Here is a 41,696-nt window from a genome sequence, read left to right on the forward strand (position 1 = left end):
AAAAATCAGCCAATGCTTGTTCTGCATCTTGCTGGCAGGCAAAGACTTTTTTACATAGCTTTTGGAACTGCTTGAGCTCTTGGGTACCTGTTTTAAGCAGGTTTTTGATCACGGTCTTTTGTTCCCGATGCGTTGCCTGCTCACTACGCACCATCAACCAACGTTGGGGAACGCCGGCATAGTCAGCCTCGAGCCTGTAGCCATAATAGCCCTCTCCCAGCGCTTCCAGCTGGTCTGTTTTGAGGGACGAGACGGCGTGCTTGGAGTCTTTTAATGTCATCGGTACACGGGTAACAAACAATTGATCTTGCTGATGTAGCGCTAAGATAGACTCCGCGGTATACAAGGCGGCATCGCCGATAAAGTAACGGCTTTGTTGTGCCGACTTTAAAGACTGTACGTGGTGGCGAATGACGTCAGAAAAGGCTCTCTGATCATTGGTATTTCCGCTCATCGCCTGCATATAAACGGGAATTCCCGCTACGTTCTCGCAAATGAGCTCCAACACCACTTGATTCAGCTCGGGCCTATGATCGCGGCTGTAGCCTTTAACGAGCTGAATGCCTGCCGAATCTTCATCCTGAGCATAAGCACCATCCACATGAAAACTGGTGATATCAAGGTGAACGGTGCTGCTATTTAAGCCTAATTGAGTGACGACTTGCTCCGCCATAGCTTGGTAGAGCAAGGAAACATCGGCATCAAACAGCGCATCGAGACACCGACCTAACGCATCATCATTAAGGTGCTCGGGCAAGACTCCGGGACGCAGTAGGCGTTCGGTCGGCTTATCGGCGAAAAACTGTGGCACCATATGTAAGGTTCGGCTATGAAACCCTAAGCCATTGATAATCATAGCAACAAGGGCTTCGCCATGGGTGACATGATGCTCCGCCTGCTTCGGCAGGATAGCGTCAACCATCCGTGCCAGCCCGAGCTCACGGCACATTCCAGCCACTAGGCCTAGATGGTCGAGATTCTTGATGCGATAAGAAGGAGTTGTCATGATACTGCCGCCAAATAGAAGTAATAGATCAAACTGGCGGATCCGTGTCAAGAAAAATAAATCAGAAAACTAGGTGCGGAATGTCGGATTAATAAATATTTTTAAAAATTAGAACCTAATTATAAACGCCCCACCAGCACACTAATCCAAGTTGATTCTACGCTCTATTCGTTAGCTTAATCCGATATTTTTTTCACTTTCGAGGCTAGATATGTTTAATAAAAAAGGCTATTCACGAACTCAATCAGGAGCTGAAGAGGCAGCAAACACGCTTAGTCATGTAGCGGGCTTGGTAGCTGCCGTTGTAGGTACCCCATTTCTTATCGTTCAAGCTAGCCACACTGGTGGCGGCCTCTTCGTGGCTGGTGCGTGTGTTTTTGCTACTACGATTATATTTATGTACCTTACATCGAGCATTTATCATTTCCTACCTGTGGGCAAAGCAAAGCATGCCTTTCGAGTAATAGAGCACAGCGCCATTTTCTTACTGATTGCCGGGACTTACACGCCGATCCTGCTTGGTGTGCTCAATGGCCCTTGGGGATGGACCTTGCTGGCCGTGGTTTGGTCAATAGCTTTTGTAGGTGTTTTCCTCAAGCTTTTCGCACAACATCTGCCGATCTCTTTGTCTACCAGCTTATACCTCCTCATGGGCTGGATAATAGTCGTAGCGTTAAAACCTCTCATAGCAGCAATGCCGATTGATGGGATCTATTTGCTCGTGGCTGGTGGCGTCAGCTATAGCCTCGGTGTCATCTTTTTTGTACTTGATGATCGTCTACCCTTTGGCCACTTCATCTGGCATCTGTGGGTGCTGGCTGGTACGACTTTCCACTACTTTGCAATATATTGGTACGGCGCATAATAGGGCCAAATCCGCCCTTCCTCGGTAGTAATAAAACTATAGCCCTGTGGATGACTTGGGCTGGGTGATCGTGGTCGCTTTCAAGCCCCTGCTGGCCACCATGCCCATTGAAGGTATTTACTGGCTAGTGGCCGGCGGCTTAAGTTACACCTTCGGCGTAGTGTTCTTTGTATTAGACGACCGCCTGCCCTTCGGTCACTTTATCTGGCATTTGTGGGTGCTAGCGGGCACCACTTGCCATTACTTTACGGTGTATTTGTATGGGGCTTAAACTCGGCGCCAGCTTCATTGACTGGATTCTTGGTAGGCCTCTTATATGTATGTTGGCATAATTGATATTTTCCAGACTGGCCAACAGGTGGTGTAAGACTGGCTCTTGTGCTGGCGCCAGCATCAAGTTGAATATAGCCTCACTCCCCGTAAATAAGGAAAATGCTGATGTACGTATTAATGGATATCATGGTGTCACCCGGCGGCGTGGGCACTTCGGTTTCGCCTTACGTGGCCATGTGCCAGAAGATATTTGAAGAGGCCGGCCTTACCCATAGCATGCATGGCTACGGCACCAACGTGGAAGGTGAATGGGAAGAGGTGATGGCGGCGGTAAAGCGCTGCCACGAAGATCTGCATGCGGCCGGTGCGGTGCGCATTACCAGCCACATGAAGGTCGGCACCCGGGTTGACCGAGATCAGACCATGGCGGACAAGGTGAGTAGCGTGCAAGACAAGCTGGCGGCCCAATAAGGTTCCCAGCCTATTGAGAGCACGCAATAGATACTTATCGGTAAGCAATAAACGCCTGGGAGAACCGGATCCCCCAGGCGTTTGTTTAAATTTATTTACGTTTTATCTTACGCTTTTAAAATAGCTGCTTCGATGTCGTAGAAACATCTTTCGGTAAGGGTCGCTGCTATTTCTTTACCCGAAGGTAATAATGATATTTGACAACCAAAATGTACGATAAACACAACTTCCTATCGGACGGGGTGCTTTAACGAGTCCGGCCACGAGCTATTCGCAGCTGTCTCGCCCCGCCTTTATCTGGTGCTAGGCAGGATGGTTGAACTCGATTCGGCCGCCTTGCCCCGCAAACCCGTAATTATTAGTGTTTTATCCTGCTTGGTCTCGAGATTACCCGAGGCTACACTCACAGAAACAGTCGTTTATGCTACTCACTGTCACTAATCAAGACAGTTTACTTGTCAGCTCTGGCTGTTTAGACTTTCGCTCCCCTTCTCTGTTGGTATTTACATGTCCTTTACCGCGCTTTCGCTTCATCCAGATTTGCTCGCCGCCCTGCCCGCCCAATTTCAAGTACCTACCGCCGTGCAGCAGCAAGCGTTGCCTTCTATTATTGCCGGCCAAGACGTGTTGGCATTAGCGCCCACCGGCAGTGGCAAAACCTTAGCCTTTGGTTTGGGGCTATTGCAGCAACTTACCGCGGCGCTTAACGAGAGCACTGATCACACGAACGCCCTTACGGCGCCTTATAGCCGTGCGCACATGCGCGCCGTGGTGATTGTGCCCACTCGCGAGCTAGCCGCACAAATTAGTGAGGTGCTTGCGCCTTTAGCACACAGCGTGTCGCTGAGATTAACCACCTTGTGTGGCGGCGTAGATGTAGAGCAACAGGTGGCTGATTTTAATGAACAGCCCGCACAAATCGTAATTGCCACACCGGGCCGCTTATTAGACTTGCTGAAGCAAAAGTTGATTTCATTGAAGGCCGTACAGCACTTAGTGTTAGATGAAGCAGATCGTTTGCTAGAAATGGGCTTTTGGCCAGATATACAAAAGCTGATGGCCGCCATGCCCGCCCTGCAGCAACAGCTATTGTTTTCTGCCACCTTGCCTGTGGAGTTAGAAGCGCAGTTACAAGAGTTAGCACCCAATGCGCAGCGCTTTGCGGTGGGCAGCCAAAACAGCGTGGTCGAGGGGGTTGCGCAAACGTGTTATTTGGTCAATAAAGGCAGCAAAGCTCAGGCGTTGATTGCATTGCTGAAAGAGTCGTTAAGCGCTCAGCAGGTGTTGGTGTTTATTAATGCCCGTGACAATGCGGATGCGCTGAGCAAGCGTTTAAATAAAGCAGGCATTTTGGCGCTGGCCTTACACGGCGAAAAAGACCAAGTAGAACGCGAACAGGCATTGTTGGCCTTTAAGAATGGCGATATTAAGGTGTTAGTGGCCACCGACCTGTTAGCACGCGGCATTGATGTAACGGCACTACCGGTGGTGGTCAATTTGGATCTACCGCCCAGTGCGCCGGTTTATGTACACCGTGTGGGGCGCACTGCACGGGCAGGCTTAACGGGCATGGCAATTTCGTTAGTGTGTCATGGCGAAGCGCAGGCACTGGCCGCTATTCGTGAGCTCACCGGCGAAGCCTTGCCTTTGCAAACGTTGGCCGGCTTTACAGTCACGGATCAACCTGCCAGTGAAGCGCGCAGCAAACGCGCACCACGGGATAAAAAAGCCAACCGCCGCAACATGACTAAACGGACTAAATAAAGCTAGCAGCGATCAGCGGTATCAGCTAGTGATCAAACCTTTCTCAACAAAAAATGCCGGATTAGCTCCGGTATTTAAACCATCCAGTTACGCTGGCCTACCGATGCTCTTTATATAAAAAACAGCTAGCTTCTAGACGTCTTTGGCCGCTGTTTTAACGGACAATGTAGCGCGCCCCAAGGTTTGGCCTTATGGGATCAGGCTGCTAAAATAGCCGTCTATTTTGTTAGCCGAGCGTTTTATGGACACCACTGCCCTACCCGTTTTTTATACCGAGCTTGACGCTCGCTTTACTGAGCATCAAGCCGAAAATCCAAAAGAGCTGCGCCGTTTGTTTCATGGCCGTGGTCGCTGCTGGCCGGGGCTTGAGCAGTTAACGGCCGACTGGTTGGGTGATCAGGTATTGGTGTCTTTGTTTAAAGAGCCAGAGCCCGATTTTTTAGCCGAATTAACAACGGGGTTATTGGCGTTTAGTGAGCAAGACGCTTGGCAACAAAGTGGTGGCCAAGCAATATTAGTGCAGCATCGCAGCCGGCCAAAATCCCCCATCGAGGTGATATGGGGCGAGCTTAAGCCAGAGCCCGTGGTCTGCGAGCAAGGGTTACAGTATCAATTGGTGCTGGGCCGCAATCAGAATCACGGTTTATTTCTCGATATGCGCTTAGGCCGAGAGTGGGTGCGCCAGCACGCAGAGGGTAAGCGGGTACTAAATTTGTTTGCCTATACCTGTGGCTTTTCCGTCGCCGCCATTGCCGGTGGCGCCAAGCAGGTGGTAAACCTAGACATGGCTAAAGGCATGCTTAGCCGAGGCCGAGACAATCACCGCTTAAACCAGCATGATTTAAGTAAGGTCACCTTTCTTGGTCATGATGTATTTCGGTCGTGGGGCAGACTACGCCAGCTGGGGCCGTATGAAGTAATTATTATTGACCCACCCTCGTTTCAAAAAGGCAGCTTTGCGTTAACCCAAGATTATCACAAAATATTGCGCCGCCTGCCGGAGCTATTAGCGCCCGGCGGTCAGGTGCTGGCCTGCGTAAATGCGCCAGCGGTGGCGAGCCAGTTCTTAATAGACAGCATGGCCGAGCACGCGCCCAGCTTGCAGTTTGTAGAGCGGCTAGATAACCCCAGCGAGTTTGCAGACATAGAGCCCGAAGCAGGCCTTAAGGCGCTAGTGTTTGTGTGCCAAGAGCCACAACCATAAGAGGGCGCGGTAAGCGGTAAGCGGTAAGTCTAAAGATAATAAGCCACCCTGCTCTACAGGACCGCCAGCTAAAGCAGCGGTCTACAAAAGGCGGGGTGTCTTTAACGTAAGGCGTATAACGGTGTTTTGTATGCTAGCGCTGCTAGTCCCATCTCAGCGGGATTTAAAGCTATCCTGCTTCGCAGAATTACGCAGCTGAAGCAGCGGCTACAAAAGACGGACTTATCTTTAAAGTAAGGCGTATCACGTACAGCTATGTCTAGCCCTGTTTAAATCGTACCACCAGCTCGTGTAAGTCACCGGCAATGTTCTTTAGGTGCGAAAGTGAGGTAGAGGCCTTAGTGGCGCTGTCGGCACTGGAGTCCGCCAGTTCAGAAATGTTCACCACTTGGCGATTAATGTCCTCGGCTACATGCGCTTGCTGCTCTACTGCCGCCGCCATTTGCGTAGACATGTTAGCAATATTGCCCACCGCCTCAGAAATACCGTTCAGCATCACCCCACTTTCCACTACCCGCGCCACACCTTCTTCAGCATATACCGCCCCCTGATTAGCCACCGTAACGGCATTATTGGCGCGCGAGGTTAGCTCGTTCACAATACTGTAAATTTCTTGAGTGGACTCTTGAGTGCGCTTAGCCAAATTGCGCACTTCATCTGCCACCACGGCAAACCCACGACCCTGCTCACCGGCACGAGCCGCTTCAATGGCCGCATTAAGTGCGAGCAAGTTAGTTTGATCGGCAATTTGCTCAATCATTTGTGCCGCCTTGGCAATATTCTCGGTTTGTTCTGATACCGCCGACACCGATTGACTAATGTCGGTCACCGTATTGCGCAGTGTTTCAATGGACTGTTTCGTCACATCGGCAATCGCCGTACCTTGCGCGACTAAGCCGTTGGCAATATCAGCAGACGTCGCGGTGTCATTAACGTGTCGAGACACTTCGGCAATGGTAGTGGTCATCTCGTTCATGGCCGTAGCAACCTGCTGGGTTTCAGCCTGCTGGCATTCAATTTCTGCGCGGGAGCCCTGGGTTAAGGTAAAGCCGATATCAGTTTCGGTCGCCACATTTTTTGCCGCGTTTTCGATACGACTAATTACCGTTCCCAGATGAGCGACTTCACTCAGAATGGCGACTTTTAGCTTACCAATACCGCCTTTATCGTCGGTGTAACTTTGCACTGCTAATTCGTGAGAAAAGACATTTTTAAGCAGCCCATTCAATGAGGCAACGGAGGTCATTCTTACTTGATGTGCCCAAAAGGCATAAATAACCACGGCAGCCACCAACACGCCTTGAGCCACAGTGCTATATCCCGCCTGTAACAAGCCGCCCCAGCTGAGCAACGCCAGCAATAAAAACAGCTGATGAGGGACGATATTGAGACGTGGCTGCGTGTTTTTACCTTGTTGTATCTTGGCATAAAGGCGCTGGGTGCGAGCGATATCAGCCTTTTTGGGGCAAGATCGTACCGACTCATACCCAACAATTTCACCGTTAGCGGTCATGGGGGTGACATAGGCATCGACCCAATAAAAACCGCCATCTTTACAGCGGTTCTTAATCACGCCCATCCAGGGTTTACCCGCTTGAAGGTGTGACCACATAACCTTAAACGCCTCGGCAGGCATATCGGGGTGGCGTACTATATTGTGGGGCTGACCAAGTAACTCTTCGCGGGAAAAGCCGCTCATTTCTACAAAAGCATCATTACACTCGGTAATATTGCCACTTCTGTCGGTAACAGTAATTAGCTTTCCTTGGGTAACAAAAGCTTTTTCTCTGTTAGTAACAGGATGGTTCTTTCTCATAAGTCATGCCCTTAGTGGAACAGAGGCAAGCGCTTTAGTATAGAGTCTAAAATGGCTGATAACCGCTGTTCGGGTGGCACAAGCTAGATAAAGTCAATTAACCAACCGCTCTTGTCTAGCTTGCATATTATTTTGTCGCTATTTTCTTTATTATAACGGCAAGCATATTTAACATGCTCTGCTTTTTAGTTATATCGGCTAAATAGTTCCTTTATTTAGCGTTAACGTCAAAATTTGTACAATAAGTTAGCACTTTCACCCACCATTTAACTAAAAACCTCATGATGGAGCTGTATGAATATCACTATCTCGGTCAGTAATGCCTTGGCGCGCTGGCTATCATTATCTTTGCCGCGCATACCCAGTGCAGATGGTAAACGCATTGGCACCCAGCCGCTTAGCACCGGCTTTGACCGAGTTTCTTGGCAATGTCATTTATTAGAACATGGCAATGACCGCTTACAGCCCTATCACACCATTGTGGCCATGGAAGCCTATAGCCGCTATGTGATTTTTCTGCCCTTTATGGCACCACCCAGTCAAATTGAACTTGAGCAGGTGCTACTAGAGCGCTGGGGTAATGAAGCACTGCATTTAGCCGTAGACAGCGGGGCCATTACCGATGACGAACTACCACTGATGGTAGACGCCTTCACTCATCAGCATTGTCATACCCATTGGGTGAATAATTACGACGCCAGCATTAACGGTCATATTACCGATGCGCGAGCTTGGTTTATGCAAACGCTAGAGCAAGAAGGCCTTGCGTATTTAGAAGAAGAGCATTGCTATAGCTTGGCCATGCATATTAATCAGTTATACAAGAAGATCGGCACATCTAAAGCGCGCTTTCGACCTATGGTACGTTTATTAGACGACACCTTATTTCGCTTTGGTTCGGGCTTAGCCGCCACTGAATATCCCCAGACTAAGGTAGGCGACTTCCCCTGCCCTTATGCAGATATGCCCAGAGTCAATAACGTGGTGCAGTTGGCGGATTATCGGAGGTAAATACAGCTTTACGCCTTACGTTAAAGGCTACCTCGAAACCAATCGACCGTGTTGGTCTTTACCTACAGCGTAAGGCGTAGGCTTTTTTGTCTCTATTGGCCCATGTTCGCTCAGATAAGCTCACGGTTAATCGCGGAAATTTTTGATGACTCTGCGCAAGGATGCTCAAATAATCAGCATTCGAGGTGACTATTGCCCGTTAAAGCGGCTTTTTGACACATATTGGTCATCAAGCTGTCGACCCCAAGGCTGGCTGCAGTATACTGGCGGGAATTTACCAATGTTGATGAGTTTTTGAGTGCAGCCACTGAGTCCCGTCGAACTGAACCCTGTTTTTACTCTGCCCGATATTGCGACGCTTAACGAGGTACCACCCACCGCGTTTAGTACACTGCAAGCCCGTGCAGATTCCGCTTTTGCCACTTTGTCGGCATTAAACGCGGCGAATCCCATTTTATTACTAAATGGTTTTTGCGGCGTTGATTATGAAGAGCTGGTAGACAACCTGGTAAAAAAACACGCGAATCATGCCGACTTGTTTGACCTGTGTTATGCAGAAAATCTTAATCATCCGCAAAAGCCCATTTGGCTGAGGCTAAAAGCAGGCACCGGCCAAGTATTTTGTGAGCTGGTGGGCCAGTTGTTAGAATTATCGTCTCGCCATTTAGAAGCCGAGCACATTGTGCAGCGCATCTTAAAAAAGCAGGATAATGATAGCAAAATTGCCGACTACCTCTCCTTGCTATCTCAGCATGTTGCGGCAGGGCAAGGCTTTAGTCACCCGGTATTAATTAACTTGATGGTACATCGCCACGACACCACCATGCCGGTAGTGTATGCGCGCCAGTTCACCCCAGAGCAGCTATTTGGCGCCGTGCACTTTCAAACCGAGCAAGGGTCGGTATTTAGTCATCATCATCTGCTAGAGCCTGGATTGCTACATCAGGCTAATGGCGGCTATTTAATTGTGCCCATCGAAGAACTATTAGATCAGCCGCATCTTTGGTTTAGGCTTAAAAACGCCTTGGTCACCCGCCAAATTGAGTGGAGTCGCCCGGCTGACATGTCGGCGTTTTACTTTCAGCCTGAGCCGCCGCCGCTGGATATTCATTTGGTGTTGGTGGGAGATCGCATGGCGGTCGCTGAGCTGTATCTACTTGACCGCGAACTCGACACCTTAGCCTTTTTGCGCGCCGATATTGTTCCTGAATGGGATGTAAGCGCAGAATTGCCTCGTTACTTGGGCTTTTTGTCGTACTTACGGCAGAAAAACCGACTATTAGACATGGACATTAGTGCCATTGCCAGGCTGTGCCGTTATGCCTGTCGACTGACCGATCATCAACATAAGCTGTCTTTGGTTGAGGCCGAGTTAGTGGCCATGATGCAGTTAGCCGATGTAATTGCGCGGCGCGAACAATGCCCGCTAATTAGTGAGGTCCATGTCGCGCAAGCTCAGCAAGAGCAAGACTATCGCTTGAGCTTTTTAATTGAACAGTCAGATTTAGGCGTACGTGATGGCCAATATCTGCTGCAAACTCAAGGTAAAGAAGTTGGTCAAATTAACGGGCTGTCGGTATTGCAAATTACCGGTCATCCTTATGACTTTGGTGAGCCGGTACGCTTAACCGCCACCGTACATTTGGGTGATGGCGATGTGTCTGACATTGAGCGCAAAGCCGAGTTAGCCGGTCATATTCACGCCAAGGCGATGATGATTATTCAAGGCTACTTGGCCAATGTGTTTGGTGCTGAGCACCCTTCTCCATTATCAGCTACCTTAGTATTTGAACAGTCATACCATGAAATAGACGGCGACAGCGCCTCGCTCACCGGTTTATGCGCCCTGCTGTCGGCGCTGGCTAAAGAGCCGCTTTATCAACACTTTGCCGTAACTGGTGCAGTGGATCAGTTTGGTAACGTGCAGCCGGTGGGTGGCGTTAACGAGAAAATAGAAGGCTTTTACCGATTGTGTAAAATTCAGGGAATTACTGGCCAGCAAGGCATTATTTTGCCGGCCAGTAATCGACTGCAATTAAACCTCTCGGATGAAGTGGTCGCCGCCGTCGCGGCAGGAAGATTTCATATTCATCCCGTTACACATGTAACACAAGCCATAGAGCTGCTTACCGGCTGTGTGGCGGGTGATGTAGAGCAACCCGACACCTTGTTTGGCCGCATTAGAGATCGGCTTGATGACCTAAATGGTCATTCAATAGACACAGGTTTTTTACGGCGCTTGTTCCGACGCTAAAGTGATCGGACTTGTCTGGCGAACAACTGTTCGCTAAAGTGACGCCAATTTACACGCTAGGCTCAGGCCTGAACATAACGGAATAGTGAAAGTATGCCTTCACAAGATATCCCATCGCAGAAAGAATTGGGCAAACACGCCTTTACTAAAGAAGAGCTATTGGCTTGCAGCCAGGGTGAATTATTTGGCCCCGGTAACAGCCAGCTGCCTGCTCCTAACATGCTAATGATGGACCGCATCACCCACATTTGTGATGAAAGTGGCGAGCATGGCAAAGGCGAGATTATTGCCGAATTAGACATTAACCCAGACTTATGGTTTTTTGGTTGCCACTTTCCCGGTGACCCCGTCATGCCCGGTTGTTTAGGCTTAGATGCCATGTGGCAGCTAGTTGGCTTTTTCTTAGGTTGGAAAGGCGGACCAGGTAAAGGACGTGCTCTCGGTGTGGGTGAAGTGAAATTTACCGGCCAAATTCTGCCAACGGCTAAGAAAGTGACGTACAAGATTACGTTGAAGCGCGTTATTTGGCGTAAGCTGATCATGGGTATTGCCGATGGCACAGTAGAAGTAGATGGCCGCGTTATCTATGAAGCCAAAGATCTAAAAGTAGGTTTGTTTACTGATACCTCTAAGTTCTAACCTTTGGGTGAAGAGTGAAGAGTATTGGTAACAACTAAAAAGGCCCCGATTGCTCGGGGCCTTTTTTATTTGAATTTAGCGTATGAAGAGGCCTGAGCCTTTATCTTCCATGGCATCTCGCCATCCCCCTAACCAGTACCCTTTGGCATCAATGTCGGAATGGGGGCAATGTTCTCTAGATCGTCCACTGACGCCTGCTTGGTAACCGCGAGTACGCGCTCTTTCCAAACGGTCACGTTTTTGTCTCTTCATAGGTATAACCCTCATGTTTTAAACAAAGTGTGTAAACAAAAAGTATACAAAAGTGCTCAACAAAAAGTGCATGCGATGGTCTTACAAACTAGCTCATTCGCTAACCACCGCCCCTTATGGATAGTGCAATTAACAGTGAACATCAAGGCTAAACTTTAACCAAATACGCAAAGTTGCCGTTAATCCCTGATGATACAGCCCTTTTTTATTTATCAAATACGACGAAAATTGACGGAAGTAAGCCGTACGCTTTACGTCATACGCGATAAGTCAATGCCAAGCAGCGGTGCTTGTCGGCAAACACTCATTCTCATATCACACCAAGCACTAACACCTACTTTTGCCATGGAAGAACTCGGAACGCACAGAAAATAGTGATTAGATCTGAAAAGGAGTAGCTACTAAAAAAGATAAAAACAAGCAGCCAAAAAAACACCCCCGTGCTGAGCTTGGGGGTGTTTGGATTTTAGCTTTAGCTTACGGCTGATAGCTTACAGCGGTGTTCTAGCTTTGTGCTTCTAGCTCTTCCCAACGGGCAAACGCGGTTTCAAACTCGGCTTCCACGTCGGCTAGCTGCTGCAAGGTCGCTTGCGTCTTATCTTCGCTTTTGCTGAAGAATTCTGGCGCATTCACCGTTTTTTGCAACGACTCAATTTTTTGCTCTAGCTGCTCAAGCTTGGCGGGTAAACCGTTCAGCTCTTGCTGCACTTTGTAAGGTAATTTCTTGGTGCTTTTAGCCGCAGGGCTGCTAGCTTCAACCTTAGCGGTTGGCTGCTTGTCTGCGCCTTTAGCTTTGTTGCCAAGATCTGCTTTTTGAGCAGGCGCGCGATACGACAACTGATGCTGCATATCTTGATAACCACCTACAAACTCGCTGACCTTACCCTCGCCTTCAAATAACCAGCAATGGGTGGCGGTGTTATCAATAAAGTCACGGTCGTGACTTACCAACAACAAGGTGCCTTTGTAATCGGCCAGCAGTTCTTCCAGCAGCTCTAGGGTTTCTACATCCAAGTCGTTGGTTGGCTCATCGAGCACCAACAGGTTGCTGGACTTTAAAAACAGGCGCGCTAACAATAGGCGGTTTTTCTCGCCGCCCGACAACGCTTTTACCGGCGTACGAGCGCGCTTAGGTTCAAACAAAAAGTCTTGCAAATAACCCAGCACATGACGGCTGCGGCCATTCACTTCCACTTCTTGTTTACCTTCGGCCAAGTTGTCCATCACGGTGCGCTCAGGATCTAACTGCTCACGGTACTGGTCAAAATATGCCACTTCTAACTTGGTGCCGCATTTCAGCGTACCGGAGTCGGCTTCCAGTTTACCCAGCAATAGCTTAATGAGCGTACTCTTACCGCAACCGTTCGGACCCACCAGCGCAATTTTGTCACCACGCTGAATTAAGGTCGAGAAGTTGGTTAACAACTGATTGTTTTCGTAAGAGAAATTCAAGTTTTCAGCTTCAAACACAATCTTGCCAGAACGGCGTACGTCGTCCAGCGTCACATTAACCTTGCCGATACTTTCACGACGATCACCGCGCTCAACGCGTAATTCTTTAAGAGCACGCACTCGGCCTTCGTTACGCGTACGACGCGCCTTCACACCTTGGCGGATCCAGGCTTCTTCTTGAGCTAATCGCTTATCAAACAAGGCATTTTGCTCGCTTTCTACGCGCAGCGCTTCTTCTTTGTTTACCAAGTAATCGTCGTAGTTACCCGGCCAGCTAGATAGCTTGCCACGGTCGAGATCGACGATGCGGGTAGACATCTTACGAATAAAGGCACGGTCGTGACTGACGAAGACGATAGCGCCTTTAAAATCTAACAAAAAGTTTTCTAACCACGCAATGGCGTCAATGTCTAAGTGGTTGGTCGGCTCATCCAATAATAAGATTTCTGGGTCATTAGTGAGTGCGCGCGCTAAGGCTACTTTACGCAACCAACCACCAGACAAATCGTTTAAGCGGGTGTCGCCATCCAACTCTAACAAGGTCAAACTTTGATTAATGCGGGTTTCAAACTGCCAGCCGTCGGCCACTTCTACTTGTTCTTGCAGGCGCATCAACTCGTTCATTACTTTTTCTGAACAGTCGTGAGCCACCAGTTCTAACTGGTGATGGTACTTGGCAAGCAAGGCACCCGTTTCAGCTAAACCACCGGCCACATAGTCAAATACGGTTTGATCGTCGTCAACTTGAGGGGGATCTTGCTCCAATCGGGCAATATTAATGCCCTGTTGCAACTGACGGCGGCCGTCGTCTAACTGTAATTCGTTGGCAATCACCTTCATTAAGGTCGACTTGCCGGCACCATTACGGCCCACAATACAGACCCGCTCTCCGGCCTGAATATTAAATTCGATGCCATCTAATAACGGGGCATCACCAAACGCCAACTGGGCGTTTTGCAGGGTCAATAAACTCATTAAGTCACTCTACTAAATTCAAGAATGTCGGCAGCCGTAAACGGCCAATCCAGCTCACCGCCGTCGTTGCGGCGCAGCACCGGGATGCGTACCGCATAAGCGGCCAGCCACCGTTCGTCGTCAATAATATCTTTCAGCTGGGTGTGACTACTTAAACCGGTTTGTTCCAATAACTCCCATGCCTGTTCGCACAGGTGGCAACCATCGGTAGAAAACAGCGTTAGGCTCATGCTCAGCTCCAGCGAATTTCCCAGCAATTGTGAATATGCGGGTTACGCGCAAAGTCTTTGGGCAAACTGCCCTTGGTAATATCTTTTGCCACCAGGCCCAGTTCGGTCAGTCCGTCGAGGTCCATTTTGAAATGGCGTTTATTGTTAGAAAATATCACTACGCCATCATTGCGCAGTCGTTTGCTCAATAAGGTCAGCAGCTCTATATGGTCACGCTGTATATCAAACTCCGCGTCCATACGCTTAGAGTTAGAAAAGGTCGGTGGGTCGACGAAAATCAAATCGTAATCGTCACCCGGCTGACGTAGCCAGTTCATGCAATCCGCTTGAATAAACTGGTGTTGGCGACCCGTTAAGCCATTGAGATCCATGTTACGCTCGGCCCAACCTAAATAGGTTTTAGACATATCTACCGTAGTGGTAGATTTAGCGCCGCCCAAGCCGGCATGCACACTGGCACTGCCGGTGTAGGCAAATAGGTTAAGAAAATCTTTGCCCTTGGCCATTTCACCCAGTTGTTTACGAATGGGTCTGTGATCTAAAAATAGTCCGGTATCAAGGTAGTCGTGCAGGTTAACCAACAGCTGTGCATTATGTTCTTGCACCTCCATCCACTGTTCACGACGATCTAATTTTTCGTACTGCTCACGGCCTTGTTGGCGGGCACGTACTTTTAAGATGACCTTGCGCCCTTCTACACCCGTCACCGCCTGAGTGGCTTGCACTAAATCATAAAAGCGACCGCGCGCCTTATATTCAGGAATGGTTTTCGGTGCCGCGTACTCTTGGATCACAATGTAATCTTGATAACGGTCGATGGCGGCGTTGTACTCGGGCAAATCGGCATCGTATAAACGATAACAGTCAATCTGCTCTTTTTTAGCCCACTTCTCTAACACCTTGATATTTTTAGCCAAACGGTTAGCAAAGTCTTCGGCCAACGGACGTGCGACTTTTGCATCTTCGGCAATCAGGTAGTTACGCAGATCACACGCCAGCGCACCATTGAATAGCTTGTAGATTTTTTCATGGCGCAAACGCAAGCAACTTAGCAACTCGGGTGAGCTGGAGATAAGACTAACGTGCCAGCCTTTAAACTGTTCACGCAGTTTATCACCTAGTTGCTGGTGCAACCCTAATAAAGAAGGGAATTCACTTAAACGCTCACCGTAGGGCGGATTAGAAATAACCCAGCCCAATTCGGCAGCAGGATTGGTCAGCGTATCCACGCCCCCAGCTCTAAAGCGAATAAACGCGGCAACCCCTGCGGCCTGTGCGTTATCTTGCGCAAATGCCAATACGCGCTTGTCTTGGTCAAAACCATAAAGCTCGGTATTGCCTTGTTTCATACCACGAGTGGCACGCACCGTCGCTTCGGCGCTAATTTCTTGCCACAAGTCGCGGTTGTGGCCACACCACGCCATAAAGCCGAACCGCACGCGCAATAAACCGGGCGCATGATCGGCGGCCATTAATGCCGCTTCTATTAGTAAGGTGCCCGAACCACACATAGGGTCGACCAACGGCTTGGTAATATCCCAGCCACTGCGCAGTAAAATAGCCACCGCTAAGTTTTCTTTTAACGGTGCTTCACCAGCTTGCTGGCGATAACCACGCTGATGTAAGGCGGGGCCAGATAAGTCCACCGTAATGCTCAGCTGATTATTGCGCTTAAGGTGCGCCAAAATACGGATATCGGGAGCACGCTTGTCAACGTTCGGTCGTTCGCCCCAGCGTTTGGTTAAACGGTCAACGATAGCGTCTTTAATTTTTAGAGCGCCATACTGAGTATTGGTGATCGCCTCGTTGCCACCCGAAAAGTCTACCGCAAAGGTTTGACCTGGTTGAATATGCTGCTCCCATTCGATGTTGGCCGCCCCTAAATAGAGGTCCATGTCGGTGCGCATGGTGAACTCAACCAACTGCAACATAATACGTGACGCTAAACGCGACCACATACAGGCACGATAGGCTGTGGCCAGTTCTCCTTTAAAGGCCACACCGGCCACGGTTTCCTGAAGGTCAGTCGCCCCTAGGTTTTTTAGTTCATCGGTGAGTAAGGATTCCAGGCCCTTAGGGCAGGTAGCAAAAAACGGCAGCATAGTCAGGCTTGTCTAATAAAAAGAGGGCCACATTATACCCTAATCCTACGTAATACTGTAAAATTTGCCGCTTATTGTGCGTAAAACAATCAGCTTGCAGCATTAATATCCACACGGCATAAAGTTCTGTATAAGCACTTGCATTCAGTGAGCCAGATCTCTAATATGCACAGCCTGAGGACGCGGGATGGAGCAGTCTGGTAGCTCGTCGGGCTCATAACCCGAAGGTCGTCGGTTCGAATCCGGCTCCCGCAACCAACTCAGATAGTAGTAGAAATAAGTGCAGTAGAATAAAGCAGTGCGTTTAAGTAATGGACGCGGGATGGAGCAGTCTGGTAGCTCGTCGGGCTCATAACCCGAAGGTCGTCGGTTCGAATCCGGCTCCCGCAACCAACTTAAAGTAAAGAACTAGAATAAAGTAGTACCTATTAAGCAGTAGCGTTTAAGTAATGGACGCGGGATGGAGCAGTCTGGTAGCTCGTCGGGCTCATAACCCGAAGGTCGTCGGTTCGAATCCGGCTCCCGCAACCAACTTAGATTAAAGTAAGAACTAGAATAAAGCAGTACCTATTAAGTAGTAGCGTTTAAGTAACGGACGCGGGATGGAGCAGTCTGGTAGCTCGTCGGGCTCATAACCCGAAGGTCGTCGGTTCGAATCCGGCTCCCGCAACCAACTTAAATGAAAGCGTTAGAATAAAACTGAATGTAGTCGTGTAATATCAAGTTATTGGCGCGGGATGGAGCAGTCTGGTAGCTCGTCGGGCTCATAACCCGAAGGTCGTCGGTTCGAATCCGGCTCCCGCAACCACTTGATACGCAACAATATCCAGTGATAAGTAATCATAAAAAGCAGTAACATATAGCAATACCAGTAAGTAATGGACGCGGGATGGAGCAGTCTGGTAGCTCGTCGGGCTCATAACCCGAAGGTCGTTGGTTCGAATCCAGCTCCCGCAACCAACTTGGTCTGGCAGTTATATGCAGTAAAATCAGCATTAAGTCAAAGAAAAACGTTAAAGTAAGTATGTAAGTCATGGACGCGGGATGGAGCAGTCTGGTAGCTCGTCGGGCTCATAACCCGAAGGTCGTCGGTTCGAATCCGGCTCCCGCAACCAATTACATGACTATACACATCAATCAGCACACCAAGCACTCCCCTACCCTGTAATTTCTCTTCGATATACTTTAATACATCCAATTTAAAACTTAGCTTTTATCTCATTCATTTGAGTGAATTACTGCTGTCTGAAAATCAAGATCACGAACGTAGGAACGAAACTGCTTTTGGTCGAATATTCTTTACCTAAGTAAGGTGCCCCTACGTGTTCGTCTATAACTTAAAGCTGACGGCTATCTTCTAACCTACTCGACGAATTTCTTGTTCTTGATTGCTACAATCTAGGCTAATGATCCTATCGTTCATCACCTTAATCGCACTAAAGGTGGCAAACTGTTTGCTGTTGGACAGTAACGTATCACCGGACAATGAAATGCACACCGATGCCGACGGTGACGTTTCCACTACCATCAAGGTTAGCCACTCGGTAGAAATATCCAGTGCAATCAACTCGCCCAACTCAGGTTGATGATAATCAGCCTGAGGTTCAAAGAACCAGCTTTGTGGCATCAATGGTTTGTAAAAGCGGGCCACGGCCACCGCATTCAACGCGGCCTGTACTCGCTGCGCCGATGAGCTGATCGAGGTTAATTTATCGAGAAAGTTATAATATAGCCCGGTATCCTCTACCGAAAAGCACTGATTAAGTTCATCTGAGCACACCAACTGTTTCTTAAGATAGGGGCTACTAAATAGCATATCAGCCCCTAACTCCAGCATTAGGTGTCGATCTTCGCCCATAAACCAGCGCCACTGATCATTTGGTTGAAGTAACATCCAAGTCACACCTTATATTGATAAGTACATTACTATATATAGTATTTTACTCTAATGCCTTATCTTATATCGCATTTTGATAAATGAGCAAATCTTTATGCAAGCAATCTGCTTAAAGGTGCTGTGCCAACTGTTGAATAAGCGCAGGTCCGCGATAAATAAAGCCGGAATACACTTGTACCAGACTGGCACCCGCCGCCATTTTTTCACGACCCGCCGTTAACGAATCAATTCCGCCCACACCAATAATCGGTAAACGACCGTCTAAGCGACGGGATAATTCACTGATCACCAGCGTGCTCTTGTTTTGCACCGGACGCCCACTTAATCCGCCCATTTCATGGGCATGTGGCAAATCAAAAACCAGGTCTCTGTCTAGCGTGGTATTTGTGGCAATAACGCCATCTATTTCGTAACGCACCAGGCTATCTGCTACTTGCTCTATTTCAGCCATCGACAAATCAGGCGCAATTTTTACTAACAGCGGCACCTGCTTATTATGCAACACCGCCAGTTCAGCTTGCTTTTCTTTAAGCCCTGCCAACAAGTCATCCAGCGCATCACCATATTGTAGACTGCGCAGACCAGGAGTGTTGGGTGACGAGATGTTTACGGTGATATAACCGGCATGCGCGTAGGATTTTTCCATACAAATTAGGTAATCGTCTTTGCCCTGCTCTATTGGCGTGTCTTTATTTTTGCCAATATTGATGCCCAGCACACCCTGATAGCGAGACTGCTTCACGTTTTCAATTAAATAATCGATGCCGTTATTATTAAAGCCCATGCGATTAAGAATAGCGTCGGCTTCTTTAATGCGAAATAGACGTGGTTTTTCGTTACCATCTTGAGCAAGTGGGGTCACGGTGCCAATTTCAATAAAACCAAACCCCATGGCGGCAAAGGCATCAATGCAATCGCCGTTTTTATCGAGCCCGGCGGCTAAACCGACGGGGTTGTCAAAGGTGAGGCCCATCACTTCGACCGGATTCATTATTTTAGATCGGCGATATAAAGCGGCCAACGGACTATGTTGTGTTTTAGCCAGCCCCTTAATGGTCAGCTCATGGACATGTTCAGGATCGCATTGAAAAAGTAGAGGTTTAACCAAAGAATACACGTAATTTGTCCTTATAAAAAAGCCCCAGTCATGGCTGGGGCTTTTGTGTGTACACCGTTATATTAAACGGCGTTCATACAATTAAGATGGAGCAAGTTCAGTTCGCGCAGGGCCACCGAAAACTGAGCAAATTCATGATTGCTCGATACTTTAAACTCAGCCAGCAAGTGACGCCAGCGATTCAGCAATTGCTTATGCTCATCAAGCCACTGGTCGAGCATACTAGCGCATTCACCCTGTGCTTTACAGTTTTTAAGCACCACGGCGGTAAGGCTGCGCTGCTGATAATCCAGATCCTCTCTAAAGGCCGAACGTGCAAGTGCTTGCCAGTGATTATTAACCGCTTGACGATTAATTTGCTCTAAAAACCAGTGCAACTCAAGCTCATGCCCTAAGTGGAAGTACAGCTCGGCCACCATACTAATGTTGCGGTCTTGCTCGGTCGCCACTTGTGCCAAGTCCAGTGCCGAGAAGAGGCTGCTCATGTGCGTCACTCGTTCTGCGACAGAGGTTGGCACATTTTTCGCTTCTAACGCCGCCACTTCCTGCTTAATAACGTTGGCTTCAGCGTCCACCAGTGACGAATATAAATGCTCAGACACAGCCGTATAAGCGGGTTTAAATTGTGCAATACTTTGCTCGATGCTTAAGCTGCGGTTGCGTGAGCGCAAGAACCAACGGGTCGCTCGACGCACCATGCGACGTACCTGATAAAACATATCCAACTGAACCGTGGCCGGCACTTGGTTATCCAATGCTTCTATATCACGCAATAGTGTGTCCATGCTAAACACGTCGCGCGCAATCATAAAGCTAATGGCAATATCACAAATACTGGCGCCGGTTTCATCTTGCAGCCGGTTGGCAAAGTTAAAGCCCATGTCGTTGACCATAAGATTGGCTAAACGAGTGGCAATAATTTCATTGCGTAATGGGTGACTCACAAGTGCATCACCAAACTCAGCAACCAACTTTTCTGGCATGCTCATTGGCAGCAAACGCGCAATATAGTCGTTGTCGGTTAGCTCAGGAATATTGAGCATGTCTTTCAACACCATTTTGCCGTAAGCCATCAAAATAGCTAATTCAGGCCGCGTTAAACCACGGCCTGCCGCCATGCGTTCGGCAATTTCTTCGTCACTGGGCAAATATTCTAATTGACGATTCAGTTTACCTTCGCGCTCTAGCCACTGAATAAAGTGTTGATGCTCTTTGAGTGGGCTAGCACCACGGTGCTCGGTAATTGAAATGGTTTGCGACTGACGATAAGCGTTGGTAAGCACAATATCGGTGACTGATTCTGTCATGTCGTACAGTAACTGGTTGCGGTGCTTCATGGTCAACTCACCTTTGTCGACCAACGAGTTAAGCAAAATTTTAATGTTAACTTCGTTGTCTGAGCAGTCAACACCGCCCACGTTATCGATAAAGTCTGCGTTAATACGCCCGCCAGTACTCGCATATTCAATACGACCGAGTTGCGTACAACCCAAGTTACCGCCCTCACCCACAATACGGCAACGCAGCTCGCCACCGTTGACCCGCACCGAATCGTTCGCGCGGTCGCCTACGTCGCTGTCACTTTCCCGAGCCGACTTCACATACGTACCAATACCGCCATTCCAGATAAGATCCACTTTGGCCATTAACAAGTGACGGATCACTTCTGTGGGGGTCAGGGTATTTTGTTCGGTATCCAGCAGCGTTTTCATTTGGGGGCTAAGGGGAATCGACTTGGCCGAACGCTCAAACACGCCGCCGCCTTCTGAGATAATGCTGGCGTCAAAATCGGCCCAGCTTAAGCCCGGAGTGTTAAATAAACGCTCGCGTTCTGTGTAGCTGCTCGCCGCATCTGGGTTGGGGTCAATAAAAATATGCAGGTGGTTAAACGCACCCACTAACCGCGTGTGCGCTGAGCGCAGCATGCCGTTCCCAAACACATCGCCGCCCATGTCACCAATCCCCACCACCGTAAACTCAGTCGTTTGGCAATCAATGTCGAGCTCTCGGAAGTGGCGCTTTACTGACTCCCAACCACCGCGCGCGGTAATGCCCATTTTCTTATGGTCATAACCCACAGAGCCACCTGAGGCAAAGGCATCCCCTAACCAGTGGCCAAATTCTGCACTAATTTCGTTGGCAATATCAGAGAAGGTCGCCGTGCCCTTATCTGCGGCAACCACCAAGTAATAATCGTCTTCATCGTGGCGTATCACGTCTTTGGCTGGGATCACTTGGCCATCAATAATGTTATCGGTGACATCTAACAACGCACGAATAAACAACCGGTAACAGTTTTTACCCTCTTCCAAGAAGGCGGCCCGATCACCTTCAGGCAGCTGCTTACAGACAAAACCGCCCTTGGCCCCTACTGGAACAATAACGGTATTTTTAACCTGCTGTGCTTTAACTAAGCCCAGCACTTCGGTACGAAAATCTTCACGACGGTCAGACCAGCGCAATCCACCGCGCGCCACTTTACCCCAGCGTAAATGCACCCCTTCTACCCGAGGTGAGTAAACAAAAATTTCAAATTTAGGCAGTGGTAGTGGCATGTCGCTAATCGTTTCAGGTGCCAGCTTAAACGAAATATACGACTTATCTGTGCCATCGCTCGCCACTTGATAGAAGTTAGTGCGTATGGTGGCTTCGATCATTTCCATATAACGACGAATAATACGGTCGTCATCTAGATTGGCTACCTTATCTAGCTCACCAATTAGCTGCTGGTGCAATGTGTGTTGCTGTTCAGCATCTTGCTTAATGGTCAGCGAAAAGCGCTGTTCGAATAAGTTAAATAGCTGCGTGGCCAGTTGCGGATAACGAGACAAGGTGTCTTCTATATAACGCTGTCCAAAGGTAACCCCGGTTTGGCGCATATATTTGGCATAGGCACGCAGCACACTCACTTCACGCCCGGTCATGTCGGTGGCCAAAACCAAGCGGTTAAAGCCGTCATTTTCGAGGTCGTTATTCCATACCTTGGCAAATGCCTGTTGAAAGCGCTGCTGGCTGTGCTCTAAATTCAGTGGTGCGCCGGTGTAATACATGGAAAAATCGAGCACCCAAAAGGTTTCTCCGCCACATGCTATTTTATGGGGAGTCTCACCTATTACCCGCAACCCCATGTTTTCGAGCATGGGGAGTACATCGGATAAATGAATCGGCTCGGCCCGGTGATACAGCTTGAGTCGTACTCGATTTGAGTCGCGCTGCTCTTCTTGGGCGCGATAAAACAGCATGCCAAGCGGTTTGTTATCACTCAGCTCTTCCAGTTTTTCGATATCGGCCACCGCAGAGCCGGGCATAACGCTGTCGGTATAAGCGCGAGGAAAGGCATGCTCGTATTTGCCGGACAAGCGCTTGCCTTCGGCCTCGCCGAAACTCACGGTTAACGACTGTGCCAGTTTATCTTCCCAGCTGCGAGCCGCTTCAATCAAGTTTGCCTGAATTTCGTTCACATCAATATCCACTGCGTTGTTTGCTACCCGAATTAAATAATGGGTACGGGCCAATACGCCTTCAGAAAAATAGGTGGTGAATTCCACTTCTTCTTCCGAACCAAAATAACGTTGCAAAATACCCTGAGTTTTTTCCCGCAGCGCAGTGTTGTAACGCTCTTTGGTGACATACACCATGCAGGAGAAAAAGCGCCCAAAGACATCACGGCGCACAAACAGCCGCGTTTGATCGCGCTCTTGCATGCCCAGCACACCCATGCCGATGTCTGTCAGCTCTTTTTCGGTGGCCTGAATCAATTCATCTCGAGGATAGGTTTCCAGAATATTCAGCAGTGCTTTATAAGCATGAGAGCCCGGCTCCAGATCTGAGCCACTCAGAATACGCTTCAACTTGGCGCCAATCAGTGGAATATCCATGGCGCTAGTATTATAGATATTGGAAGCGTACAGGCCGATAAACCGATCTTCGCCCACCACATTTCCTTGCTCGTCGAAGCGTTTGATACCGATATAATCGATATAAGACGGACGGTGCACCCGCGACTTGTGGTTGGTTTTGGTTAGGATCAGAATATCATTGTTTAATGCCGCTTCACGGGCTGTGCTGGTCATGCTGCTGAGTTTAAGGGCTTCGCCCTGCTGAATATTACGCAGCAAACCTAAACTGGTGTCGAGCTCGGGTACCAGCTCATAATCATCTTTCACCGCTTGCAAGTGATAACGGCGATAACCCATTAGGGTAAACTTGTGATCGGCCATCCAATTTAAAAAGTCCAGCGTCTCTTGCAAGCTCTCTGGATTCGCGTCTTTGGCCTGTTTAGGCAGAGCTTCAATAATGCTGTTTAGCCGCTCGACCATGGGCTGCCAGTCACCCACCATTTGCAGCACTTCATCAACCACAGATTGCAGTTCTTCAGCTAGCTGATTGCGTGTATCGGCTTGAGGTAAACGGTCTATTTCAATCAGAAAAGCGGTTTCTGCGCTGCACCCTGGCATAGGGTCGGTATTGGCCAGTATTTGCTGTAATTGGCCCTGCTTATTGCGTACCAGATGCATGGGTTGATGGAGCATGAGATGCGAGGTGATGCCCATGCGCGTGAGTACCATGCGAATTGAGTCGACTAAAAACGGGGCATCTTTGGTAATAAGCTCGACGATGGTGTGCGGTGACTGCCAGCCATGACGCGCAAGTTCGGGATTATATACTCGAACATGTGGGCTGCTTTCGCTATGCGTTTCAAAGGCATTCCACAGGCTGATTGCGGCACCATACAGATCGCTGTCGTTACGGTGGTGTAAATCGTGATGGGTAATGCCGCTGTATAACTTGCTGACGAAGGCATTAACCAGACCTGCGGTTTTTTCAGGAAACTTTTCCGTCACCAATTGGTTGACGTTTTCGAGTAATACGGACCTTGCTGCGTCTTTAAATATCATGGTGTTATTTTCCTCGGATACAGGCAATGACCACGGGGGCTCTAGCCCCTACAGGATTAAGTCAGTGTAAGCCCGCCCTATTTTGAATGCGAGAAAAGCTGCAGAAAATGATGCCAAAGTATCGACTCGATCACTGCTGAGCAGAATATAGTCGCTGCCTTAAGTTTTTCTTACCGAAGAATATTTCATGCCAAAATGAATAATTTACCGATTGTTTTGAATAGTTATCTATTAGAAATTATCTTGGGCATAACAATGGCTTTAATAATACCAATCGCACTAAATAAGCAGTCTGCCTTTACTTCCTATAAAGGTCGGATAAACGGCCTACTCCACCGACACGCTGCAAGCACATCCATGTGGCGCTCAAACACATGACATCCTTGTCATGTGATGGTCGGTGGAGCAGTGCCCTTCATCCTCTCTTAACTCCCTCAGGTGACTGATGACGTTGTCTACAGGCAACTCGATGCTTGCAAAGAGGTAACGGAGATCGCCTCCCACGACCGTGAAATGCCAAGGACGGCATTTCCCGAGCCCCCATGGATGGGTTTATGGCGCGTCGTGGGAGGTGGCTCTGTTGCCTCTAACACTCCAAGCTTTAAAATAGATCAAATATTTAGTGGGATTGGTATAAAACAATGCCTTCGGCACAACCATGGCGCAACGCAATAAATAAAATAAAAAGCCTGTGTCGATAATACGACACAGGCTTAATAATGAGCCGTTTAATTATTAAGCGGCTGTTATTTTTAATTTTATGACAATCGGCTAAGTCGATGTAATTGCTGCTCGGGAGTTAGCTCAATCTCAAAACGACCATTTAAGCCATCATGCCCAACAAAGGGGCGAAAATGGTGTAAAGAGACCTGTAGCCGCACCCCTTGTTCGGTAATCACCGACAAGGCGGCGGTGCGGCCTTGATAATATTGCAGTAGCTGCGCGCGCGAGATGGCAAGACGAAAGCGCAGCTGTCTCATTATGCTAGTGCCTTGCTGATTTTTTCAAACAAATCTCGCGACAAGTCTGGCAATGCCATTAATTGCTGCAAACGTGCTTTAATCTGTTGCTGGCGCGCATCATCTAAGCGAGCAAACTGGATCAGAGGGGTTATCAAACGCGAAGCCACCTGGGGGTTGCTCAGGTTTAACTGAGTTAATACCGACACCAACAAGTCATAACCTGCCCCATCTAGCCGATGAAACTGCAACGGATTGCCCATAATAAAGGCTCCCACCACGGCACGCACTCGGTTGGGGTTATTCAAGCTAAAGGTAGGGTGCGTCATGAGTTGCTGAATACGCGCAACGGTATCATCGCCCGGCGCCGTGGCTTGCAGGCGGAACCAATTATCCAGTACCAATCCATCTTGCTGCCACTTACCTTCAAAATCAGCCAATAAGGCGCCGGCCTCGGTTAGTTCGGCGCGCACAGCAGCCTTCATGGCGGCTAAGGTGTCGGTCATGTTGTCGGCAGTTTGGTACTGTTGTTGTACTAAGCCCGCCTCATTCGCCAGCGCCAAATAACTCAGCGCCACATTCTTGATGGCACGCTTAGCAATGTCTGGGTGAGCAATGCTGTACTGTGGCGTTCGATTGTGCTCATAAGCATGCAACCATAATGGCTGCAAAGCCACGGCTAACTCTTTATGTAACTGCGCGTGCACTTGGCCTAGCAGGTCTATATCCACCTGCTCAAACAACTCTAATAAGCTGCCAATATCAGGCAACATGAGCATTTGTGCCTGCAGGGCTTTATCTAGTGTCTCGTCTTCTAATGTGGCGCGAAACACATCTAATAGTGGTCTTGGCACCACTACCGGTTGTTGGCGCTGCAGCTGCGATACATTGTCGCGCACCGCTTTATTAATCAGCATTTGCACCGCATCCCAGCGTACAAACTCATCAATGCTGTGCTTAGCGAGTAATGTAAGCTGCTCGTCGCTGTAGGGGTAATCTAGCTTCACCGGGGCCGAAAAGCTTTGCAGTAAGGCAGGAGTGGGCTTTGACGGCACCTGGTCTAACACGAAGCGCTGCTCGGCTTCCAGCACATCCAGTACTGGCCCTACTATTTGGCCGTCCATAGTCAAGGTTAACGGCTCTCCTTGCGCGCTATACAGCGCCACACTGAGTGGAATATGCAGCGGCAGCTTTTGTGGCTGGCCCGGTGTGGTGGGGGTAAATTGTTGCACCGTTAGGGTATAGCGCTGCTGCACGGCGTCATACTCGTCGGTAACGGTTAGCACCGGTGTACCCGCCTGACTGTACCAACGGGTAAAGCGAGTTAGGTCACGCCCACTGGCTTCACTCATGGCCGCTACAAAGTCATCACAGGTAGCCGCTTGGCCATCAAAGCGTTGTAAATAGAGTGCCAGTCCGCGCTGAAATGCCTGCTCACCCAATAGAGTATGCAGCATGCGGATCACTTCTGAGCCCTTTTCGTATACGGTAACGGTATAGAAATTGTTCATTTCTATCACTGCATCCGGGCGAATAGGATGGGCCATGGGCCCGGCATCTTCGGCAAACTGAGCGCCGCGCATCATACGCACATTTTGAATACGGTTAACGGTGCGCGAGCCTAAATCTGAAGAAAACTCCTGATCGCGAAACACCGTGAGCCCTTCTTTCAATGACAGCTGAAACCAGTCACGACAGGTGACTCGGTTACCGGTCCAGTTATGAAAGTACTCGTGACCGATCACCCGCTCAACATCTAAATAATCGCTATCGGTAGCGGTGTGGGGGTCGGCCAATACAAACTTGGCGTTAAAGACGTTTAGGCCTTTATTTTCCATGGCGCCCATATTGAAGAAGTCCACCGCCACTATCATGTAAATGTCGAGATCGTACTCTAAATGGCAGCGCTGCTCATCCCACGCCATCGACGCTTTTAGGCTGTCCATGGCATGTCCTGCGCGATGCAAGTTACCTTGGTCAACAAAGATTTCTAGCGCCACTTCTCGACCACTGACGGTGGTGTAGCTGTCACGCAGTACATCAAAATTGCCCGCAACCAGGGCAAATAAATACGCCGGCTTAGGGAAAGGGTCTTGCCACTGCACCCAATGTCGACCGTCGTCGAGGTTACCCTGATCGATGCGGTTACCATTAGATAATAAATAAGGATAGGCGGTGGCATCAGCGGTAATGCGGGTGCTAAAGCGTGCTAACACATCGGGCCGGTCCAAGTAGTACGTAATGCGGCGAAAGCCCTGGGCTTCACACTGTGTGCAAAAGGCCGAACCCGACTTATATAAACCTTCTAGAGCGGTATTCGCTTGCGGATCGAGCTGGGTTTTTATGGTTAATACAAACACTTCCGGCAGCTGCGACAAAATCAAACTGTTCTCGGTTTGCTGATATTGAGTAATGTCTACGCCATTGACCGCCACTTGTAACAAGTTAAGTTGCTCACCATCTAGCACCAATGGCTCGTCATGCTCGCCATTGCGCCGCACCCGACTAATGGCCACCACTTCGGTCGCATTTTCGTGCAGCTGAATATCTAAATCGAGCGTATCAATCCAGTAATGAGGTGGCTGATAGTCTTCGCGATATTGTACTTGGGGTTTTATTTGGGTCATGGCGGAGATCTCGTTAACGTCGTAGGAAGGGCTTTAAAGTAGCAAGGGCTTTAAATAAAAAGCCCAGTTGGCAAGGTGCCAACTGGGCAGAGGGGATCAGCCAAGCAGTCGGGTAAGGTCTGCGGTAATGCGCGCCGCTTCTTCCAGATAGCTGTCTTCGGGCTCAAAGTCTTTGGGGATATCATCCAACGACTTTACCGTGTCTAATCCGGCACGGCGCAATCGGTCATTCAAGCGGGCTAGCGCTTTGGCGTCTTGTTCTTCCATTTCAGCTTTGCGGGTCGCCAAATTCAGCGAGACCGAGTCTTTTTCTTTTAGTTTTTTGTACTCTTTAATGTCTTCAAATACATAAACAAACTCAGGGTCTTGCTCTATTCTTGCTTGGTGACGCTGACGTAGCTCGCCCACAAAGGGCGTTAAGTCATGGATAGAGCTGAAATTTAAGCTGTCTATCTGATCCCAAGGCAGTGCGTTCTTTTCTAGGCTTTCACCGGTTTCGTCGGCCACAATGGGCGTTGGAAATGGAATATCCGGCTTTACGCCTTTATTTTGGGTACTGCCGCCATTAATACGGTAGAACTTGGCAATGGTAAATTGCACAAATCCCATGGGATTCTCATGTAAGTCGTAAATACGCGACAAGCTACGATGCTGTTGCACCGTGCCCTTACCAAAGGTGTTTTCACCCAAGATAACGGCACGGCCGTAGTCTTTTAAGGCAGCAGCAAAAATCTCGGAGGCCGAAGCAGAATAACGGTCTACTAGCACCGTCATTGGGCCATCGTAGGCAATAAGGTTATCTTCATCACCATTCACCGAAATACGGCCTAAGCCATCGCGAATTTGTACCACAGGGCCACTGTTAATAAACAACCCAGTTAGAGAAGAAGCTTCGGTTAACGCACCACCACCATTGCCACGTAAGTCGATAACCAAGCCATCAATGCGCTCTTTTTTCAGCTTATCAATTTCTTTGGTTACATCCGCACTCAAGTTGACATAAAAACTCGGAATTTCAATTACCCCGATATTTTTATCACCCACTTCAATGACTTTACCGTTAGCGGCTCGGTCTTCAAGCCGTACCGTGTCTCGGGTCAGCTCAATCACTTTAGGCGTGGCGGTGGCCGCTTTGCCCCGCTGAATTTGTAGCCATACTCGCGTGCCTTTACGGCCCTTGATTAGCTCTACTACTTCATCTAAGCGCCAGCCAATAACATCAATGACCTTATCAGCATCTTGGCCCACACCAATAATGTGATCTTCTGGCTGTAGCTCACCGGACTTGGCCGCTGGACCACCCGGCACTAAAGAGCGGATTACCGTGTAGTCATCTTCTGCCTGCAGTACCGCGCCAATGCCCTCTAGGGACAAATTCATTTCGGTTTCGAAACGCTCAGCATTACGGGGGCTTAAATAACTGGTATGCGGCTCTATAGTTCGAGCAAACGCATTGGCAAAGCTTTGAAACGCATCTTCACTTTCACTTTGAACGAGGCGTTTAATGGCATTGTTATAGCGCTTACCTAGGGTTTCGCTAATTTCATCCCAGTTTTTATCGGTAAGCGCCAAGCTGAGTGCATCGTACTTCACTCTTTGGTACCAAAGCTTATCTAGCTCGTTTTGATCGGTGGGCCAGGCGGCCTCACGCCGATCAAACTGATATTTTTCGTTCCCCTCAAAGGTCATAGGGGTGTCGAGTAATGACAGCGCATAAACTAAACGCTGATAACGCAGCCGTAGGCTCTCGTTATACATATCAAAGGCAACATCAAGCCGACCCGCCTTAAGAGAATCATCAAAACTATCTTGATGACGCTTAAAACGATTAATGTCGGCCTGTGTAAAAATGTTTTTCCCATAATCTAAACTATCGACAAAACGCTCGAATATTAGCTCAGAAAATGCATCACCTAATTGAAACTGGCGATAATGAGAACGGGTAAACAGCGCGGTAATCCGCTTGCTGGCAGCCGAATGCTGACTTTCAGGTGCCAAAATAGGAATGGCGGAGGCATCGGTAGTTGGCGGTACCGCCCAAGCAATACCTGCCGCCATTATACCTGCAGCGACCAAGGACAAACGAATTCCGTGACTGATCAAACCCTACTCCTTAAAGAATAAGATGCTCGAATTTAACACGCACTGACATCCCAGTTTTTAATTCAACCTGAACGTCATCGCGAGTAATTTCTTTAATAGTAGCGGCTACCGGCGACTTACCCAGTAATACTTTTACATCTTGTGCCACAACTAAGGTCGTGGGGTCTACCTTGCGATATTCAACCGGTGCAGGCGCTTCGGTCGGCACTTGAGCTTTAGGCTTATGCTCCGCCTTAGGCTTGGCTTTTTTAGCAGCAGGCTTCTCTTTGCGTGCACCAAAGACTTTCTCTTTGCTTTCTTTTAGTGCCCCTTTGGCATGATCAACATGCTCTTGGGTCAATTCGCCACAGGCTTCACCATCGAGGTCTACTCGGCTTTGTCCCGCTTTTAAGCCATGCAGATACCGCCAGCTAGAAGTGTATTGGCGCAATGCCGTACGCAATAAGGTTTTAGATACCTTAGGGTCTTCACCCAAACGAGCAGCTAAGTCCTGAAAAATACCAATTTTCAGCGGCTTGGCTTCACCTGTTGGAATAAAGCACTGAGGGAAGCGTTCGGCCAGATAGGCAATGACTTCTTTACTGTTTTTCAATTTTTCCGAGTTTTCCATGAAATACCTTGGTTTAAGACCTAAGGGCGCATTGCCCACATTGATACACGCATATTATAAAGAGCATACAGACAAAAGCGACCCAAACCTTACAACAAGGGTTGCACTGCTGCTACCCATTGCCTTAGTCCTGCTTCATCTTCTTCATCAAAACGCCCATATTGAGGGCTGTCAATATCCAGTACACCCCAGATTGTGTCGCCATCGCGTAATGGCAATACAATTTCAGCATTGCTGGCACCGTCGCAGGCGATATGGCCAGAAAATTCATGTACATTAGCCACTCGTTGCACTTCGCCACTCGCGGCCGCCGTGCCACAAACACCCTGCCCAAGCGGGATGCGTACGCAAGCGGGGTTGCCCTGAAAGGGACCCAGCACTAAGCTGTCGTGCTCACACAAATAAAAGCCAACCCAATTAATATCTGCTAATGCTAGGTTAAGCAATGCAGATAAATTAGCTAATTTAGCAATACGATTCGGTTCACCTTCGCACAAGGCTTGCGCCTGTGCGGTAAGGCTTTGGTAAAATGCAGTTTTTTCAGACATAGCCATAAAGTACCATTATTTTTTGCTTAACTTACCTGCCCTTTCTCCAAATGAAAACCCGATGATGGTGATTGATGGATAAAAAAAACCAACAGACCCCGATTTTGCAATGGTCAGACATAGTCAGCATGATGCAAAAGCGGCGTTCGGCGCTAATTTATGCGCACTTATTTGCGCTATGCGGCACCTTATTAGCCGTGCCCGTGCCGTTATTAATGCCGTTGCTCGTCGATGAGGTGTTACTCGACAGCCCTGGTCGTCTATTAGAGGGGCTAAGCTGGTTTTTACCTAGTAACTGGCAAACTGGCGTGGGCTTTATCTTAGCCGTGCTCGTGATCACCCTGCTGCTGCGCTCTTGTTCACTGGTGTTTAATATTATTCAGGGCCGCCAGTTTGCCCGCGTGGCCAAGCATCTTACTTTTCAGATCAGACAATTACTGGCGCGTCAGCTCTCGCGTACCCCGTTGCGCGCGTTTGAATCCGTGGGGGCTGGCAGTGTCAGCTCCCATTTTGTTACCGATGTAGAAACACTGGATAAATTTTTGGGGGAAACCCTCAGTCGTTTACTGATCAGTTTGTTAAGCGTGATTGGTACCGCCGTGGTATTACTGCTCTTAAGCTGGCAACTGGGTTTGTTTATTCTGCTGCTTAACCCGGTGGTGGTGTATTTCTCCAGTCGTTTAGGGGCCAAGGTGAAATACTTGAAGCGCAACGAAAACAGCGCCTTCGAGTTGTTTCAACAAGCCTTAATAGAAACCCTAGACGGCATTCACGAAATAAGAGCCGCTAACCGCGAACGTCATTACCTGCTGCGCGTGACCGACCGCGCCCGCGGCGTACGCGACAGTGCCATTGATTACGCTTGGAAAAGTGAAGCCGCCAGTCGCGCCAGCTTTTTGCTGTTTTTATCTGGCGTAGAGTTATTTCGTGCCACTGGCATGATCATGGTGCTATATACCGATCTCACCGTGGGACAAATTTTTGCGGTCTTTAGTTATCTGTGGTTCATGATGGGGCCAGTACAAGACTTGCTCAATATGCAGTATTCCTTTTATGCCGCCACCGCCGCCCTTAAACGGATAAACAATATGTTGTCTTTGGGCGGTGAGCCCGAGCCAGAAGGCACGATTAATCCGTTTGCTAATGTCACTACTTTGCCGATTGCGGTAGATAACTTGAGCTTTTCCTATAACGGCGAGCGCAAGGTGCTGGATGATGTGAACTTGCACATCAAGGCCGGCGAAAAAGTGGCACTAGTGGGAGCCAGTGGCGGCGGCAAGTCGACCTTTATTCAGCTGTTATTGGGCCTCTATCCGGCAGATAGCGGCGTAATCAGCTTTGGCGGGGTGAGTAGCAAAGACATTGGCTTTCCGACCATTCGTGAGCACGTAGCGACCGTATTGCAACAACCCGTGCTGTTTAACGACACGGTACGCTCTAACTTAAGTTTAGGCGATGAGCATGACGATGACGCCTTGTGGCAGGCCTTAAAAGTAGCGCAGTTAGCTGATGTAGTGGCGATGATGGAAGATGGGTTGAATACTCAGGTAGGCCGACGGGGAGTTAAGTTGTCGGGCGGACAGCAACAACGTTTGGCCATTGCCCGCATGGTGTTAAAAAATCCCGCCATCGTGATTTTGGATGAGGCCACCTCGGCACTGGATACCGAAACCGAAAATAAACTGCACGCGGCGCTGTCTACCTTTTTGCAGGGCAGAACCACGTTGATAGTGGCACACCGCCTAAGCTCGGTACGCCAAGCGGATCGGGTGTTGGTGTTTGAAGATGGAAAAATCAGCCAGTCTGGCACCCACCACGAACTGCTAGCCCAAGATGGACTGTATCGAACTTTGTATCACTAGTGACGGTGAGGGGTAAGTTCACTTTCAGCTCTGATCACTATTTTTCCGCAGATGCTGTGGATTCCGAGGCAAAAAAAATCTTGAGTTGCTGAATTGAAAGCTACCGGCTAACCGAAAGTTAGACAGGCGTTATCAGCTATTACTTAGTCGGTAATACCCCAGTACTCGGCTTCGCGTTGAGTGTTAAAACGAAAGCTGACTTCCTGGACTTTGCCGCTTACGCTAATTAATTTCGCAATTTTGGGCATAAGTGGCGCTCCTTGTTTGTGCTTAAGCTCACTTGTCTCTAAAATCACCCTCCTTTCCTTATATGCAGCCTAGCCCATGACCATCACAGTTACTCTTATCGCCGGACGAGAAAAGTCCCTACTTCGTCGCCATCCTTGGGTGTTTTCTCGTGCCGTAGACAAGGTACAAGGCCAGCCGAATGCCGGTGATACCGTCGATATCTTAAGCAACAAAGGCCAGTGGCTGGGCCGCGGCTTCTATTCACCACAGTCGCAAATTCGCGCTCGTGTTTGGACCTTCGACCAAAATGAAGCGATTGACGAGGCCTTCTTCTTACGCCGCCTGACCCGCGCTAAAGCCAGCCGTCAACCATTAATAGACGAGCAAGGCTTAACCGGTTATCGCTTGTGCGCCGCCGAATCCGACGGCTTGCCTGGTGTGACCATAGACGTATACGCCAATGTGGTGGTGTGTCAGTTGTTAAGCACCGGTGCCGAGCGCTGGCGCAAAGCCATTGTTAACGCATTAACCTCTTTGTATCCCGAGTGCTGCGTGTATGAGCGTTCTGATGTGGCGGTGCGTAAAAAAGAAGGCCTAAAAGAGCAAAAAGGCTTACTGGCCGGCACCCTGCCCAGCCAGCCTGTGGTTATCGAAGAAAACGCCATTGCCGGAAACCCAGGCGTGAAAATCTTGGTTGACGTAGAAAACGGCCATAAAACCGGTTTTTATCTGGATCAGCGTGATAACCGCCGTATTGCCGCCCGTTATTGCCAAGACAAACGCGTACTTAACTGCTTTAGCTACACCGGCACCTTTGGCGTGTATGCCCTTAAAGGCGGCGCGTCTGAAGTCGTGAATGTGGACATGTCTGAGTCTGCACTGGCACTGGCCGAGCAGAACGTGACGCTTAATAAGCTGGATTTAAGCCGAGTTAAATTTGAACAAGCAGACGTCTTTAAACTGCTGCGCAGCTACCGTGAACAAGGCCAACGCTTTGATGTGATTGTGCTGGATCCGCCCAAGTTTGCCGAAAGCAAAGCGCAACTTAATGGCGCCTGCCGTGGTTATAAAGACATTAATATGCTGGCTTTTCAGCTACTTAATGCCGGCGGCATCTTGCTGACCTTTTCTTGTTCAGGTTTGATGACTCAAGATTTATTCCAAAAAGTAGTAGCAGACGCCGCCTTAGATGCCGGCCGTGATGCGCAAATTTTAGAGCGCCTCAATCAATCCGCCGACCACCCTATTGGCACCGCCTATCCCGAAGGCCATTACTTAAAAGGCTTAGTGGTACGCGCTTTCTAATAAGACGTGAGGCGTAAGAGCTAAGACGTGAGGGAGTAAAACACCTCACATCTTACGATTCACACCTCACGGTGTTAGGAGTACTATTAGGGCTTTCCGTCCGTTACATCAAGGAAGCCTAAGTGGAACCTATTCGCCTCACTCAATACAGCCACGGCGCAGGCTGTGGCTGCAAAATATCCCCCAAAGTACTCGACACTATCTTAAAAAGCCAACTGCCTAGTTTTAATGACCCGCACTTAGTGGTTGGTAACGACAGCCGCGACGACGCAGCCGTGGTGGATGTAGGCAATGGCATGGGGATTATCTCGACCACCGACTTCTTTATGCCCATTGTTGACGACCCTTTTACCTTTGGCCGCATTGCTGCCACCAACGCTATTAGCGATGTCTATGCCATGGGCGGCACCCCGATCGTGGCCATTGCTATTTTAGGCTGGCCGGTAAACCTGCTGGCGCCAGAAATAGCACAACAAGTGATTGATGGCGGCCGCCAAGCGTGTATGGATGCGGGCATTTCATTAGCAGGCGGCCACAGTATTGATGCGCCTGAGCCTATTTTTGGCTTGGCGGTCACCGGCCAAATTGCACTTGATCAAGTAAAACGCAACGACACTGCCGCGGCGGGTGATTTGCTGTTTTTAACCAAACCGCTGGGCATTGGCATTTTATCGACCGCACAAAAGAAAGGCGTATTGCTGCCCGAGCACGCCACGTTAGCGGCCGAAGTCATGTGTCAGCTTAATAAACCTGGCCAAGACTTTGCGAGACTGGCCGGCGTCAGTGCCATGACCGATGTCACCGGGTTTGGCCTGATGGGCCACTTGGTGGAAGTGTGTGAAGGGGCGGATGTGAGCGCCACTCTACACATGGACAAGATACCGCTATTACCTGCCGTCGATCACTATTTAGCAGCCGGCGCCATACCCGGTGGCACCCTGCGCAACTTTGATGCCTATGGCCATAAGCTGGCAACTCTGACCCAGCGCCAGCAAAACATTTTATGTGATCCGCAAACCAGTGGCGGATTATTAGTGGCGGTTAACCCCAGCGCCGTTAATGATTTTTTACAACTGGCCGAGCAGCATGATTTGCAACTGACCGCCATTGGCGAGCTCACGAAACCTGGCGAATACCGCATCGAGGTGCTGGGTGAGTGAGTTAAACCACAGCGTTGAACTGACTATCGATTACGATCAGCTGCTGGCCGACGATGTACCCATGCTCGACTTGCGTGCGCCTATCGAGTTTATTGAAGGGGCATTTCCCTGCGCCACTAACTTGCCGCTAATGAGCGATGAAGAACGTGCACAAGTGGGCACGTGCTTTAAGCAACAAGGACAAGATGCCGCCATTAAACTCGGCCACAGTTTGGTGGCGGGTGAACTGCGCCAACAACGACTCGACGGCTGGCTAAATTGGTTAAACGAGCACCCCACTGGCGTGATTTATTGCTTTAGAGGTGGTCTTCGCAGCCAAACAGTACAGCAGTGGCTAAGTGATGTGGGTCGTCCGGTAACTCGAGTACAAGGCGGCTACAAGGCACTGCGTCGACGTTTGCTACAAGAAATAGAAACCGGATTTGAGCAGCCCGGGTTTGTATTGTCGGGCTTAACTGGCAGCGGTAAAACCGATTGGTTATCTCGCAGCCCACTGTCGTTGGATCTCGAAGGCTATGCGCATCATCGAGGCTCCAGCTTTGGTCATTGGGCTGAGCCACAGCCCTCTCCTATCGACTTTGAGAATCGTCTCGCCATTGCCCGACTCAAGCAACGTCGCGCGGGGTTTGAAGCGTGGCTAGTCGAAGATGAAAGTGCCATGATCGGCCGCTGCCCCTTACCCAAACGCCTGTATGAGCGGATGCAACAGGTGCCGGTGTTGCTATTAGAGGTGCCATTCGAGCAACGTGTACGACAAATTCAGCTCGATTATGTTGAGACGATGCTCAATCACTTTAATGGTGATATTTCACGACTGAGCAGTTATCTGCAAGACAGCCTGAAGCGCTTGTATAAACGGTTAGGCGATCGAGATTGGCGCCGGTTATCGCAACAAATGACCGATGCGGTTAATCAGCAATTATTGGGTTTTGATTGTGACGGCCATCAAGAGTGGATAAGTGAATTGCTTAACCGCTATTACGACCCCATTTATCGGCGCCATCAAGACAGCAAAGAACACCGTATCGTGCAACGTGGCACCGAAGAAGAGCTGGAGCACTGGCTAGCAAGCCAACCTGCTTAACTACGCAGCAGCTGTGATTATGTTAAGTAGCCGATAATTAATAAGAGACTAAATACTTTTGCCACGGAAGAACACGGAAAAATTAAGCTGAGATGAGAGTGAAAAGTACCAATATATTTTTATTGGTTAGGTCTCACAAAGAAAATGCTCTTCAGATTTTATTTTTTCTGTGTATTCCGTGGCAAAGATGCTTTTTCTCTTTGAAATTTTGATTAAGGAAACAATTTCATGCTTAACCGCGTTACTTTGCCGGTGACGGCTTTTGCCCAAAACTGCTCTTTGGTGTGGTGCAGTGCCACTAATAAGGCGGCATTGATTGATCCCGGTGGTGAAACAGACCGTTTATTAGCCGAGATTAAGCAGCGTAACCTCACGCTGGAGTCAATTTTGCTCACCCACGGTCATTTAGATCATGTGGGTGCCACCGGCGAGCTTCTCAAAACTCAGCAAGTGCCGGTCATTGGCCCCAGCAAAGAGGATGAGTTTTGGATAACCGCTTTAGACCAGCAGGTGCAGATGTTTGGTTTTGCTCCAGTGCCTCATTTTGCGCCTGATCGATGGCTAAAGGGTGGTGATAGTGTGCAGGTAGGTAATGAAACACTTGAAGTGTACCACTGCCCCGGGCACACGCCTGGCCATATTATATTTGTGCATCAGGCACAGCAGCTGGCATTTGTCGGCGATGTGCTATTTAACGGTGGCGTGGGGCGCAGTGATTTTCCACAAGGCAATCATGCCCAGTTAATTAACTCCATTAAGCATACCCTACTGCCTCTAGGCGATGAGTTTACCTTTGTACCCGGCCACGGCCCCGAAAGCACCTTCGGCCATGAACGACTACATAATCCTTACCTTAAGTGACAGCCGTACGCTGTAAACCAACAGATAACGATGTTCAGCCGTCATGCAAGCTCGACCCAATACCGGTAAGACGGCATAAACCCAACAAAGGACTGTTTTTCTTTAACTTATAGCGTACAGCTTACGGCTTAAAGCGGTGTTTTCAGTCCCAGTCGTCGTCTTCATCATCTTCGTCGATGATCTCGGGCACCACGACTACTGGGGCCAATACCGACACGGTAGCTAATAGTTGACGGCGACTTTGCCAGTTGGCAACAAAGCCAAAACGATAACGGTCTTCATCAAGCTTGAAGCGATCTTCTACTTGAGAGTCGAGCGTATCTTGTACCACGGCCAGCTCAGCTTCACTCAAGGCTAAATCTAGCGTGAAGGCAATAATGGCTCCATCGTGACCGGGTAATTTCCCCTTGTTAACGGCGCACACGCGGTCGCGCGGCAGGGCAACTGCTTGTTCGGTGAGACCATTGACTAGATACAACTGCTGATCGTCAAAGGCCAGATTAATCAGCCGCTGGCGGTTCCAGCTGGCGGGCCATAAGCTCATCAACAAAATAGCCCCGCCAAATAACACACCTACCCAATGAATTAACCCAAAACCGCTTTGCCCATCCCATACTGTCCACGCTACTACGGCCAAACTGGCGAGTAAGGCGAGACTGTGCGTAAGATAAAAACGTAAGGCTGGGGGAATTAACACAAAGCGTAAAGGCTGCGTAAGTAGCGAGGTTAACGACAAGCGCTGCACTGTCATGGGGTGTTCCAGTAAACAAAAAGTGCCCTAGATTAGCAAAAAAACACACCAGCATAAATAATGATACCAACTGGGTTAACATAACTAGAGGGAAAACATCTCACACCTCACGGTTTTTGTTGCGAGCAAGGAGTGCATAAATGAGTAAATGGCTTGGGATAGTAGGGTTCACTTTATTAACGAGCTTAATGCCAAGCGTTGCATCGGCACAGGCAGTGGGTGGCTATGCGGCAGGATGCCAGTTTGATGCTCAGGCGTTGCCAGAGAACGGGCCCGGCTTTCATGTGATCCGCGCCAGTCGTGCGCGTTTTTATGGTCAGCCGACATTAATCAATTATTTGCAAAGCTTAGGCCACAAACTCGAGCAGGCGCAGTTACCTCCCATGCTGGTCGCCGATATTGCCATGGAACGCGGCGGTCCCTTTGCTTATGGCCATCGTAGTCACCAAACGGGGCTGGATGCCGATATTTGGCTGCGCACACCCCCTAAGCAAACCAGCCCCCGCCAATTAGAAAAAGTGGCGGCGGTCGATATGGTGGATCACTCGCTGTATATTTTAACCCCCCAGTTTAAAGACCAACAGCGCCAGCTTATTTCCCTCGCGGCACAAGACCCACGAGTGAGCCGTATTTTTGTGCACCCCTTAATTAAACAGGCCATGTGCAAGGCTTATGGTGACGCTGCTTGGCTGAATCGCTTGCGCCCTTGGTTTGGTCACTCTAGCCACTTTCATGTGCGCCTACACTGCCCACCGGGCGACACTCATTGTGAGCCACAAGCCCAAGCGGCCCCCGGCACCGGCTGTGGCAGCGAATTAGCCAGTTGGATTAATGACAAAAGCGGCACCCTTAGCGGAGGCGCTAGCAAGCCCTATCGCCCCACCTTGCCCCAGCAATGCCAACGTTGGGTTAAGCAATAGCGATGGTTAGAGTGAAGTGAAACATAACCTAAACCTATTTTTGCCACGGAATCCACAGAACTCTCGGAAGTAGGGACAGTTCAAAAGCGACAAGTGAAAAGTATTTATGTGTAAGATCTTAACTCATAAGGATTGTTCCGTACTTAGTCTCAATCTTAATTTTTCCGTGCGTTCCGTGTTCTTCCGTGGCGAAGAAATCTTTAATTTTTAAAAAACAAACAGTCCGCATAAGTTATGGAATATCGCTGATTAATTGAATAAGGAACGCACCATGTCATCGACGCCACGCTATGTGATAGCCCTAGATCAAGGCACCACCTCGTCGCGCGCCATTATTTTTGATGATCAGGCTCAAGTGCAAGGCAGTGCCCAGCGTGAGTTTGCCCAAATTTACCCGCAGCCCGGCTGGGTAGAACATGATCCCATGGAAATTTGGGCCAGCCAGCGGGCTACGCTGACCGAAGTGCTGGCCAAAACGGGGATCACACCCGTTCAAATTTCCGCCATCGGTATTACCAATCAGCGTGAGACCACGGTTATTTGGAACAAACACACCGGCCGCCCTATTCATAACGCCATTGTTTGGCAATGTCGGCGTACCGCTGAAATCTGTGAACAGTTAAAAGCCGACGGCCTCAGTGATTATGTGCAAGACAACACCGGCTTGGTGATTGATGCCTATTTTTCGGCTACCAAAATCAAATGGCTGTTGGATAACGTCGAGGGTGCTCGCCAGCTGGCAGAGCAAGGCGATCTATTATTTGGCACCATAGACACCTGGCTTGTTTGGAAGCTCACCGAAGGCCAAGTGCACGCCACCGATTACACCAACGCATCGCGCACCATGCTGTTTAATATTAAAACGCTGCAGTGGGACACCAAGCTGTTGACCGCGCTAGATATTCCCGTCTCATTATTGCCCAAGGTTAAGCCCTCTTGTGCGGTATATGGCCATGCTTATCTAGGAGGTAGCTTAGGCGGGAAAGCCAGCGGAAAAGTGGCTATTGCCGGTGTAGCGGGTGATCAGCAAGCCGCACTATTTGGCCAATTATGCACCAAAAAAGGCATGGCGAAAAATACCTACGGCACCGGTTGTTTTTTGTTAATGAACACCGGAAAAGCACCGGTTCGTTCGCAACATGGCCTGTTAACCACCCTCGCCATAGGGGCGAAATGCGAGGTCAACTATGCGCTAGAAGGATCGGTATTTATGGGCGGCGCCATCATTCAATGGCTGCGCGATGAGTTGGGCTTAATTCGCTCCGCTGAAGACACCGAATACTTTGCCAATAAAGTTACCGACAGCAACGGCGTATATTTGGTGCCAGCCTTTGTAGGCTTGGGCGCCCCTTATTGGGATCCGTATGCACGCGGCACCTTAATGGGCCTCAGCCGAGGGGCTAATCGCAATCATATTATTCGTGCGGCCTTAGAAGCCATCGCTTATCAAAGCCGCGACGTACTGGATGCCATGCAACAAGAAGCAGGGATAACCTTGTCTGAGCTAAAAGTAGACGGCGGAGCAGTGGCTAACGAGGTATTAATGCAATTTCAGGCCGACATTAGCCATATCGACGTTATTCGGCCTACAGTATTGGAAACGACCGCCTTAGGTGCCGCGTTTTTGGCCGGTTTAGCGGTAGGTGTTTGGCAAGATACCGAACAACTGGCGCACACCTTGGCACAAGGCAAGCGCTTTACTCCAGCCATGGACCAATCGCAACGCGATACGCTATATAAGGGTTGGAAAAAAGCCGTTGCACGTTCCCAGCATTGGGAAGACACGGCTGAAAGCGATAAGCTGTAAGCCTGTCTCTTAGTCACAAGTCTGTAAAGTGTCAGAGCACGAAGAGGCAGTAGGCTTGCCTACGCCAACTCGCTTAACCCGCATCCATGCGGCGCTCGGCAAATGCCATCCCTGGCCATTTGACGGTTGGCTACGCCAATGCCTGCTGCCCCTTCTTAACGTTTTGGAGGCGCGTGATAGCGCGTGATAGGACCAATAGGCAGCTCAGATGCAGTTGGGAAGGCAAAGGACGTCTGCTCTCCCATTAGCACCGAGTTGCCTGAATTTGTAGGCGAACGCTTGCTCTCGCATTGGGCCGCTGGCGCAAATTAGTTTCCTTCGGGGGATTGCTTGATTTCAATCATGAACTCAAGGGGTCAGTAATCGATGCCAATAGTCGACACAGGTGTGTGTGGCCGGATAAAGGGATCTACTCCACCGACCATCACATAACAGGGATGTTATGTGTTTGAGCGCCACATGGACGTGCTTGCAGCGTGTCGGTGGAGTAGACCCTTTGTTCGGCAGTTATGCAGGGCAAACTGACTACATCATGCACCTTATTTTTATTTATAATGCAATCAAAAAATGTGACTAAGTGTAAGCGCCCTTAAATCAGCATCTATTAACCCAACTTATCCAGCATCACACTAATACCTCTCATTT

The 41,696-nt window shown here is 49.2% G+C and carries 30 protein-coding genes and 7 tRNA genes (1 of these 37 cut by a window edge); 22 read left to right on the top strand and 15 right to left on the bottom strand.

The features are described 5' to 3' along the window. Positions 1-1,006 carry the 5' portion of an IS1634 family transposase gene (locus ACFQ1C_RS01180; protein WP_379556704.1) on the bottom strand. 605 nt of this gene lie to the left of the window's left edge, so the window shows 1,006 of its 1,611 coding nt (coding positions 1-1,006); it begins with the start codon at positions 1,004-1,006; the stop codon falls past the left edge of the window. Positions 1,007-1,217: 211 nt separating this feature from the next. Here ACFQ1C_RS01180 and trhA (ACFQ1C_RS01185) point away from each other — a divergent pair, with 211 nt between their 5' ends. The 5 genes from trhA (ACFQ1C_RS01185) (at position 1,218) to ACFQ1C_RS01205 (ending at position 5,583) form a co-directional block, all read left to right on the top strand. After that, positions 1,218-1,871 (top strand): PAQR family membrane homeostasis protein TrhA, encoded by a 654-nt coding sequence (gene trhA / locus ACFQ1C_RS01185; protein WP_379556705.1) that lies wholly within the window; start codon positions 1,218-1,220, stop codon positions 1,869-1,871. A 46-nt stretch (positions 1,872-1,917) separates the two neighbouring features. After that, positions 1,918-2,142 (top strand): PAQR family membrane homeostasis protein TrhA, encoded by a 225-nt coding sequence (trhA, locus tag ACFQ1C_RS01190; protein WP_379556706.1) that lies wholly within the window; start codon positions 1,918-1,920, stop codon positions 2,140-2,142. 167 nt (positions 2,143-2,309) lie between these two features. Further along, on the top strand, positions 2,310-2,615 hold the full coding sequence (locus ACFQ1C_RS01195; protein WP_379556707.1) for an MTH1187 family thiamine-binding protein: 306 nt from the start codon (positions 2,310-2,312) through the stop codon (positions 2,613-2,615). Positions 2,616-3,122: 507 nt separating this feature from the next. Beyond that, entirely contained in the window at positions 3,123-4,379 is a 1,257-nt protein-coding gene (locus ACFQ1C_RS01200; RefSeq protein ID WP_379556708.1) for a DEAD/DEAH box helicase, read from the top strand. Positions 4,380-4,620: 241 nt separating this feature from the next. Further along, positions 4,621-5,583 (top strand): class I SAM-dependent methyltransferase, encoded by a 963-nt coding sequence (locus ACFQ1C_RS01205; protein ID WP_379556709.1) that lies wholly within the window; start codon positions 4,621-4,623, stop codon positions 5,581-5,583. A 259-nt stretch (positions 5,584-5,842) separates the two neighbouring features. Here ACFQ1C_RS01205 and ACFQ1C_RS01210 read toward each other — a convergent pair whose 3' ends face one another. Further along, the gene (locus tag ACFQ1C_RS01210) at positions 5,843-7,399 is read right to left on the bottom strand and encodes a methyl-accepting chemotaxis protein (RefSeq protein ID WP_379556710.1); all 1,557 of its coding nucleotides are present in this window, start codon (positions 7,397-7,399) and stop codon (positions 5,843-5,845) included. Positions 7,400-7,693: 294 nt separating this feature from the next. On the opposite strand from ACFQ1C_RS01210, the gene ACFQ1C_RS01215 reads away from it, so the two are divergent. The 3 genes from ACFQ1C_RS01215 to fabA all read left to right on the top strand — a co-directional run bounded on the left by ACFQ1C_RS01215 (position 7,694) and on the right by fabA (position 11,303). Beyond that, positions 7,694-8,410 carry a hypothetical protein gene (locus tag ACFQ1C_RS01215; RefSeq protein WP_379556711.1) on the top strand — a complete coding sequence of 239 codons (717 nt, stop codon included), beginning with the start codon at positions 7,694-7,696 and terminating at the stop codon, positions 8,408-8,410. A 298-nt stretch (positions 8,411-8,708) separates the two neighbouring features. Next, positions 8,709-10,664: a Lon protease family protein gene (locus ACFQ1C_RS01220; RefSeq protein WP_379556712.1), complete on the top strand. Its 1,956-nt coding sequence runs from the start codon at positions 8,709-8,711 to the stop codon at positions 10,662-10,664. A 93-nt stretch (positions 10,665-10,757) separates the two neighbouring features. Beyond that, complete coding sequence (fabA, locus tag ACFQ1C_RS01225; protein WP_379556713.1) at positions 10,758-11,303, top strand: 3-hydroxyacyl-[acyl-carrier-protein] dehydratase FabA; 546 nt, start codon at positions 10,758-10,760, stop codon at positions 11,301-11,303. Between the two features lie 75 nt (positions 11,304-11,378). On the opposite strand, the gene rmf is transcribed toward fabA, so the two are convergent. The 4 genes from rmf to rlmKL form a co-directional block, all read right to left on the bottom strand. Beyond that, complete coding sequence (gene rmf, locus ACFQ1C_RS01230) at positions 11,379-11,555, bottom strand: ribosome modulation factor (RefSeq protein ID WP_379556714.1); 177 nt, start codon at positions 11,553-11,555, stop codon at positions 11,379-11,381. 504 nt (positions 11,556-12,059) lie between these two features. Further along, positions 12,060-13,982: an ATP-binding cassette ATPase Uup gene (uup, locus tag ACFQ1C_RS01235; protein ID WP_379556715.1), complete on the bottom strand. Its 1,923-nt coding sequence runs from the start codon at positions 13,980-13,982 to the stop codon at positions 12,060-12,062. Continuing rightward, a complete protein-coding gene (locus ACFQ1C_RS01240; protein WP_379556716.1) occupies positions 13,982-14,212 on the bottom strand; it encodes a glutaredoxin family protein in 231 nt (76 codons plus the stop codon). The genes uup and ACFQ1C_RS01240 overlap by 1 nt, the downstream gene beginning before the upstream one ends. 2 nt (positions 14,213-14,214) lie before the next feature. After that, entirely contained in the window at positions 14,215-16,314 is a 2,100-nt protein-coding gene (gene rlmKL / locus ACFQ1C_RS01245; RefSeq protein ID WP_379556717.1) for a bifunctional 23S rRNA (guanine(2069)-N(7))-methyltransferase RlmK/23S rRNA (guanine(2445)-N(2))-methyltransferase RlmL, read from the bottom strand. 181 nt (positions 16,315-16,495) lie between these two features. On the opposite strand from rlmKL, the gene ACFQ1C_RS01250 reads away from it, so the two are divergent. The 7 genes from ACFQ1C_RS01250 (at position 16,496) to ACFQ1C_RS01280 (ending at position 17,429) form a co-directional block, all read left to right on the top strand. Further along, positions 16,496-16,572: transfer RNA gene (locus tag ACFQ1C_RS01250), tRNA-Met, on the top strand. A gap of 58 nt (positions 16,573-16,630) precedes the next feature. Next, positions 16,631-16,707, top strand: a tRNA-Met gene (locus ACFQ1C_RS01255). Positions 16,708-16,768: 61 nt separating this feature from the next. Then, positions 16,769-16,845 (top strand) — tRNA-Met (locus ACFQ1C_RS01260). A 65-nt stretch (positions 16,846-16,910) separates the two neighbouring features. Further along, positions 16,911-16,987, top strand: a tRNA-Met gene (locus tag ACFQ1C_RS01265). Between the two features lie 58 nt (positions 16,988-17,045). Continuing rightward, a tRNA-Met gene (locus ACFQ1C_RS01270) sits at positions 17,046-17,122 on the top strand. A gap of 75 nt (positions 17,123-17,197) precedes the next feature. Further along, positions 17,198-17,274, top strand: a tRNA-Met gene (locus tag ACFQ1C_RS01275). Between the two features lie 78 nt (positions 17,275-17,352). Beyond that, positions 17,353-17,429: transfer RNA gene (locus tag ACFQ1C_RS01280), tRNA-Met, on the top strand. A 242-nt stretch (positions 17,430-17,671) separates the two neighbouring features. Here ACFQ1C_RS01280 and ACFQ1C_RS01285 read toward each other — a convergent pair. The 8 genes from ACFQ1C_RS01285 to ACFQ1C_RS01320 all read right to left on the bottom strand — a co-directional run bounded on the left by ACFQ1C_RS01285 (position 17,672) and on the right by ACFQ1C_RS01320 (position 31,073). Beyond that, the gene (locus ACFQ1C_RS01285; protein WP_379556718.1) at positions 17,672-18,208 is read right to left on the bottom strand and encodes a cell division protein ZapC domain-containing protein; all 537 of its coding nucleotides are present in this window, start codon (positions 18,206-18,208) and stop codon (positions 17,672-17,674) included. Positions 18,209-18,320: 112 nt separating this feature from the next. Then, positions 18,321-19,328, bottom strand: a complete 1,008-nt coding sequence (gene pyrD / locus ACFQ1C_RS01290; RefSeq protein ID WP_379556719.1) for a quinone-dependent dihydroorotate dehydrogenase — start codon at positions 19,326-19,328, stop codon at positions 18,321-18,323. A 62-nt stretch (positions 19,329-19,390) separates the two neighbouring features. Further along, a complete protein-coding gene (locus ACFQ1C_RS01295) occupies positions 19,391-24,226 on the bottom strand; it encodes an NAD-glutamate dehydrogenase (RefSeq protein WP_379556720.1) in 4,836 nt (1,611 codons plus the stop codon). Between the two features lie 758 nt (positions 24,227-24,984). Then, positions 24,985-25,206 (bottom strand): DUF2835 family protein, encoded by a 222-nt coding sequence (locus tag ACFQ1C_RS01300; RefSeq protein ID WP_379556721.1) that lies wholly within the window; start codon positions 25,204-25,206, stop codon positions 24,985-24,987. Beyond that, positions 25,206-27,812 carry an aminopeptidase N gene (gene pepN / locus ACFQ1C_RS01305; RefSeq protein ID WP_379556722.1) on the bottom strand — a complete coding sequence of 869 codons (2,607 nt, stop codon included), beginning with the start codon at positions 27,810-27,812 and terminating at the stop codon, positions 25,206-25,208. The genes ACFQ1C_RS01300 and pepN overlap by 1 nt, the downstream gene beginning before the upstream one ends. Before the next feature lie 96 nt (positions 27,813-27,908). Next, a complete protein-coding gene (gene prc / locus ACFQ1C_RS01310; RefSeq protein ID WP_379556723.1) occupies positions 27,909-29,915 on the bottom strand; it encodes a carboxy terminal-processing peptidase in 2,007 nt (668 codons plus the stop codon). A gap of 10 nt (positions 29,916-29,925) precedes the next feature. Next, positions 29,926-30,525, bottom strand: coding sequence for an RNA chaperone ProQ (gene proQ, locus ACFQ1C_RS01315; RefSeq protein ID WP_379556724.1), 600 nt, complete (start codon positions 30,523-30,525; stop codon positions 29,926-29,928). 89 nt (positions 30,526-30,614) lie between these two features. Further along, a complete protein-coding gene (locus ACFQ1C_RS01320) occupies positions 30,615-31,073 on the bottom strand; it encodes a GAF domain-containing protein (RefSeq protein ID WP_379556725.1) in 459 nt (152 codons plus the stop codon). 74 nt (positions 31,074-31,147) lie between these two features. Between ACFQ1C_RS01320 and ACFQ1C_RS01325 the strand changes: the two genes are divergently transcribed. From ACFQ1C_RS01325 to ACFQ1C_RS01345, 5 genes are all read left to right on the top strand, one after another. Next, entirely contained in the window at positions 31,148-32,935 is a 1,788-nt protein-coding gene (locus ACFQ1C_RS01325) for an ABC transporter ATP-binding protein (RefSeq protein ID WP_379556726.1), read from the top strand. A 324-nt stretch (positions 32,936-33,259) separates the two neighbouring features. Continuing rightward, positions 33,260-34,468, top strand: a complete 1,209-nt coding sequence (locus ACFQ1C_RS01330; RefSeq protein ID WP_379556727.1) for a class I SAM-dependent methyltransferase — start codon at positions 33,260-33,262, stop codon at positions 34,466-34,468. A gap of 122 nt (positions 34,469-34,590) precedes the next feature. Next, positions 34,591-35,628: a selenide, water dikinase SelD gene (selD, locus tag ACFQ1C_RS01335; protein WP_379556728.1), complete on the top strand. Its 1,038-nt coding sequence runs from the start codon at positions 34,591-34,593 to the stop codon at positions 35,626-35,628. After that, positions 35,621-36,712 (top strand): tRNA 2-selenouridine(34) synthase MnmH, encoded by a 1,092-nt coding sequence (mnmH, locus tag ACFQ1C_RS01340; protein WP_379556729.1) that lies wholly within the window; start codon positions 35,621-35,623, stop codon positions 36,710-36,712. Before selD ends, mnmH begins: the two co-directional genes overlap by 8 nt. A 228-nt stretch (positions 36,713-36,940) precedes the next feature. After that, the gene (locus tag ACFQ1C_RS01345; protein WP_379556730.1) at positions 36,941-37,573 is read left to right on the top strand and encodes an MBL fold metallo-hydrolase; all 633 of its coding nucleotides are present in this window, start codon (positions 36,941-36,943) and stop codon (positions 37,571-37,573) included. A 142-nt stretch (positions 37,574-37,715) separates the two neighbouring features. Here ACFQ1C_RS01345 and ACFQ1C_RS01350 read toward each other — a convergent pair whose 3' ends face one another. Next, positions 37,716-38,324, bottom strand: coding sequence for a hypothetical protein (locus ACFQ1C_RS01350; RefSeq protein WP_379556731.1), 609 nt, complete (start codon positions 38,322-38,324; stop codon positions 37,716-37,718). A 140-nt stretch (positions 38,325-38,464) separates the two neighbouring features. Between ACFQ1C_RS01350 and mepA the strand changes: the two genes are divergently transcribed. Further along, complete coding sequence (mepA, locus tag ACFQ1C_RS01355) at positions 38,465-39,244, top strand: penicillin-insensitive murein endopeptidase (protein ID WP_379556732.1); 780 nt, start codon at positions 38,465-38,467, stop codon at positions 39,242-39,244. A gap of 271 nt (positions 39,245-39,515) precedes the next feature. Further along, positions 39,516-41,051 (top strand): glycerol kinase GlpK, encoded by a 1,536-nt coding sequence (glpK, locus tag ACFQ1C_RS01360; protein WP_379556733.1) that lies wholly within the window; start codon positions 39,516-39,518, stop codon positions 41,049-41,051. Positions 41,052-41,696 lie beyond the last annotated feature (645 nt).

Origin of the sequence: Oceanisphaera ostreae, from assembly GCF_042676125.1 — a bacterium.
Lineage (GTDB): Bacteria > Pseudomonadota > Gammaproteobacteria > Enterobacterales > Aeromonadaceae > Oceanimonas > Oceanimonas ostreae.

Coding starts and splice junctions, on each gene's coding strand:
- trhA (WP_379556705.1), top strand. CDS start 1,218: ATGTTTAATAAAAAAGGCTATTCACGAACTCAATCAGGAGCTGAAGAG.
- ACFQ1C_RS01195 (WP_379556707.1), top strand. CDS start 2,310: ATGTACGTATTAATGGATATCATGGTGTCACCCGGCGGCGTGGGCACT.
- ACFQ1C_RS01200 (WP_379556708.1), top strand. CDS start 3,123: ATGTCCTTTACCGCGCTTTCGCTTCATCCAGATTTGCTCGCCGCCCTG.
- ACFQ1C_RS01205 (WP_379556709.1), top strand. CDS start 4,621: ATGGACACCACTGCCCTACCCGTTTTTTATACCGAGCTTGACGCTCGC.
- ACFQ1C_RS01210 (WP_379556710.1), bottom strand. CDS start 7,399: ATGAGAAAGAACCATCCTGTTACTAACAGAGAAAAAGCTTTTGTTACC.
- ACFQ1C_RS01215 (WP_379556711.1), top strand. CDS start 7,694: ATGAATATCACTATCTCGGTCAGTAATGCCTTGGCGCGCTGGCTATCA.
- fabA (WP_379556713.1), top strand. CDS start 10,758: ATGCCTTCACAAGATATCCCATCGCAGAAAGAATTGGGCAAACACGCC.
- rmf (WP_379556714.1), bottom strand. CDS start 11,555: ATGAAGAGACAAAAACGTGACCGTTTGGAAAGAGCGCGTACTCGCGGT.
- uup (WP_379556715.1), bottom strand. CDS start 13,982: ATGAGTTTATTGACCCTGCAAAACGCCCAGTTGGCGTTTGGTGATGCC.
- ACFQ1C_RS01240 (WP_379556716.1), bottom strand. CDS start 14,212: ATGAGCCTAACGCTGTTTTCTACCGATGGTTGCCACCTGTGCGAACAG.
- rlmKL (WP_379556717.1), bottom strand. CDS start 16,314: ATGCTGCCGTTTTTTGCTACCTGCCCTAAGGGCCTGGAATCCTTACTC.
- ACFQ1C_RS01285 (WP_379556718.1), bottom strand. CDS start 18,208: ATGTTACTTCAACCAAATGATCAGTGGCGCTGGTTTATGGGCGAAGAT.
- ACFQ1C_RS01295 (WP_379556720.1), bottom strand. CDS start 24,226: ATGATATTTAAAGACGCAGCAAGGTCCGTATTACTCGAAAACGTCAAC.
- ACFQ1C_RS01300 (WP_379556721.1), bottom strand. CDS start 25,206: ATGAGACAGCTGCGCTTTCGTCTTGCCATCTCGCGCGCGCAGCTACTG.
- pepN (WP_379556722.1), bottom strand. CDS start 27,812: ATGACCCAAATAAAACCCCAAGTACAATATCGCGAAGACTATCAGCCA.
- proQ (WP_379556724.1), bottom strand. CDS start 30,525: ATGGAAAACTCGGAAAAATTGAAAAACAGTAAAGAAGTCATTGCCTAT.
- ACFQ1C_RS01320 (WP_379556725.1), bottom strand. CDS start 31,073: ATGTCTGAAAAAACTGCATTTTACCAAAGCCTTACCGCACAGGCGCAA.
- ACFQ1C_RS01325 (WP_379556726.1), top strand. CDS start 31,148: ATGGATAAAAAAAACCAACAGACCCCGATTTTGCAATGGTCAGACATA.
- ACFQ1C_RS01330 (WP_379556727.1), top strand. CDS start 33,260: ATGACCATCACAGTTACTCTTATCGCCGGACGAGAAAAGTCCCTACTT.
- ACFQ1C_RS01345 (WP_379556730.1), top strand. CDS start 36,941: ATGCTTAACCGCGTTACTTTGCCGGTGACGGCTTTTGCCCAAAACTGC.
- ACFQ1C_RS01350 (WP_379556731.1), bottom strand. CDS start 38,324: ATGACAGTGCAGCGCTTGTCGTTAACCTCGCTACTTACGCAGCCTTTA.
- mepA (WP_379556732.1), top strand. CDS start 38,465: ATGAGTAAATGGCTTGGGATAGTAGGGTTCACTTTATTAACGAGCTTA.
- glpK (WP_379556733.1), top strand. CDS start 39,516: ATGTCATCGACGCCACGCTATGTGATAGCCCTAGATCAAGGCACCACC.